General features: G+C 71.1%; 23 protein-coding genes and 2 pseudogenes (1 of these 25 cut by a window edge). 17 read left to right on the plus strand and 8 right to left on the minus strand.

The window, feature by feature from the left end:
* Nucleotides 1-40, minus strand: the beginning of a protein-coding gene (locus tag ACAG20_RS18660) for an FAD-binding protein (RefSeq protein WP_370493634.1). Its footprint begins 1355 nt before the window's first position; the window shows 40 of its 1395 coding nt (coding positions 1-40); it begins with the start codon at nucleotides 38-40; its stop codon lies beyond the left edge, outside the window.
* Between the two features lie 78 nt (nucleotides 41-118).
* Between ACAG20_RS18660 and ACAG20_RS18665 the strand changes: the two genes are divergently transcribed.
* The 5 genes and pseudogenes from ACAG20_RS18665 to ACAG20_RS18685 all read left to right on the plus strand — a co-directional run bounded on the left by ACAG20_RS18665 (nucleotide 119) and on the right by ACAG20_RS18685 (nucleotide 26874).
* Complete coding sequence (locus ACAG20_RS18665) at nucleotides 119-679, plus strand: hypothetical protein (protein ID WP_234825742.1); 561 nt, start codon at nucleotides 119-121, stop codon at nucleotides 677-679.
* A gap of 89 nt (nucleotides 680-768) precedes the next feature.
* A pseudogene (locus ACAG20_RS18670) lies at nucleotides 769-953 on the plus strand (VapC toxin family PIN domain ribonuclease); the annotation flags it as partial.
* A 948-nt stretch (nucleotides 954-1901) separates the two neighbouring features.
* The gene (locus ACAG20_RS18675; protein ID WP_370493635.1) at nucleotides 1902-7988 is read left to right on the plus strand and encodes a beta strand repeat-containing protein; all 6087 of its coding nucleotides are present in this window, start codon (nucleotides 1902-1904) and stop codon (nucleotides 7986-7988) included.
* Between the two features lie 597 nt (nucleotides 7989-8585).
* Nucleotides 8586-23198, plus strand: a complete 14613-nt coding sequence (locus ACAG20_RS18680; protein ID WP_370493636.1) for a beta strand repeat-containing protein — start codon at nucleotides 8586-8588, stop codon at nucleotides 23196-23198.
* A 694-nt stretch (nucleotides 23199-23892) separates the two neighbouring features.
* Nucleotides 23893-26874: a PE family protein gene (locus tag ACAG20_RS18685; RefSeq protein ID WP_370493637.1), complete on the plus strand. Its 2982-nt coding sequence runs from the start codon at nucleotides 23893-23895 to the stop codon at nucleotides 26872-26874.
* A gap of 162 nt (nucleotides 26875-27036) precedes the next feature.
* On the opposite strand, the gene ACAG20_RS18690 is transcribed toward ACAG20_RS18685, so the two are convergent.
* A complete protein-coding gene (locus ACAG20_RS18690; RefSeq protein ID WP_370493638.1) occupies nucleotides 27037-27249 on the minus strand; it encodes a type II toxin-antitoxin system VapC family toxin in 213 nt (70 codons plus the stop codon).
* Between the two features lie 93 nt (nucleotides 27250-27342).
* Here ACAG20_RS18690 and ACAG20_RS18695 point away from each other — a divergent pair, with 93 nt between their 5' ends.
* Nucleotides 27343-27600, plus strand: coding sequence for a CopG family transcriptional regulator (locus tag ACAG20_RS18695; RefSeq protein WP_370493639.1), 258 nt, complete (start codon nucleotides 27343-27345; stop codon nucleotides 27598-27600).
* Nucleotides 27597-27980 (plus strand): type II toxin-antitoxin system VapC family toxin, encoded by a 384-nt coding sequence (locus ACAG20_RS18700; protein ID WP_370493640.1) that lies wholly within the window; start codon nucleotides 27597-27599, stop codon nucleotides 27978-27980. The genes ACAG20_RS18695 and ACAG20_RS18700 overlap by 4 nt, the downstream gene beginning before the upstream one ends.
* A gap of 2 nt (nucleotides 27981-27982) precedes the next feature.
* Here ACAG20_RS18700 and ACAG20_RS18705 read toward each other — a convergent pair whose 3' ends face one another.
* Nucleotides 27983-28396 (minus strand): GtrA family protein, encoded by a 414-nt coding sequence (locus ACAG20_RS18705; protein WP_370493641.1) that lies wholly within the window; start codon nucleotides 28394-28396, stop codon nucleotides 27983-27985.
* 35 nt (nucleotides 28397-28431) lie between these two features.
* Here ACAG20_RS18705 and ACAG20_RS18710 point away from each other — a divergent pair, with 35 nt between their 5' ends.
* The 4 genes from ACAG20_RS18710 to ACAG20_RS18725 all read left to right on the plus strand — a co-directional run bounded on the left by ACAG20_RS18710 (nucleotide 28432) and on the right by ACAG20_RS18725 (nucleotide 30508).
* Nucleotides 28432-29547: a mandelate racemase/muconate lactonizing enzyme family protein gene (locus ACAG20_RS18710; protein ID WP_370493642.1), complete on the plus strand. Its 1116-nt coding sequence runs from the start codon at nucleotides 28432-28434 to the stop codon at nucleotides 29545-29547.
* Between the two features lie 13 nt (nucleotides 29548-29560).
* Nucleotides 29561-29764 carry a hypothetical protein gene (locus ACAG20_RS18715; RefSeq protein ID WP_370493643.1) on the plus strand — a complete coding sequence of 68 codons (204 nt, stop codon included), beginning with the start codon at nucleotides 29561-29563 and terminating at the stop codon, nucleotides 29762-29764.
* 157 nt (nucleotides 29765-29921) lie between these two features.
* Nucleotides 29922-30176 (plus strand): antitoxin, encoded by a 255-nt coding sequence (locus tag ACAG20_RS18720; protein WP_370493644.1) that lies wholly within the window; start codon nucleotides 29922-29924, stop codon nucleotides 30174-30176.
* Complete coding sequence (locus tag ACAG20_RS18725) at nucleotides 30173-30508, plus strand: type II toxin-antitoxin system PemK/MazF family toxin (RefSeq protein ID WP_370493645.1); 336 nt, start codon at nucleotides 30173-30175, stop codon at nucleotides 30506-30508. The genes ACAG20_RS18720 and ACAG20_RS18725 overlap by 4 nt, the downstream gene beginning before the upstream one ends.
* Before the next feature lie 134 nt (nucleotides 30509-30642).
* Here ACAG20_RS18725 and ACAG20_RS18730 read toward each other — a convergent pair whose 3' ends face one another.
* The 5 genes from ACAG20_RS18730 to ACAG20_RS18750 are packed head-to-tail and all read right to left on the minus strand — an operon-like array spanning nucleotide 30643 to nucleotide 35697.
* Nucleotides 30643-31473 (minus strand): ABC transporter permease, encoded by an 831-nt coding sequence (locus ACAG20_RS18730; RefSeq protein ID WP_370493646.1) that lies wholly within the window; start codon nucleotides 31471-31473, stop codon nucleotides 30643-30645.
* Nucleotides 31470-32384 carry a glycosyltransferase gene (locus ACAG20_RS18735; protein WP_370493647.1) on the minus strand — a complete coding sequence of 305 codons (915 nt, stop codon included), beginning with the start codon at nucleotides 32382-32384 and terminating at the stop codon, nucleotides 31470-31472. The genes ACAG20_RS18730 and ACAG20_RS18735 overlap by 4 nt, the downstream gene beginning before the upstream one ends.
* The gene (locus ACAG20_RS18740) at nucleotides 32381-33184 is read right to left on the minus strand and encodes an ABC transporter ATP-binding protein (protein WP_370493648.1); all 804 of its coding nucleotides are present in this window, start codon (nucleotides 33182-33184) and stop codon (nucleotides 32381-32383) included. The genes ACAG20_RS18735 and ACAG20_RS18740 overlap by 4 nt, the downstream gene beginning before the upstream one ends.
* 6 nt (nucleotides 33185-33190) lie before the next feature.
* Nucleotides 33191-33766 carry a bacterial proteasome activator family protein gene (locus tag ACAG20_RS18745; protein ID WP_370493649.1) on the minus strand — a complete coding sequence of 192 codons (576 nt, stop codon included), beginning with the start codon at nucleotides 33764-33766 and terminating at the stop codon, nucleotides 33191-33193.
* Complete coding sequence (locus ACAG20_RS18750; protein ID WP_370493664.1) at nucleotides 33742-35697, minus strand: DUF6541 family protein; 1956 nt, start codon at nucleotides 35695-35697, stop codon at nucleotides 33742-33744. The genes ACAG20_RS18745 and ACAG20_RS18750 overlap by 25 nt, the downstream gene beginning before the upstream one ends.
* Before the next feature lie 127 nt (nucleotides 35698-35824).
* On the opposite strand from ACAG20_RS18750, the gene ACAG20_RS18755 reads away from it, so the two are divergent.
* The 6 genes and pseudogenes from ACAG20_RS18755 to ACAG20_RS18780 form a co-directional block, all read left to right on the plus strand.
* Nucleotides 35825-37021 (plus strand): cysteine desulfurase-like protein, encoded by a 1197-nt coding sequence (locus tag ACAG20_RS18755; RefSeq protein WP_370493650.1) that lies wholly within the window; start codon nucleotides 35825-35827, stop codon nucleotides 37019-37021.
* Nucleotides 37022-37096: 75 nt separating this feature from the next.
* On the plus strand, nucleotides 37097-38977 hold the full coding sequence (locus tag ACAG20_RS18760; protein ID WP_370493651.1) for a fatty acyl-AMP ligase: 1881 nt from the start codon (nucleotides 37097-37099) through the stop codon (nucleotides 38975-38977).
* Between the two features lie 866 nt (nucleotides 38978-39843).
* Entirely contained in the window at nucleotides 39844-42144 is a 2301-nt protein-coding gene (locus tag ACAG20_RS18765) for a hypothetical protein (RefSeq protein WP_370493652.1), read from the plus strand.
* A 40-nt stretch (nucleotides 42145-42184) separates the two neighbouring features.
* Nucleotides 42185-44590 (plus strand): hypothetical protein, encoded by a 2406-nt coding sequence (locus tag ACAG20_RS18770; RefSeq protein WP_370493653.1) that lies wholly within the window; start codon nucleotides 42185-42187, stop codon nucleotides 44588-44590.
* Between the two features lie 88 nt (nucleotides 44591-44678).
* Nucleotides 44679-52145: a PE family protein gene (locus ACAG20_RS18775; RefSeq protein WP_370493654.1), complete on the plus strand. Its 7467-nt coding sequence runs from the start codon at nucleotides 44679-44681 to the stop codon at nucleotides 52143-52145.
* A gap of 307 nt (nucleotides 52146-52452) precedes the next feature.
* A pseudogene (locus ACAG20_RS18780) lies at nucleotides 52453-55427 on the plus strand (hypothetical protein); the annotation flags it as partial.

Raw genomic sequence — 55427 nt, forward strand, 5'->3', positions numbered from 1 at the left:
TCAGCCGCCGCGTGGTCGTCTGCAACTCGGTGCTCAACATCGCAGATGAGGGTACCGCCAACGCGCCCGCAAACCGGTTCCGCGTGACTAATCGGATGACTACCGTTACGATCGCGCAATGCCTGAGACTCCCCCCACAGATTCCGCCTCTTCGGCCAAGCCCGCCAAGCCCAAGACCGCGGGTTTTCCGAAATCTTCCACTTCATCCCAGGGCCTGTCGGTGCCCACGATCGCCGCTCTCGCGTTGTCGGTGCTCGCCATCGTGTTGGCCGTCTTCGGCTGGTTCTACCCGTCAACGGGCCAGAAGTTCTCCGGCGATCAGCGCCAGGAAGCCAAGGGCAAGATCTGCGCCGCGCAGGCCGTGGTGCGCCAAGGCACCCAGTTCAACACCAACCTGCAGAACCCGGTGCCCGGCGACCTGGCCGGTGACCTGGCGGTCGGCACCAACGCCCGGCTGTCGCTGTTCGCCGGCGGTGCGTTCCTGCACCAGCGCCTGGAGGCCAATCCGGCCACCCCGGATGACCTGTCCAAGGCCGTCGGCGACATGGCCGACACGCTGGAGGCGCTGAGCATCAACTACCTGGCCGGGCACTCGCCGGACGACTCGGTGCAGCAGCCCCTGCGCGACCAGCTGCGCGGTCAGATCGACGTGCTCGACAACCTCTGCCAGCCGGAGTAACTCCTTCCGATCTGCACGTGGGCCGGGCGACGTCTGGGACGTCGCCCGGCCCACTCACTTTGTTGAGAGCTGCTGTCGCAGCGATGCGATTCGATCGGGTCCGCCGCCTGCAGCGCGACCTGGCTCATCACCAGGGCATGTGGCATCGACGCCGCGGCCCGACTTGTTCATCGCCGGGACTGCGCTGCTGCACCACGGTGTCGGCGTGGTGCCTCACAACCGCGCCTACCGTCGGATCAGCGAGGTGCGGCCGGATTGCAAGTCTGAGAGCTGAGTGTCCGCGCCGGCCCCCAGAGTGGCGGATTTTCTGTGGACAGCAGTCCGAGTGTTTCGACTACCGCGGAGTTGTGGCGGGGGCCACTCCAAGGGCGTTGTCCGGTGACGAGGATGAGGGTTTCGGAACAAGCCGGCAAAGCGACGACTGCGACGGTCTCCGAAGTCAGACGGGAACCCGTCAACGCGGCAGGCGGCCCCACTGGGTGCGGCTCGCGAGGCCGGCCTGAGTCGGCAGTGGCTTGACGTGCAGTTTTTTACCAGCCAGGGGTGTGGAGGGCAGTCAATATGGTTGCTTATCGCGGGTAAGGGGCAGTTCTGGCAGAAGTAAATGCCGGGATGGATTCGAAACAGTTAGCTTATGAAAACAACCGGCCGGGAGGTCCTGGCAGCGGGGAATCGCTTGCTGTTACGCGCGCAGAGTGCGCGAATAATCGGTTCACCTGTGGTGTACTTACTAACCCGACTAAGTGCTATAAATTGACTGTGCAGTCAATTATTTAATTAACGCGTCTGCACATTCTTCGAAGGCCTGGGCGGCGGCTCGTGAACCTGCTTCGGGCGCGGCGATCCCCCTTGCAAGAGGCGGATAAATGACCGGTGACCTGCTCTTTTCGGCGCTCGCGACGTGCCGAGGTGGCCGGCGCAGGAGGAAGCAACATGGCGTCTTTTCCTGAGAATTTTGGAGGGTTCTCACCAGTTCTGAGCCGTAGATCAGCTTCCTGGGAACCATGTCCGCAGGTCAAAGGCACTTACGGTCCGGTAACCGGCTTCATTCCGGATTTCTACACCGGGGTTGACGCGGTAAGAATAAGGATTAACCTACCTTTCCACAGGGCTTGTTACGCCGCCTTTATAAGCAAGTTAAGGGGAATCCGTCATGTCTCGTCGCCGTCAAACCGTGTCCAAAAGTCGTCGCAGTAACCGGGTGATCGGGGCTGGGAGCGCGGTGGGCGCGTTCCTTGCGTTCGGGATGGCCCCGTTAGTAGCTGCGCCGTCGGCGCAGGCCGACTTCGATGACCTGTTGGTCGACCTGTTGGGGCAGGGCCTGGGTGATGCCGTCGTCGGCCTGGGTGCCAATCTGGGGGATCAGGCTGCCTGGGAGGCGGTGTTCGATCCCGCCAGCTGGACGGCGTTCTTTGACGGGCTGGGCAGTCAGTCCACCTGGGATGCGGTGCTGGCCGATCTGGATATGAACGCCGTTGGGGGCGCCGCTGACGCCACCCTGGCCGGTTCTGCGGCAGCTTCGTTCAACTGGGGTGACATCAACTGGCTGATGCCGTTCGGGAATGGAGCGCCCGGCACGCCCGACCACCCCGACGGTGGCGCTGGTGGGTGGATCTTCGGCAACGGGGGCGCGGGCTGGGATTCCGACGGCAGTGGCACCGCCGCCGGCGTCGACCCCAATGACGGTGGTAACGGTGGTCAGGCCGGTCTGTTCGGTGGTGACGGTGGTGCCGGTGGTGATGGCTTCGGTGCCGGCGATGGTGGCGATGGTGGTGCTGCTGGGTTGTTCTCTTGGTTCAGCGCCGGTGGCGACGGTGGTGCCGGTGGCGATGCCGGCGGCAATGGTGGTGCTGGTGGCGATGCCGCACTGTGGGGCATGTTCAGCACCGCCGGTGCTGGTGGTGATGGTGGCGCTGGTGCGGTCGGTGCGGCCGGGACCGCGGGCAACTTCGCCAACGGCAATGACGGCAACGGCACCGCGGGTAAGGCCGGTGGCACCGGTGGTAACGGTGGTGCCGGCGGTAAGGGCTCGATGTTCTTCGGCGCCGGCGGCAAGGGCGGTGCGGCCGGTGACGGTGGCACCGGTGGTGTCGGTGGCGACGGCGCGGCGGGCACTGCCGGCGATGCGGCCCACCCGGATGGCACGGCCGGTGGTGACGGTGGCGAAGGCGGTGCCGGCGGTCTTGCGGGTAAGGCCGGTGCCGGTGGTGCTGGTGGTTGGTTCGCCAACTCGGGTGCCGCGGGTGCGGCCGGTGCTCAGGGCGCGGGCGGTAACGGTGGCGAAGGTGGTGTTGGTGGTGCCGGCTACGACGCGGCCTCCGATGAGGACGCTGCGGCGGGTACCTCCGGTGGCAATGGTGGTGCCGGCGGTGCCGGTGGCGCCGGCGGTGAGGGTTCCACCGACGGCCAGCACGGTGTCGGTGGTGTCGGTGGCGCCGGTGGTAGCGGCACCGACGGCGCGAATGGGGATGTTGGCAAGGCCGGCACGGCGGCCAACCCGACTGGCGGGACCGGTGGCAACGGTGGCACTGGTGGTAACGCCGGTAAGGGCGGCGCCGGTGGTGACTCCGGGGGCGGCAACCACGCCGCCGACGGCGCCAATGGCCATGCCGGTAAGGGCGGCAATGGTGGTACCGGTGGCCAGGGCTATGACGCCGCCACCGACCCGACTGCGGTGGCCGGCGCCAACGGTGGCAACGGTGGTGTCGGCGGCAACGCCGGCAAGGGCGGCCTAGAGGTCGACGGCTCCTACGCGGCGGCCGGCGCGGCCGGTGTGGGTGGCAACGGCGGTGACGGCGCGACCGGTGCTGCCGGGACGGCCGGGGTTATCGGCACAAACGGTGGCAACGGCAACGGCGGCGCGGGCGGCGCGGGCGGTAACGGTGGTGACGGCGGCCAGGGCGGCCTCGAAGCCGATGGCACCACCCACGCCGCGCGCGGTGACGGTGGCAATGGTGGCACCGGTGGCACCGGTGGCGACGCCGCCAAGGACGCTGACGGTGACTTCCTCGGCAACGGTCTGAGCCCGGCGCACCCCGACGCCGAGGGTGTGGGTGGTTCCGGTGGCGTCGGTGGTACCGGCGGCACGGGCAACCACGCCGGCACCGGTGGTGACGGTGGTGTTGGTGGTAAGGGTGTCTACGGCGGTACCGGTGGCCAGGGTGGTACCGGTGGCGCGGTCGGCGACGACGGCATCGGCGGCAACGGCGGCACCGGTGGTGCCGGTGGTGAGGGCTCCGGTCACGGCGGTTACGGCGGCCAGGGTGGTGCCGGTGCCAACGCGACCGGCAGCGACACCGGCGGCCAGGGCGGTAACGGTGGTGTCGGCGGTGACACCACCGGTAAGGGCAACATCGGTGCTTACGGCACGTTGGCCGGTGGCCACGGCGGCAACGGTGGGGTCGGCGGCAGCTCCGAGGACGGTCAGGCCGGTGCCGGTGGTGATGGCGGCGACGGTGGAGCAGGTGCACCAGTCGGTGACGACCTGACGCACGTGGTTCTGAGCACCGGTGGCTCGGGTGGCACCGGTGGTACCGGTGGCGCGACCACCGACGGCACTGCCGGCAACGGTGGCACCGGTGGTGACGGTGGCGCCGGTAGCTTCACCGGTGGTCACGGTGGTGCCGGTGGTAACGGTGGCGCGGTGGCCACCGGTGGTCAGGGCACCGCCGGCAATGGTGGCAGTGGTGGTGCCGGTGCTGACGGTGGCGCCATCGGTGACGGTGCGACCGGCGGGCACGGCGGAGCCGGCGGGGCCGGCGCAGACGCTGACGGTACGACCGCCGGCCAGGGCGGCGGCGGCGGTGGCGGCGGCGGCGGTGCCTTGATCATCGGCATCAACGGCGGCACCGTCACCGACAACATCGCCGTCGGTGGAGACGGCAGCGCGGGTGCTGCCGGTAGCACCAGCGCGGTGGGCAGCAACGGTTCCACCGGCGGTAGCGCCGGCATTGCGGCCGACGGCGCCGGCACCAGCATCGCGCACAGCAGCGCCACCGGCGGCAACGCCGGCACGGGGGATGCCAAGGGCGGCATCGGCGGCGACGGCGGTGCGGCGATTATCCAGGCCGGGAACGGTGGTTCAATCAGTTACGCCGACGCCGTGGGCAACACCGGCGGTGCCGGCACCAACGGCGGCACCGGCGGTGACGGTGGCGCCGGTGTCATTACCGCGAACAACGGCACAGTCACTGGCGACACCCCGACGGGCACAAACAGCACCGCCACCGGTGGGGTCGGTGGTGCCGGCGTCGACGGCGGCCAGGGCGGCGCCGGTGGTGCCGGCAGCCTGACTGCCGGCGCGGGCGGCGTCTCATACGGTCAGGCCACCGGTGGTGCCGGGGGTACCGGCACGGGCTCAAGCAACACCGGCGCCAGTACCGGAGGCGCCGGCGGTGACGCCGGTATCAACAGCGGCTACACCCAGCACGGCTACGGCGGCAGCGGTGGGGGTACCGCCCACGGTGTCGCGCAGGGCAACACCGGTGGTAACGCCAGCAACGGCGGCACCGGCGGCGTCGGCGGCTACGGCGGCATTCTCGCCGGCGGAGCCGGGGCCAACGCCTTCGGAACCGCGACCGGTGGTGTCGGTGGTGCTGGTGACGGCGGTGTCGGCGGCAACGGCGGCACCGGTGCAGTCGCGGCGCTCAACGACGGCGCGACCGCCACGGGTGCCGGCAACGGTGGCAATGCCGGTGCGGGCTCCGACGGCGGCCAGGGCGGCAACGGTGGCCTGGGCTGGGTCCGGGCCATGGGCGTCAACAGCAGCGCCGACGGTACGGCGAACGCCGGTAACGGTGGCGCCGGTAACGACGCCACTGGCGGGGCTGGCGGCCAGGCCCGTGTCGAGACCAACTCGACCGGCGGCGTGATCGTCAACGGCACCGCCAACAGCGGTAACGGCGGCGACGGCGCCGACGGAGTCAACGGCGCTACCGGTGGACGGGCCAGCGTCGAAACCGGCAACGAGGGCCAGCAGGCCACCAATGTCGGTGGCACCGTGAAGGACAGCACCGCCACCGCCGGCAACAGCGTCGGCGACCAGGCCGGTGGCCTGGCCAAGGTGACCGCCGCCGGCAAGCTCGGTGATGACAACAGCGTGGTGACCGGCAGCTCCGCGACGGGTGGCAACGCCGGCGACGGCGGGGCCGGCGGGTTCGGTCTGCTGCAGGCCGAGAACGGCGGCACGATCACCGACAGTTCCGCGACCGGCGTGGCCGGTAGCGACTCCGCAGCGGGCGGCTCGGCGACGGTCAACGCCACCGGCAGCGATAGCACCATCACCGACACCCATGCCACAGGTGGTGCAGCGGGAACCGGCCTGGGCAACGCCGGGACCGGCGGCGATGGTGGTGACGCATCGGCGCTGGCCACCCTGGGCGGAAAGGTTGACGCCGGGGTGGTGACGGGTGGCGCCGGCGGCGACGGCGGTGTCGGTGGAAACGGCGGCCACGGCGGCGCCGGCGGCGACGGCCTTCTGGAAGCCTCTGGCGCCACCAGCACCGCCACCGGTACGGCTGCCGGGGGCGGCGGCGGTAACGGCATCGCCGGCGGCACCGGTGGGGACGGTGGGAAGGGTGTCGTGTGGGGCGGCTACGGCGGCAACACCGAAGGCTCTGCCGACGGCAGCGCCACCGGCGGCGCCGGCGGCAGCGGCACCGGGAACCTCAGTACCGGAGGCGACGGCGGCAACGCCTACGTCGTTGCTTCGACAGGCTCTGGCCACGACATCGCCACTGCTAGCGGTGTCGCCACCGGCGGGGTAGGCGGCGCAGGCAGCACTAGTGGCCACGGCGGGGCCGGCGGCGCAGGCATCGTCGGCGCCGGCACGGGCGGTAGCCCCAGCGGCGGTGTCGCCATCAACGGCACGGGCACGGGCGGGGCTGGCGGCGCCGGTTACGACGGCGGCACCGGCGGTGATGGCGGACGAGGCTTCGTCATCGGCCAGTACGGCACCACCACGACCGGCAGCACCGCCATCGGCGGCGCGGGCGGCAACAGCGGCACAGGTATCGGCAACGGCCACGGCGGCAACGGCGGCTACGGTTACGCGGATGCCTCCCTCAACCTCGTGGGCGGCACCTCAACCGGCGGTGCCGGCGGGGTGGGCGGCAACGGTGGCACCGGGGGCGCGCTCGGCGGAGCCGGCGGTGACGGCGGCAACGCGCAACTGTGGGTGGGAACCGACAACAGCTCCACCGGCGGTGCGGGTGGCGCTGGCGGCGCCGGCGGTGCCGGTAGTGGCCACGATGGCGGTGCCGGAGGTGCGGGCGGCAAGTCAGGCGTGAACGGCTACGGGGCAGCTGACACCATCACGGACAGCGAGGTGACCGGTGGGGCCGGCGGAACTGGCGGTGCCGGTGACGCAACATCGGCGGGCGGCAAGGGTGGCGACGGTGGCGAGGCGAGCCTCAACACCGCCAGCGGCGGCACCATCACCGACACCGAAGCCACCGGCGGCCTCGGCGGGGCCGGCGGCACCAACGGCGGCATCGGCGGCAATGGCGGTACCGCCACCGCGAACTCTAACGGCGGCGACGTGCATGACGGCACCGTCAAGGGTGGTATCGGCGGCGCCGGTATAGACGGCGGCCAGGGCGGCACCGGCGGTTGGGCAGAGATGACCGCCGGCGAGGACGCCCCGGGTGGCACTGTCACGGGCAGCGCTACCGGCGGTAACGCCGGCAGCGGCACCGACGCCGGCAGCCTCGGCGGTAACGGCGGGGGCGCCGATGTCACCGCGGGGAAGATCACCTACTTCTTCGGACCGAACGCGGGCGGCGGCGGTGGCGACACCACCGGTGACGCAACCGGCGGTAACGGTGGGGCCGCTACTGGCGGCGGTCATGGCGGAAATGGTGGCGGAGCCTCGGTCAACACCGGTGGCGACCAGGCGGTGGTTAACGGCACCTCCCACGGCGGCAAGGGCGGCGACGGCCTCGATGGCGGTAGCGGCGGCAAGGGCGCCTACGGGCGGGTCAACGCGTTCAGCAATGTCAATGGAGTCACCGGGCCCGCAACCGCCAGCGGAACCTCAACGGGAGGAAATGGCGGTACCGGCACCGGTAACAACAGCGTCGGCGCCCCAGGCGCGGACGGGAACATCGGCGCCGGACCTGGAGGGACTCCGATCCCGGACAACGCTGTGGCACAAGGTGGCAACGGCGGCAACGGCTCGAACGGTCAAACGGCACCGGATGGCAATCATGCGGGTGGACCCACGGAAGGCGATATCTATACCGTTCCGGGCCAGAACCACGATTCCCCGGCCATCGGGCATGACGGTGTGAACAACCCGCCGAGCCCATAAGGTCGGACGGCCCGGCACTGGCGGTGCCAGCCACCACCGTGAAACCAACGCGGTCGCCTCGTTCCGGAGGCGACCGCGTTGGTCTGTCTCGACCGCTTTAACCCCTGCTGGGGCTGACGGTCGCTCCGCCCGGCGTCACTCGCGTTCCGCCAGCATTCGGTTCCACCGGGAGCGTCCGCCGGCGCGCTCATGCCCCAACCCCGCACGCCCGCAGATACCGCCGGCAGCAACGGTGCCCCCAACCCGGCATGCCCGGCAATGGGGCGTACCGCGGCAGGAGGGAATCCGCAGGGTGCCACGGTGACGGCTCAAGGACCCGCACGCAGCCGCAGACGGTCCCGGCGGCGACCCGCGGCTAACCACTTAGCCGGTCAACAGGTGCTGTAGATAAGCCTCATTACTGAGAAACTGACAAACGTTTGTTAATCGCCGGTTCTGTTGGAGCCGGGACAAGATCCGTCGATTCGGACCATCCCGGGCTTTTATAGTGCAGACTTCCGTGACGGTGAACGAGGGTTGACGGTCGCAGAATGACTGTTAACCTACTTCCCAAAGATCTGACTATGTCGTGAATATGTTCTGTTAAGGGGAACGCCCATGTCTCGTCACCGTCGGAGTGACTTCAAGCGTCGCAGCAGCCGCATGGTCGGCGCCGGTAGCGCCGTCGGCGCCTTCCTGGCGTTCGGCATGGCACCGGTCACGGCCGCGCCCGCCCACGCGGACTTCGATGACGTCCTCATCGAGTTGTTCGGCGAAGGCCTCGGTGATGCGCTGACTACCCTGAGCGCCGACTGGGCTGATCAGGATGCGTGGCAGTTGGTGCTGGACCCGGTCAGTTGGTCGCCGTTCTTCGACAACCTGGGTGACCAGGCCGTCTGGGATGTGATCCTGTCGGATCTGGGTCTGAGCGGTGTCGGGGCGGCGAGCTTCGACCTGCCGGGTTCGGCGGCATTCAGCTGGAATGAGATCAACTGGTGGATGCCGTTCGGCAACGGCGCCGATGGCACCGCCGAGAACCCGGATGGCGCGGCCGGTGGGTGGATCTTCGGCACCGGTGGTGCCGGTTGGGACGCCGACGGCACGGGTGGCGTATTCGACGGTGGCGCTGGTGGTCAGGGTGGCCTGTTCGGCGGTAACGGTGGTGCCGGCGGTGACGGGTTCGACGGCGGCGACGGTGGTGCCGGTGGTGCTGCCGGCCTGTTCGCCTGGTTCAGCCACGGCGGTGCGGGCGGCGACGGTGGGGAAGCCGTCACCTTGGGTACCGCCGGTGGTGCCGGTGGTATCGGTGGTGACGCCGCCCTGTGGGGCCTGTTCAGCACGGCTGGCGCCGGCGGTGCCGGTGGTGACGGGTTGGCCGGCGCTGCAGGCTTGGCCGGCAACGTCGCCGGGCTCGGCGGCAATGGCGGTGCCGGTGAGAACGGTGGCGCCGGTGGTAACGGTGGTGCCGGCGGCAAGGGCTCGTACCTGTTCGGTGCCGGCGGCAAGGGCGGCGCGGCGGGTAACGGTGGTGCCGGTGGTGTCGGCGGGGACGGCGCCGACGGCGCCGACGGCACGGCCGCTGATGTCGACGGCACCGGTGGCGGCAACGGCGGTGTCGGCGGTGACGGTGGCGAGGCCGGCAAGGCCGGCGCCGGTGGTGCCGGCGGTTGGTTCGCCAAGGCGGGTGCCACCGGTGCGACCGGCGCCCAGGGCGCCGGCGGGGTCGGCGGCAACGGCGGTGCGGGTGGCGACGGCCTCGACGGCACCGATGGCGCCGCCGGCACGGCCGCGGACCCCGACGGCACTGCCGGCACCGCCGGTGGAGACGGCGGCAACGCGGGTCAGGCCGGTGCGGGCGGCCAGGGCGCCGGCGGTCAGGCTGCCGACGGCACGGCCGGCACGGCCGGTAAGGGCGGCAGCGGAGGTGCCGGCGGCAAGGGCTACGACGCGGCCTCCGACAGCGATGCCGCTGCGGGCACCGCGGGCGGCAATGGCGGCGCCGGCGGCGACGCGGGCCGCGGCGGGCTGGAGGCTGATGGCAGCCGGGCCGATGATGGCGCGGCCGGCGTCGGTGGCGCCGGTGGTGACGGCAAGGACGGTGCTGTCGGCAAGGCGGGTGTCGCACCCGGTGACAGCAAGGCGGGTGCCGACATCAACGGCCAGGCCGGTGGCGCTGGCGGTGCCGGCGGCAACGGTGGCCTGGGTGGTCTGGAGGCGGATGGCACCACGCGTGCCTTGCAGGGTGTCGGTGGCGATGGTGGCGCCGGCGGCAAGGGCGGTGCCGGCTATGACGCGCTGGCAGCCGGCGCCGCGGCAGGTGTCTCGGGTGGCAATGGGGGTGCCGGTGGCGACGGCGGTGTTGGTGGCACCGGATCCACGGCGGGCAATCACGGTGCCGGCGGTGTCGGCGGCAAGGGCGGTAGCGGCACCGATGGTGCCGACGGTGGCGCCGGTAGCGACGGCACGGCCGATGACCCCGACGGTGGCGCCGGGCAGGCCGGCGGCAACGGCGGCAATGCCGGCGTCGGCGGTGCCGGTGGTTCCTCGGGTAACGGAAACTTCGCCAACAGCGGCGCCCACGGTGTCGCGGGCAAGGGCGGCAACGGCGGCGTCGGCGGCACCGGATATGACGCCGCGGCCGACCTGGACGCGGCTGCGGGCACGGCCGGCGGCAACGGCGGCGTCGGTGGCGACGCCGGCGTGGGCGGTGTGCAGGCCGACGGCAGCCGGGCGGCTTCCGGAACGGCCGGTGTCGGTGGCAACGGTGGTGACGGCAAGGACGGCGCCGACGGCGACCACGGCACCCAGGCGAACCCGGATGGCGGTGCGGGGCAGGCCGGTGGCGCCGGCGGTAACGGTGGGCTGGGCGGCCTGAACGCCGACAACAGCCGTGCGGCCACCGGTGACGGCGGTAACGGCGGCGCCGGCGGTAAGGGCGGCGACGGCTACGAAGGCTTGGACGGGGCCGCCGCGGGGGCAGCCGGTGAGCACGGCGGCAACGGTGGTGCCGGTGGCGCCGGCGGTGTCGGCGGTACCGGCACCAACGCGGGCAGCCACGGCGCCGGCGGCGCGGGCGGCAACGGCGGCTCGGGTGGCGACGGCGCCACGGGCGCCACCGGTGCTGATGGCACGGCCAGCCGTGTCGACGGGACGGCGGGTCAGACCGGTGGTGCCGGCGGCAACGCCGGTAAGGGTGGCGTCGGCGGGGCCAACGGCGACGGAAGCACCGCGGCCGCTGGCAGCGACGGCTCGGCCGGTGTCGGCGGCAAGGGTGGTGCCGGCGGTAAGGGATTCGACGGTGTCGACGGCACCGCGGGACGGATCGACGGCGGCAATGGTGGCGCCGGTGGCGCCGGCGGTGACGGCGGCCTGGGCGGCTTGGAGACCGACGGCAACCGCGCTGCGCAGGGCGATGGCGGCGACGGCGGCGCCGGTGGTCGCGGTGGTCACGGCCACACCGGTGCAGCCGGTGTTGCCGCGGGTGCCAGCGGCGCCAACGGCGGGGCCGGTGGTAACGGCGGCGTCGGCGGCGTCGGTGGGCAGGGCACCAATGACGGCTCGGCCGGTGCCGGTGGCGTCGGCGGTAACGGTGGCGACGGCGGGGCCGGTGCTGCGGGGGCAAAGGGTGCTGATGGCTCTGTGTCCCATGTGGATGGCACCGCCGGTGGTAACGGCGGCGCCGGCGGTAACGCCGGTAAGGCCGGTAGCGGCGGCCTCAGTGGCGACGGTGTCCGCGCCGCTGATGGCACCGACGGCAAGGGCGGCATCGGTGGCGCCGGTGGCCAGGGCGGCAGCGGCTACCAGGGCGCCGACAGCAACACCGCGGGTGTGGCCGGCGGCAACGGCGGGTCGGGCGGCGCCGGCGGCAACGGTGGCCAGGGCGGCCTCAACGCCGACGCCACCACGCGGGTCGCCGACGGTGCGGGTGGCAACGGTGGCGCCGGCGGCGCCGGCGGTAAGGGCTACACCGGTCAGGACGGTATCCACGCGGTCGAGGGGACAGGTGTCGGTGCTGCCGGCGGGGCCGGCGAGTCGGGCACCAACGGTGGCAACGGCGGTTCCGGCGGCGTCGGCGGCACGGGCTCGACGCAGGGCCAGCAGGGTGCCGGTGGCGTTGGTGGCGCCGGCGGTTCCGGCGGTCGCGGCGGCAACGGCGCCGATGGCGCTGATGGCACGCAGACCCATGTCGACGGGTATGACGCCGGCGCCGGCGGCGCTGGCGGTAACGCAGGTAAGGGCGGTATCGGTGGTCTCGGCGCAGGTGGCCAGGCCGGAAACGGCAGCGACGGCACGGCGGGTGTCGGCGGTGACGGTGGGGTCGGCGGCGACGGGTACGGCGGCGCGGCCGGCTCGCTGGGTGTGGCCGGCGGCAACGGCGGTAACGGTGGCACCGGCGGTGACGGTGGCAAGGGCGGCCTGAACGCCACCGGTGGCACGCGCGCCGCCGACGGCGCCGGCGGCGCCGGTGGTAACGGTGGTGCCGGTGGTGCGGGTTACGACGGGCAGGACGGTGCGGACGCTGCCAAGGGGACAGGTGTCGGTGCTGTCGGTGGTGCCGGTGAGTCGGGCACCAACGGTGGCAACGGCGGTTCCGGCGGTGCCGGTGGCGCGGGCTCGACGCAGGGCCAGCAGGGTCTCGGCGGCGCCGGTGGTTCCGGTGGTTCCGGTGGCGCCGGCGGCCGGGGTGCCGATGGTGCCGATGGCACCGCCACGCACGTCGACGGTTATGACGCCGGTGCCGGTGGCGCCGGTGGTAACGCCGGCAAGGGCGGCATCGGCGGTGCGGGCTTCAATGGGCCGGCCGGAAACGGCAGCAATGGCACCGCCGGCGTCGGCGGTGAAGGCGGCACCGGTGGCACCGGATACACGGGCGCAGCCGGTTCGCTGGGTGTCGACGGTGGCACCGGCGGCAACGGTGGCACCGGCGGTGACGGTGGCAAGGGCGGCCTAGAGGTCGACAACTCCCGTGCCGCCGATGGCGATGGTGGTGACGGTGGAGCCGGTGGTACCGGAGGCGAGGGCTACACCGGCAAGTCCGGTGTCAACGCTGGTGACAGCGGTGAAAGCGGCACTGCGGGTGGCTCGGGTGGTGCCGGCGGCGCTGGTGGTACCGGCAACGTCGGTGGCACCGGCGGTGCGGGGGGCAACGCCGGCAACGGCGGTGACGGTGGTGACGGTGTCACCGGCGCCGACGGAGATTTCGCCACCGGCAACGGCGACGGCCAGGCCGGCGGTTCCGGTGGATCCGGTGGATCCGGTGGTAATGGCGGCCAGGGCGGTGTCGGTGGCACGTCGACCGGCGGCGGCCCGAACGGCGCCACCGGTATCGGTGGTGACGCCGGCAACGGCGGTGACGCGGGCACGGCCGGTGACGGCGGCGACGGCGCGGTGGGTACGGCAGCTCACGTCGACGGCGGCAACGGCGGCAACGGTGGCGAGGTCGGCTCGGCGGGTCAGGCCGGTACCGCGGGCACCGGTTCGAGCGACGGCAAGGCCGGCACCGACGGCGCGGAGATCGCCGGCCCGGCCGGTAACGGTGGCGCCGGTGGTACCGGCTTCAGCGGCGTCAATGCCGGTGACCGCGGGGGCAACGGTGGTGCCGGTGGTGACGGCGGCAGCATCGGCAACGGTGGTGCCGGTGGTGATGGCGGCGACGGTGTGGCCGGTGCCCGCGGTGATGACGGCGTCGGCGCCGGTGACTCGGGGACGGCGGGCCAGGCCGGTGGCGCCGGTGGTAACGGTGGTGCCGGCGGTAAGGGCGGTGCCATCTCCGGTGACGGCGGTCAGGGTGGTGCCGGTGGCGCCGGCGCCCGCGGCGGTGACGGCGGTAATGGTGTCGCCGGTGAAGACACCGTGCGTGGCGGCCCGGACAGCGACGGCCAGGACGGCGGCTCCGGTGGTGCCGGCGGCCATGGCGGTGCCGGCGGCAACGGCGGCGTCGGCGGTAGTGCCACCAACGGCACCGCTGGTACGACCGGTGTGGGTGGTGATGCCGGTGACGGCGGTAACGGTGGCCAGGGTGCGGATGGCGGCGCGGGCGCGCAGGGTCGCGTGAGCACCGCGCCGGTCTTCACCGCCGGTGGCGGCGGTGGCACAGGTGGCTCCGGCGGCGCCGGTGGATCCGGCGGTGTCGGAGGCTCGGGCAGCGTCGGTGGTGCCGGTGGTGACGCCGGGAGCGGCGGCAACGCCGGTAATGGTGGCAACGGCGGCAAGGGCGCTGATGGCGCGCTCGACGCGTACGGAGCCGCCGGCGTCGGCGGTAACGGTGGTGCCGGTGGTGCCGCCGGTCAGGGTGGTGCCGGTGGTGCCGGTGAAGGTGGCCAGAACGGTGGTACCGGCGGTGCGGGCGCCAACGGTGGCCAGGGCGGTAACGGCGGCACCGGCGGCGACGGCACCAACGGTCACGAAGGGGCAGTCGGCGGTAACGGTGGCGCCGGCGGCGCGGCCGGTGCCGGTGGTGCTGCGGTCGATGGTGGCACGGCAGGTGTCGACGGCCACGGCGGTAATGGCGGTAATGGCGGCACCGGTGGCGAAGGCGACCACGGCGTCTACGGGGCCAATTCAGGGGCCAGCGGGTCTGCCCCGACCGATGGCGGCCAGGGCCTCTCTGGTGGTGCTGGTGGTGCCGGTGGTGCCGGTGGTGCCGGCGTCAACGGTCAAAACGGTGGGTCCGGTGGTAACGGCGGCGGCGGTGGCCGTGGTGGTGACGGTGGCTTCGGCGGCCGCGGTCTTAACGGCGCCGACGGCGCTGATGGTGGTCGCGGCGGCACCGGTGGTGCAGCGGGCGAAGCCGGCAAGGGCGTCGATGGCGGTGCGGACGGCACCCACGGCACGGGTGGTCGCGGCGGCGATGGCGGCTACGGCGGCGGCTCAAGCGGTGCCGCCGGCGGGCAGAACGGCGCCAACCCGACCGCCGGCCAAGACGGCGGTAACGGCGGTAACGGCGGTGAGGGCGGTGACGGCGGCGCTGGCATCGGCGGGCAGAACGGCGGCGCCGGCGGTGACGGTGGCCGGGGTGGTTTCGCCGGCAACGGCGGTAGGGGCGGCAACGGCACTGGCGGCGCCGACGGTGCCGCCGGCGGTAAGGCCGGAAACGGTGGTAATGGCGGCGACGCCGGCCGCGGCACCGATGGCGGGGCCAACGGCAACGGCGGCGTCGGCTATGAAGGTGGCATCGGCGGTGCCGGCGGCAACGGTGGAGCTGGCACCGCTGCTAACCCCGACGGTGGCAGCGGCGGCGCCGGTGGTGCCGGTGGTACCGGGGGTGTCGGCGGCCTGAATGGCGACGGGACCACCCGTGCCGGCAGCGGTGTCGGCGGCAACGGCGGTGTCGGCGGCAACGGCGGTGTCGGCTTCAGCGGCGGCACCGGAGCCACCGCAGGTAATGGTGGCGACGGCGGCGATGGTGGCGAGGCCGGCGAAGGCGGTGGAGCCGACGCTGTCGGCGGCGTCGGCGGCAACGGCGGGGTCGGCGGTAAGGGCGGAGCCGGCACCGGCGTCATTGGCGGAGAGTTCGCGCAGAACGGTGGCACCGGTGGTACCGGCGGCTCCGGCGGCGGTGGTGGCACCACCGGCACCGCAGGAAACGGCGGCAACGGTGGCGCCGGCGGCAAGGGTTACGCCGTCGGTAAGGGTGCGACCGCGGGCCTAGGTGGCGACGGTGGTGCCGGCGCGATGGCTGACAGCAGCGGCCCGGGCCACGGCGGCGCCGGTGGCGGCGGCGGTGGCGGTGCGCGCGTTGCGGGCACTAACGGCGGGGTGGCCACCGGCACGGCTGCCGGTGGTGCAGGCGGCGACGGCGGTGCCGGCACCACGACCGCGGCCGGTGGTAGCGGCGGCACCGGTGGTGGCGCGCTCGTGCTCGCCGACGGCACCGGAAGCTCTATCAGCGGTGGCCACGCGACCGGCGGCGCCGCCGGCGATGGGGCGGCAGGCGGTGCGGCCGGTGCGGACGGCAGCAGCGGTTCGGTGATCGCGACCGACGGCGGGATCATCGTCAACAGCACCGCCGAAGCTGGTGGCGCCGGAACCGGTGTTGACGGCGGCGCCGGTGGTGCCGGTGGCGCGGCGAGCGTCACCGCCACCGACGGCGGTGTGGTCACTGATGGTCACGCGCTCGGCGGTGAGGGTGGTACTGGTGTCAACGACGGCACCGGCGGTACCGGTGGTGCCGCCGAGATCGCGGCCGGCGAGAACGGCACCGCCACCGGCGATGCCACCGCAGGTAAGGGCGGTACCGGCGACGGCGCCGGCAGTACCGGTGGCACCGGCGGCGACGCTGAGATCAAGGGCTCCTTCGACGACGGCTACTTCGCCAAGGGCGCCGCGGGCGGCCACGCCGGCGGCACCGCACAAGGCGGTCTCGGCGGTGACGCCACCACCGGAGGCACCGGTGGCACTGGTGGTATCGGCAGCATCGTCAGCCACGGTGACGGCGCTAGCGCCGTCGGCACCGCCATCGGCGGTAACGGCGGGGCCGGCTCCGATGGCGGCTCCGGTGGCGACGGCAGTGTCGGCTCGGTCAACGCTTGGAACGACGGTGCTACCGCGACCGGAACGGGTCACGGAGGCGACGGCGGTGCCGGCAGCGGGGCTGCGGGTCAGGGTGGTCTCGGCGGTGGCGGCAACGTCATCGCGCTCGGAGTAAACAGCGAAGCCGATGGCACCGCGACCGGTGGCAACGGCGGCGCGGGCAACGACGCACTCGGCGGTACCGGCGGGCGCGGCTCGCTGCAGGCGGCCGGCAACGGCAACAGTGTCACCGACAGCGAAGCTACCGGTGGTAACGGCGGGGTCGGCAGCAACGGCGTCAACGGTGCCAACGGTGGCCAGGGGCAGATCGCCGCCGGTGACCGCAATGACGCGACCAGCGCCGGCACGATCACCGAGACCACCGCCGCCGGCGGTAACGCAGTCGACAATTTCGGCGGCGGGCAGGCGATGATCTCGGCCGTTCACGGCGGTGAAATCTTAGGTACGTCCGCGGTGGGCGGCGCTGGCAGTGTGGGTGCCTACACCCAGGTCACGGCTGACGGTGGCACGATCACCGACAGCCACGCCATCGGTGGGGCGGGCTCGGCCGGCGTCCACGGCGGTTGGTCCTCGATCACCGCCGGTGCGGGCAGCAGTGTCAACGACAGCACCGCGCAGGGCGGCGACGCCGGGGCCAGCAGCAACGGCGGCACCGGTGGTGTCGGCGGCAATGCCGGTATCGGCGCCACCAACGGCGGTAAGGTCGACGGCGCGAATGCCCTGGCCGGTAACGGCGGGACCGGCGAGAACGGTGGTAAGGGCGGTTCGGGTGCGGCGGCCAACGTCACCGCGGACGGCGCCGACAGCCAGGCTGGCGGTACCGCCAGCGGTGGTGACGGCGGTGCCGGTGACGGCGCCACCGGCCGCAACGGCGGCACGGCCACGATCAGCGCTACCAATGGTGGCCAGGCCACCGGCATCGGCGACGGTGCGGTCGGTGGTGATGGCGGTGCCAGCAGCAGCGCCGGCCTCGGCGGTCTCGGTGGTAACGCCTCCATCTCGGCGGATGGTCAGAACAGCATCGCCAGCGGTGGAGCCAACGCCGGTGACGGTGCCAACCTGGCCGCCGGCGCGGGTGGTGCAGGCAGCCTGACCGCCACCAACGGTGGACAGGTCACCGGCAGCACGGCCGACGCCGGTGACGGCGTGAGTGCCACCGCCGGTAGCGGCGCGACAGTAAGCGCCGACGGGCAGAACAGCACCGTTATCGACAGCACCGCGAAGGCCGGTGAGTCCGCGGCCGGGCACAAGGGTGGCAGCGCCAACGTCGCGGCCACCGACGGTGGCCAGATCGCCGACAGTTCCGCGCTGGGCGGCAACAGTAGCGTCGGCGGGTCCGGTGGTGCGGCCAGCGTCACCGCCGATGGCGCAGGTAGCAGCATCGACACCGGTTCGGCAACCGGCGGTAACGCCGGTACCGGCGACGCCAATGGTGGCAAGGGTGGTGCCGGTGGTGCGGCCGCTGTGATCGCGGCTGACGGCGGCGCGGTCACCGATGGTCATGCGCTTGGTGGTGAGGGCGGCGCGGGCAGCACCGGCGGCACTGGTGGTGCTGGTGGTGCCGCGACGGTTGGGGCGTATGGCGCCTTGTCCACTACCGAGGGCAGTGCCCAGGGCGGTGATGGTGGTGCGGGTGCCGACGGTGGCAAGGGTGGTGCCGGTGGTGCGGCCTTCGTCGATGCCGGCAGGAATGATGCCGGGCAGATCGTGGGTGCCGGTGAGCAGACCTCGGGTACGGCCACTGGTGGTGACGGCGGGGCCGCGGACGGTACCGGTGGCACCGGCGGTGACGGTGGTGTGGCGATTGTGCGGGCGTCGGACGGCACGATCGGTGTTGCCGGTGACTCGAGTCTGGCGCAGGCCGTCGGTGGTGATGGCGGTGCGGGTGAGAACGGTGGGCACGGCGGTGCCGGTGGCGCGGGCTACACCTTTGTCACCAATGGCGGCACGGTGCTCGACGACAACGGCAATGCCACGATCGCCCAGGGCGGTGATGGTGGTGCGGGTGTCGGCGGTGGCACTGGCGGCACCGGCAGTTACGCGCAGGTCACTGCTGGTCAGGACGGGACCGCGTACGGGCAGTCCACCGCCGGTAACGGTGGTGTGGGCACCGGTGTCGGCAGCACGGGCGGCAACGGTGGCAGCGCCAACATCGAAGGGGCCTGGTCGGGTACCGGTGGCACTGCTCACGGTGTTGCGACCGGCGGTCACGGAGGCAACGGCGGTGATGCGACCGCGGCCGGTAAGGGCGGAAACGGTGGCGGCGGCAGTGTCGTCGCCCGCGGAGCCGGCGCCGAGGCCAGCGGAGCCGGCCACGGCGGTAACGGCGGTAACGGTTACGACGGCGGCACGGGCGGTAACGGCTTCAGCGGCCAGGTCGCGGCGCTGAACGAGGATGCCACGGCTAACGGCACCGCGACCGCCGGTACCGGCGGTGACGCCACCGGCGCAGGGGCCACAGGTGGTCAAGGCGGCTACACCTACATCCAGGCCCTGGGTAAGGGCTCGACCGTCTCGGGCAGCACTGCCACCGGTGGTGACGGCGGAGCCGGTTCTGTCGGCGCCAACGGCCGGGTGGCTTCGGATACCGTCATCGTGGCCAAGGGCGATGGGGACACCATCACCAACAGCCACGTCACCGGTGGTGACAGTGCCGGTACCCAGCAGGGCCCCGGCGCGCGCATCACCACCGACGGCGGGTCTGTGGTCGATAGCTCCGTGACTGCGGGCCAGAGCACTGACACCACTCTTGGTGGTTCGGGCAGCCTGACGGTCAGCGGTGGTGGCAGCGTCACCGACACCCACCTCACCGGCGGTAACGCCGGCACGGGCACCGGAAAGGGTGGTGCGGCCAACCTCACCGTCACCGGCGGCACGGTCTCCGGTTCCACGGTGGACGGCGGTGACGGCGGAGGCAATGGCGCCGGCGGTAGCGCCACCATGACCGTCGGGGCGGACAGCAGCGTCAAGGACAGCAGCGCCACCGGTGGTAACGGCGGAACCGATGCTGCCGGAGGCACGGCCACCGTGACTGCTACGGCGGGTGGCAAGGTCGATGATGGTCACGCGACCGGTGGCAACGGTGGTTCGGGCACCGATGGTGGCAAGGGCGGTGTTGGTGGTAACGCCAGCGTCACCGCCACCGGCGGCACCGTCACCGGCACCGCGACCGGCGGCAACGGCGGTAATGGCATCGGCGCCAACAGCACCGGCGGAAACGGCGCCTGGGCCGAGTTGCAGAGCGGCTTCTCCAGCAGTACCCCCACCACGGGCGGAGCTGTGAGCGGCAGCGCTACTGCTGGTTCAGGCGGCACCGGCACCAACGGGGGCCACGGCGGTGACGGCGGCGCTGCGCTGGTGTTGGCCTCCGGGCCCACCGGTGTTGCCGACGCCCAGGCCACCGGTGGCGCTGGTGGCGACGCCAGCGTCGCAGGCGCAACCGGCGGCAACGGTGGCTTCACCAACGTCGCTGCTCTCAACGGGAGCATCACCGGCGGGGTTGCCAGCTCCGGTGACGGCGGCAAGGGACTCGGTGGCGACGGCGGCAACGGCGGCGCGGGATGGATTCAGGCCTATGACCCGACGGGTGCGGCCGGAACCCAGATCACCAACGCTTCCTCGGCCGGCGGCAACGGCGGCGACGGCGGTGCCGACGGCACGAACGGCGCAAATGGCGGCAACGGCGGCGACGGTGGAAACAGCACCTTCTGGATGTCGGGCGGCCAGACTTCGACCGGCGTCGTGAATTCCGGCGGCGTCGGCGGCAACGGCGGCGCGGGCGGTGACGGAATCGGCAGCGATGGCGGCGATGGCGGCGACGGCGGTATCGGCGGCGACACTGCGGGCAACTCGGGTAACGGCGGCGCCGGCGGTGAAGGCGGTGAAGGCGGTACCAACGGCGGCCGCGGCGGTGCCGGCGGCGACGGGGCTATCGCCAACGCCAATCCCAACACCGGTGTGGCGACCGGCGGCAACGGCGGTGACGGCGGCGCCGGCGGTGACAGCTACGACGGCGGCAAGGGTGGCGCCGGCGGCAGTGCCACCATCACCACCAGCACTGGCGGCACCATTGACTCCAGCAGCACCGCGACCGGCGGCAATGGCGGGAACGGTGGTGCAGGCTCGAGCACCGGCGACGGCGGCAACGGCGGCCAGGGCGGTACCGCGACCATGTCCGCCCTCGACAATGGCGAGATCCATGATGGCCACGTGATCGGCGGCAACGGTATTAACGGTGGGCCCAACGGCGCCAACGGCGGTGCGGGTGCCGACAACTCGCTGATCGTCAGCGGTGCCGGAAGCAGCATCACCAACACCACCATCACCAGCGGTGAGAACTCCGCGAACTTCGCCGGCGGAGCGGCCACGGCGAACATCAGCGGTGGTGGCGCCATCAGCAACAGCACGGTCACCGGCGGTAATGCCAGCGACACCGCTGCCGGTGGTGCGGCCAGCCTGACCGCCACCGGCGCGGGCAGCCTCATCACCGACAGCCACGCCACCGGCGGCAACGCCGGGGTCGGTGACGCCAACGGCGGCACCGGCGGTACCGGTGGCGCAGCCGAGATCCTCGCGACCAACGGAGGCCAGGTCACCGGCGCCACCGCGAACGGTGGCACCGGGGGTAACGGTGTCGACGGCGGCGCCGGTGGTACGGGCGGCAAGAGCGTCGTCCAGGCAACCGGAATCGACAGCACCGCGACCGGTAAGGCGGTCGGCGGCAACGGCGGTACCGGCACCGACGAGCACAGCATCGGTGGCGACGGCGGGCAGGCCTGGCTTGGCGCGCTGGCCACCGACAGCCACGTGGCGGGCACCGCGATCGCCGGCAACGGTGGTGCGGGTGTCGACGGCGGCACCGGAGGTGACGGCGGTCAGGGCATCCTGCTGACCCACTCCCTCGCGGCGGGCAGCACTGCCGGTGACACCGACACCATCGCCCACGCCGGCAACGGCGGCGAGGGATCGGGTGTGGGCAGCGTTGGCGGCAAGGGCGGTGACGGGAACATCGGCACCTACGGCACCGGCACCGGCACGGTGACCGGCACGGCCACCGGCGGCACCGGCGGTACCGCCATCAACGGCGGCCACGGCGGCAACGGTGGTCAAGGCCACCTGTCCACCGAGGCCCCCGGCTCCGTTGCCTCCGGCACGGGAATCGGTGGCAACGGCGGTAACGCCGACGGCGGCACCGCCGGTAACGGCGGCATGGGCTGGGTGCAAGCCAGCGGCTCCGGCAGCAGTGGGTCCGCTACCGGCACCGGCCAGGGCGGCAACGGCGGCAACACCGGAGAGGCCGGCACCGACGGCACCGTCGGCGGTAACGGTGGTGACGGCGGTCAGGGTCTGGTCCAGGGCTACGGCTCGATCACGACCGACGGCGCCGCGACCGGTGGCAACGGCGGCGACGGCGGTGCCGGTGGTACCAACGGTGCAGTCGGCGGTAACGGCGGCATCGGTGGTCTGGCCAGCGTCAAGGGCGCTGAAGAGGGCGGCACAGCCGTTGGCGGCGAAGGCGGCGACGGTGGTGACGGCGGTGACGGAGCCGGCCACGGTGGTGGTGACGGTGGTGAGGGCGGCGCCGGCTACATGTTCCATGCCAACGCTGAGGGCAGCACCGCGACCGGTGGTGCCGGCGGTGAGGGCGGTGACGGTGACGGCACCGCGGCCGGCGGCACCGGCGGGGCCGGTGGCACCGGCACCATCATCGGAGATGCGACCGGGCAGGTCACTGATAGCGACGCGACCGGTGGCACAGGCGGCAACGCGATCGGCACCGGCACCGGTGGTGCCGGTGGCGCGGCCACCATCAGTGCGACCAGTGGTGGCACGGCCACCGGGGTCAACGTCGGTGGCGGCAACGGTGGAACTGGCACCGATGGCGGCGCTGGCGGGGCTGGTGGTGCCGGCAAGGTCGATGTCTTCGACGGCGGCCAAGTCACCGCTAACGCCGACAATGGCGGTGCCGCAAGCACGGTGACCGGTGGCGCCGGTGGCGCCGGTGCCAACGGCGGCACCGGCGGGACCGGCGGCAACGCCTTGCTCGAAGCCGAAAACGGTGCCACCGCCTACGGTGTCGCAACCGGCGGAGCCGGAGGTGCCGCTGACGGGCTCGGAGCCCAGGGCGGTATGGCCGGCAACGGCAACATCTGGGCTGGCCGCCCCTACGTCACAGGCGAAAGCGGGTTGGCTCACGGCACCTCGACCGGTGGCGACGGCGGTGCCGCATCGGGCGCCGGCTCGGTCGGCGGCAACGGCAGCATCGGAAGTATCGGTGCTACCGGCCTGAATGCCGAGGCCAGCGGAACCGCCACCGGCGGTACCGGCGGTGCCGGCATCGACGGTGGTCAGGGCGGCAACATCAGCTACACCGCGCCGACCCAGATCACCGCGTTGGGCGAGAACGCCAAGGCCACCGACGTGACTGCTGTGGGCGGCACGGGAGGCAAGGGGATCGGAGCTGGTGGCGTCGGCGGTGATGGCGGCTACGTCCACGTCGGTGCGAACAACAGCGGTAATAACCCCACGGGCAGCTCGTGGACCAACGGTTCGGCGACCGCAGGCAACGGCGGCGACGGCACCGGTGTCGACAACAGTGGACCGTCGGGCCGGGGTGGATCCGCCGACATCATCAGCGGCTCCGGGGTGCACACCAGCAATAAGGAGATCACGCTGGACAACGGCACGAACGCGCCGTAGCCAATCCCGCTCCACCAACACTACGCCTCGGCCCGGTCTCATGACCGGGCCGAGGTGTTGTACGCCCAGCATGGGCATTCGCTAGAAGGTGTGAGTCCTCTGGAGGAGAAGGTGGTTTAACTCCGAGTCGATGGCAACTGCTACGGAGCTCTGACCAGCCGGTGGACCGGACCGTTGACATAAGTAAAGCCTGATAATTTTTACCCTGCTGGTCGGGTATCCGACTACCTCAGGTTCTCGCGGCCTCGGACGGGCTCCCGCGTGATGGAGCGAAGCAGCCCTGCTGACGGCCGGTATTTAGTGCATCAAAGTCGCGGTTACTCCGGCTCAGGCAACGCAAGTCCGGGTTATTCCAGATTTTCCGGATGATCGCCCGTTATTTTCGCCCACTGTTGACTGAGCGGGAACAGATATTAACGTAAGGCTGAAGTGAGCGACGGTTCATACCGTCTTAGTTGGGGGGTAACTGTGCCGCACCGTGGGCAAAACCGATCCATAGCCCGTCGTAGCAACCGGATGACCGGCATCTTCGCGTTCGGCATGGCCACGTTGGCTCCCGCCGCCCCGGCGACCTGACCGACGACTTCCTGCGCGACCTCGACGGGTTCCGCACCCGCGCCGGCGGCAACGGCGGCTGCCGGTCCTGATCCCGAGAACTTCACCACCTACGTCAACTATCTGAGGGGAACCCACCATGTCAGCTCGCAAATCGCGGCATTCGCGCAACCAGAAGTCCCGCCGGGTGTTCGGCGCAACCAGTGCCGCGGCAGCGTTCCTGGCGTTAGGCATGTCCCCGGTGGTCGCCGCACCGGCCGCACACGCTGACCTGGACGACCTGTTCGACATCCTCAACACCGACCTCTTCGGGACCGCAGCCGGCGACATCAGTTTCCTCAACGGCGACGACGCGATGGACGTCTTCACCAACCTGCACGCCGACCTCGAGGGCTGGCTGGGCGATGCAAGCAACGCGACCCTGATCGCCCAGATCAACGACCCGTGGATCGACCTGTTCGGCCGCGGCCTGATCGGCAACGGCGATGCCGACTGGGACGGCACCAACGACTCGATGCTGGGCTGGCTGGGCCTGGGCAACCTGAATGACGGCGGTTTCCTGTTCGGCGACGGCGCCGTGGGTGGCGTCGACACCGACGGCAACGGCCTGGCCGGCGGCGACGCCGGGTACTTCGGCTTCGGCGGCACCGGCGGCGCGGGTGTCGATGGCGGCAACGGCGGTGCCGGCGGAACGGGCGGTTGGCTGTTCGGTAACGGCGGCACTGGCGGCGCGGGCGGCGCGGCGGCCGACGCCGGTGGCAACGGCGGCAATGGTGGCGCCGGCGGTGACGGCGGATTCCTGTTCGGCACCGGCGGTGTCGGTGGCGCCGGCGGCGCGGGCAAGATCGGCGCCGACGGCGTCAACCCCTCCACCACCGGGCCGGCCGACGCCGGTGACCCGGGCGCGAGCCAGACCGACACCGACCCCGGCGCCGACGCGACCGGCGGCAACGGCGGTGACGGTGCCAACGGGGTGGGCGGCCAGGACGGTGGCGACGGCGGGACCGGTGGCGACGCCACCGCCGACCAGGACGCGACCGCGGGCAACGGCGGCAAGGGCGGCGACGGCGGCGACGGCGCCGACGGTCAGCAGGGCGGCAACGGCGGTGCCGGTGGCGCGGGCGGACGCGGCGGACTGTTCGCCGGTGACGGTGGTGCCGGCGGGGCTGGTGGCGCGGGCGCCGACGGCGGCAACGGCAGTGCGGCGGGCGACGGCGGCAACGGCGCCGACGGTGGCCACGCTGTCAGCGGAATGCACGCCCTCACCGGGGCATCTTCCGGGTTGATGGTCACCAACGGTGCGGCCGACGGTGGGGCCGGCGGGGCCGGCGGTAACGGTGGCACCGGCGGTAGCGGCGGCGACGGCGGCATCGGTGGCGCGGGCGGTGTCGGTGGCGCCGCGCAGGCCTTTGGAGCCCACGCCGGTGCGCACGGCGCAGGCGGTGCCGGGGGCGATGGCGGCAACAGCGGGGCCGGCGGCAACGGCGGCCAAGGCGGCAACGGCGGCCTGGGCGGGGTCCCCACCTCCGGGCCGTTCGCCAGCGTCGGCCAAGGCGGTGACGGCGGCGCCGGCGGGAACGGCGGGGATGCCGGTGCGGTCGGCAAGGGTGGCGCCGGCGGCGACAGCGGAGGCGGCAACCACGGCGCAAACGGTGCTGATGGCCAGTTGCCGGGCGCCAGCGGCAACGGCGGTCAGGGCGGCAACGGCGGTGGCTCGACCGGCAACGCGGCCGATTCCACCGTGGGCGGCGTGACCGGCAGCAAGGGCGGTGACGGCGGCGACGGCGGGAACGTCGGCAACGGTGGTGACGGTGGCCAGGGCGGCTACGGCGGCTACGGCGGCTCCGGCCTCAAAGCCGACAGCGGTGACAACGGCGGGAACGGCGGGAACGGCGGCGACGGCGGTGCCGGGGGCGCCGGCGGCAACGGCGGGTCGATCTCCGGAAACGCCGGCAACGGTGGCGATGGAGGCAACGCCGGCGGCGGCGGTGCGGGCGGCACCTCGCTGGGTAGCGCCGCGAACGGCGACTTCGCCACCGGCGACGGGAACGGCGCCCACGGCGGCAACGGCGGCAACGGTGGTGACGGCGGTACAGGTGGCGACGGCGGTGCGGCCGGCCAGGTGCTGGGCACCGGTAACGCCGGCATCGCCGGTGATGGTGGCCGCGGCGGTTACGGCGGAACCAACGGTGGTGCCGGCGCCGGTGGCACGGGTGCAGCCGGCACGGCCGCTCACCCCGACGGCGGCAACGGCGGCGACGCCGGCAATGCCGGCGAGGTGGGCCAGGGCGGTGCGGGCGGCAGCGGCGCCCACCAGGGCGCTACCGGTGCCGATGGCGCACCTCGCACCGCCAACAACGGCGGCGGCGGTTCCGGCGGGCGCGGCTTCGACGCCACCACCCCGGGTGCCAACGGCGGCAACGGCGGCAACGGCGGCAACGGCGGTACGTACAACAGCAACGGCGGTTCGGGCGGTGCCGGCGGCAACGGCGCGCCCGGAACCGCAGGTGACCCCAACACCGGCGACCCCGGCACGCCCGGCGGCGCCGGCGGTAACGGTGGCAGCGGCGGCAGCGGCGGCACCGTCTCCGGCAACGGTGGCCTCGGAGGTCGGGGCGGCAACGGCGGTGTCGGCGGTGCCGGCGGCACGGGCGTGCCGGGCGACGACGGCGACGCCACCACCCCGCCGACCGCGGGCGAAACCGGTGGTGCCGGGGCCAACGGCGGAAGCGGCGGTGATGGCGGCCAGGGCGGCTCGGCACTGGGCAGCGGCAAGGGCGGTGCCGGTGGGGGCGGCGGTACCGGCGGCAAGGCCGGCGCCGGCGGTGTCGGCGGTGAGGGCGGCTCCAACGCCGCCGGTCCCGGCGCCAAGGGCGGAGCCGGCGGCCCGAGCGGTATCGGCGGCGACGGCGGCGACGGCGGCGACGGCGGAACCGGTGCGGGCGGTGGCGCGGACGGTACCGGTGGTGCGGCAGGGACCGGTGGATCGCGTGCCGGCAGCGTCTCCGGCGGCCAGGGGGGCACCGGAACGCCCAACGGGCCCAAGGGCGCGTCCGGTGATCCCGGCGCCGCCGGCCCCAATGGCGAACCGGGTACCACCGGCGGCGCGACCAGCCCCTAGTCCCGGTTCACCGACGGGCCTCGCGACCCTGACGCCGATGGTCCCCTGCACGAGGGGTGCAGGGGACCATTGGCGTTTCAGTGCACCCGGAAGGATCAGTGTCGAGCGTCAACATCGGCGCTGTCGTGGCCCTGACCGACGGTGCAACGACTGCAGCCAGTCCTAGCGATAGGAGACGACGCCGAGTCCGTCGATGCGGCGGAAATCCGCGGAATTGGCTGTCAGGACCGGGATTCCGAGTTGCAGGCTGGTGCAGCCGATCCACAGGTCGTTGCTGCCGATCCGTTCTCCGCGGCGGCGTAACTCCCGGGTGACCCTCGCGTACGTCAAGGCGATCTCAGCATCGACCGGGACGAGGGTGTGGCGTTCACGCATGCTGACAACGATCGGATCGTCGGTGCGGCCGAATCCTGCAGCGAATTCACCGAGTCGGCCAAGTCCTCAACGACCCGATGTATATTGTGGTGTATGCGGAGAACCAACATCTACCTTGATGAGGATCAGACCGCGAGCCTTGATCTGCTGGCCAAACAAGAAGGCGTCTCGCGTGCAGAATTGATCCGGCGGTTCGTCGACCGCGCCCTCGCCGGGGTTGACCGCACCGTCAGCGCGGATGTGTCCGCGATCGAGAGTTCCTTCGGGGCCCTGCGCGACGTTGAAGCCCCCTCCCGCGACCCCGGCGAACGCGAAGAGCATCTCGCGGAGATCTGGGATCACATGCAGTGATCCTCGTCGACTCCGATGTGCTGATCGCGCATCTGCGCGGGCATCCGACGGCCCGCGACTGGTTGATCCGGTCGCGACACGACGGCCCGATGGCGATCAGCGTGGTCACCGTCGCCGAGGTGGTGGGCGGTATGCGGTCTGCGGAGCGGCAGGCCGTGTGGCGGTTGCTGTCGGCGTTTCGCATCGAAAGCGCAACCGAGCTGGTGGGACGTCGCGCCGGCGAGTTGATGCGCCGCTACCGCCGCAGCCACGGCGGTATCGGGCTGGGGGACTACCTGATTGCGGCGACCGCCGATGTCAACGGCCTGCAGCTGGTGACCCTGAACACGCGGCACTTTCCGATGTTCCCCGGCCTGGAACCGCCGTTCGCGCTCGGCTGAGTTCAGCGCACCCGGAAGATCACCGTGCGCTGCACGATGAAGTTGATGACGGTTGCGGTGCCCTGCGCGATCACGAACGCCACCGGCAGCGCCCACCGCTGATAGTCCAGCAGCTCCAGCACCAGATGGTTGATCCCCACCTGCACCGCAAACGTCAACGCGTACAACACCATCACCGCGATGAAACGCCCGGTGTGCGCCGAGGACTGGAATGTCCAGCGCCGGTTGATCAGATACGCGGTGATGGTGCCGGCCACGAAGCTGCACGCCTTGGCCAGGTCGACGCCGAGCCCGGCGCCCAGATACAGCAGCAGATACAGTCCGAAGTCCACCACCGCCGACAGCGCCCCGGTGATCAGGAAGCGCCACACCTGGGTGGACAGGTCCAGATGAGTGGGCTGCGTCGTCTCGGCCACCCGGGAAGCTTAAACGCCCGTCCTAGGCTGAACAGATGCCCGGCTCGCCGATCGCCGCCATCGAGGCCATCCCGCTGCGCATCCCACTCAAACCGGACCTGCCCGGCGCCGCGCTGTGGGGCGAGGAGCTGATGGCCGCGGACTCGTTGCTGGTGAAGGTCACCACCGACGACGGCATCGTGGGCTGGGGTGAGGCGTTCGGACTCTACGGCACCGCGCTGGCGGCCCACGCGCTCGACGAACTCGTCACCCCGCTGTGCCTGGGCCGCGACGCCGCCGACATCGCGGCGCTGATGGATCATGTGCAGCGCAAGCTGCACGTGTTCGGCCGCGGCGGGGCGATCACCTATGCGGTGTCCGCGGTCGACATCGCGCTGTGGGACATCGCCGGCAAGCGCGCCGGGCTACCGGTCGCGACGCTGCTCGGCGGCGGCGACGGCCGGACCATGCCCTGCTACGCCAGCCTGGCCTGCTACACCGAGCCGCAGCGGGTCCGCGCCGCGGTGCGCCGCGTCGTCGATGACGGGTTCACCGCGATCAAGCTGCACGAATCCCAGCTGCCGGCGATACAGGCGGCCCGTGATGAGGCCGGGCCAGCCATAGCGCTGATCGTCGATGCCGGCTGCGCTTGGACGCTGGCCCACGCCCAGGGGCTGGCCGCCGAGCTGCGTGATGTCGGGCTGCTGTTTCTGGAGGAGCCGCTGTGGCCGCCGGAGAACTTCGCCGGGCTGGCTGAACTGCGCCGCAGCACCGCTCTGTCGATTGCCTCCGGCGAGAACGTGGGCACCACAATGGAATTCGAGCGACTCCTGGACGCCGGTGCGGTGGACTTCGTGCAGCCCAGCCCGGCCAAGGTGGGCGGAATCACCGAGTTGCGCAAGGTCTTTGCGCTCGCCGCGGCCCGCGATGTGGCGGTGATGACGCACTCCTTCTATGACGGGCCGGGCCTGCTCGCCGCGATCCAGGCGGCCGCCGCGCTGGGCGGCGCCGGCGCGATGGTCGAGTGGCGCTGGTTCGATCTGAAGGCCTCGATCTATCCAGAGTCATGGGCGCCGACGGACGGGCGGATCACAGTGCCGCCGGGGCCGGGCTTGGGCATCGACCCCGACCCCGACGTCATCAGCGCCTATCGGCGAGCATCTTACAAATGAGCCGGCGAGGCCAATGGTCGAAAAACAGATCAACGAACCCTGTGGACAACAGGAGCGCATCACGCTGACCCGCGATGGAGGAGCCGAGGCAGTCCTGCTGGCCGTGGACGACCTGGAGGGGATGGCGATGACCCTGGGAATCCTTGGTGATGGCGACGCGGTCGTACGCATCGCGGAGAGCCTGGCCGCCGCTGGGGCGAGGAGAGCCCGGTGCTGACCTGCGCACCGTCCGGCGACCGCATGGATAAACGGCGCCGAAGGTGACTTGCCGGCCCGGGGCGTCGCAGGCAAGGCTGTCTTGCGGCAGCATCGAACTTCAGCACTATCTAGTTATACTTTTATATAACTTCGGAAGGGGTTGGAAGGGGGTTGCCGTGCACACGACGAACCTACGGAAGGTCGGCGGTTCAGTGATGCTCGCCGTTCCGCCGGCCCTGCTGGACCTTCTGCAATTGCAGGCCGGCGCCACGGTTGGCCTGACGGTCGACCATGGTCGTCTCGTTGTCGAGCCGGAGCCGCGGCCACACTATGTGTTGGAGCAGCTTCTTGCGCAGTGTGATCCAACCGCCGCATCGACCGTAGACGACGAGTGGCTTGCGGCCGATCCGGTGGGCACCGAAATCCTGTGATCCGGCGCGGCGATATCTACCTGGTCTCGCTCGATCCGACCTCTGGCCGTGAACAGCAAGGCACCCGGCCGGTGCTGATTGTGTCGCCACAGGCGTTCAACGACCTGACCAACACTCCGATCGTGCTGCCCATCACCCGTGGCGGCAACTTCGCCCGCACCGCCGGGTTTGCGGTTTCGCTGGATGAGGCGGGTACCCGCACCACCGGGGTCGTCCGCTGCGACCAGCCGCGTGCGCTCGACCTTGTGGCACGCAACGGCCGAAGACTCGAAGCCGTACCGCCCCGGATTGTCGCTGATGTCATCGCGCGGCTGGCCACCCTTCTCACCTGACTCGAAGCCGCTCGATGGGCTGTCGTGTTATCCCGGCGATCAACTCAAAATCCTTGTCCGGGGCCAATACCGTATATCGCTGCTATCAATGTAGCGGGATCGGCCCTTGGCACGCGCGGTGTGACGAACGGGTCCTACACCCAGTAGGCCACCCGCGCCCGGAACTGGCGCAGCACCAGCGCGGCCACCGACCAGCCGACCAGGGTCAGCACCAGCACCACCCCCCAGTGCCGCAGCGGCTGGGCCGCCCCCAGCAGCGGGGCGCGCACAATCTCCAGGTAGTGCATCAGCGGGTTGAACTCGATCACCGTCATCCAGCGCGACGCCCCCTGGGCGCGCAGCGTGTCGTAGTTCCAGATGATCGGCGTCATCAGGAACAGCAGCTGCACCACCGAGAACAGCAGCGGGGAGATGTCGCGGTAGCGGGTGGCCAGAATCCCGAAGCACAGCGACACCCACACGCAGTTCAGTGCGATCACCAGTAGCGCCGGGATCACCGAAAGATCCGCCCACGACCAGGGTTTGGGGAAGATCAGTGCGATCGGGATGTAGATGACGATGTTGTGGGCGAACAAGATCATCTGCCGCCACACCAGCCGGTAGACGTGCACGCTCAACGGCGTCGGCAGCTGTTTGATCAACCCCTCGTTGGCCACGAACACGTCGGCGCCCTCCAGGATGGCGGCGTTGAGCAGGTTCCACACGATCAGCCCCAGCGTCACGTACGGCAGGTGCACCGCCAGGTCGAGGTGGAACAGCTTGGAGTACAACCCGCCCATCGCCACCGCGGTGGTGGCGGTGCCGATGGTGATCCAGAACGGGCCCAGCACGCTGCGCCGGTAGCGCTGCTTGATGTCCTGCCATCCCAGGTGCAGCCACAATTCGTGGCGACGGAAGCCGTCCACCAGATCGGCCCGCGCCCGCGCGAAGGTCTTGGACTGCGCGGCGACGTCGGTGAAGCTCATTGCTGCCCCTCGGGTTTGGCGAACTGCTCCCGGCGTCCCAGCCGGCGCAGCCGGATCCACTCGACCAGCCCGGCCGGATCGCGGCGCGACACCAGGAAGAACCAGCCGAACCGCAGCCACTCCTGCAGCAGCAGCCGGCGCATGCCCGGCTGCGACATCAGGTAGCCGCGGTTGCGGTAGGTGAAATAGCGTTTCGCCGCGTCGTCGGGGTACTGGGTGTGCATCCGGCCGGCCAGGATCGGCTTGAACTCGTCCGACCCGCACGGGTGCAGGTAGACCGCGGTCAGGCAGGTGCCGAACGCCAGGCCCGAGCGGACCAGTCGGCGGTGCACCTCCACCTCGTCGCCACGCATGAACAACCGCAGGTCGGGCACGCCGACGGCGTCCAGCGCGTCGGCGGTGAACAGCGCCCCATTGAACAACGAGGCGATCCCCGGCAGCAGATCGCCTCCGCCACTGCGCAATTCGCTGACCTCGCGTCGCCACACCAGCCCCCGCCGCAGCGGGAACGCCAACCGGGACGGGTCATCGATGTTGCACACCATCGGCGACACCTCCGCCAGCCCGTGCCTGGCCGCACAGCCGAGCAGCGCGGCGAGCACGCCCGAATCGGCCGGCCGGCCGTCGTCGTCGGCCAGCCACACCCAATCCGCGCCGGCCGCCAGGGCGTGCAATATCCCGAGCGCGAAACCGCCTGCGCCCCCGAGGTTTCGCCGTGACCCGAGATAGGTGCACGGCACCGGCTGCCCGGCCACGAGGTCGCGCACCGCGGTGTCACCGGAGGCGAAGTCGTTGTCGACGACGATCACGTGGTCCGGTACCCGGGTCTGGGTCACCAGCGCCTTCAGCGATTCGGTCAGCTGCTCGACCCGCCGGTGGGTGACGACGACGGCGTAGACGGTTTCGGTCACGCCTGTTCCCGCGTCTCGGCGAGCACCTCGCGCACGTGGCGGGCGGCGTCGGGGCCCTCGTAGGCGCCGACCACTTCCTCGATGCCGCCGGTCATCTTGACGGTGCCGTGGTCGATCCACATCGCGGTCTTGCACAGCCGGGCCAGGAACTCGTTGGAGTGGCTGGCGAACACCAGGATTCCGGAGCGTTCCACCAGCTTCTGCAGCCGGGTCTGGGCCTTCTTCAAGAACTCGGCGTCCACCGCGCCGATGCCTTCGTCGAGCAGCAGGATCTCCGGGTCGATGCTGGTGACCACCCCCATCGCCAGCCGTACCCGCATGCCGGTGGAGTAGGTGCGCAGCGGCATCGCCAGATAGTCGCCCAGCTCGGTGAACTCGGCGATCTCGTCGACCTTGGCGGCCATCTGCTTGCGGGTCTGGCCCAAGAACAGGCCGCGGATGATGATGTTCTCGTAACCGGAGATCTCCGGGTCCATGCCCACGCCCAGATCGAACACCGGAGCCACCCGGCCGACCACGGTCGCCGACCCTCGGGTGGGCTCATAGATCCCCGAAAGTAGCCGCAGCAGTGTGGATTTGCCGGCGCCGTTATGACCGACCAGGCCCACCCGGTCGCCGAGCGACAGCGACATGGTGATGTCGCGCAACGCCTCGACCACCACCACATTGGAGTTGTTGCGCCCGATCGCCCCGCCGGCCTTACCGAGGAACGCCTTCTTCAACGACCGCGACTTGGCGTCGAAGATGGGGAATTCCACCCAGGCGTCGCGGGTCTCGATAAAAGGATCGCTGGCAGACAAGGCGAGCTACAGGTACTGGCCGGTGCCGGAATGACCGTGACCGTGACCGGCACCGCCCGAGGTGGGCCCGGCCGGCAGCGCGCCGTGGCGCATCTGCTCCAGCTGCGCCCGGGCGGCCATCTGCTGGGCGAACAGCGCGGTCTGGATACCGTGGAACAGCCCTTCCAGCCAGCCCACCAGCTGGGCCTGGGCGATGCGCAGCTCGGCGTCGGACGGTGTGGCGTCCTCGCGCAGCGGCAGCGTCAGCCGGTCCAGCTCCTCCCGCAACTCCGGGGCCAGACCGTCCTCCAGCTCGCGGATGCTGGCCGCGTGGATCTCGCGCAGCCGGGCGCGGCTCGCGTCGTCGAGCGGGGCGGCCCGCACTTCCTCGAGCAACTGCTTGATCATCGTGCCGATCCGCATCACCTTGGCGGGCTGCTCGATCAGGTCGGTCAGCGACGGCTCGTCGTCGTCATCGGCGTCGGCGGCGGGTGCACCGCCGGCGGCCAGCAGCCGCGGGTCGGCGCCGCTGATGATCTCGATGTCGTCTGAGCCGTCTGCGCTGCTACTACCGGTGCTCAACGCCCCTCGCCTCCCTGCCATTCATAGATGCTGGCCCCGCCATTGTCGTAGATCTTGGCCCACGACCGCGATTTCTCCAGTGACACTAGTCCGTCGGGCAGCGAGAACCCGCGCACCGTCGGGCTGCTGATCAGCACGTAGCGGATGTTCAGCGCGCGCACGGCGGCCGCCACCCGCGGGTCGGTGTCGGCGTCGTCGGCGTAGGCCCAGAACACGAACCGCTGCGGGCCGGGACCCTGCTGCTGCGGATAGTCGTAGTGCGTCCACAGCGGGTGCAGGCCGGCGACCGCGTACATCCAGGCGCTGCCGTCGACGTTGGCGTTGCCGATCACGCTGTCGCGGGCCCCGGGCAGCTCCGCCAGGTGGGCGAACGCCGCCAGGTCGCGGGCATCGACCATCACCGAGTCGTACTTGTCGCCGAACAGAAACGCGTGCCGCGGCAGATAGTGCCAGGCCAGCCCGACGGTAACCACCAGCGCAATCAGTGCCGAGCAGACGTGAAAGCCCCCAAATCGGCGCATTTTTAGGGGCCTTCGTGTCTGCTCGCCGAGGAAAAGGGCCAGCCATGCCAGCCCGACGCCGGCCATCGGGATCAGCAGCAGCGTCATCGCTGCCATGATCCGGCGCGGGTCGCTGTAGAACAGGTCGGTGAAACGGCCGATCACGGCGCCGGCCGGGCCGCCCAGCGGAGCCGAGGACTGCACCACCCCCACCACCAGCACCGCCCACAGCGCCAGCGGCCACCACACCTTCTTATAGAGCAGCAGCCCCGCCCCGACCGCGGTCAGGCCCACCAGCGCGTACTGGATCGGGAAGTCATTGAGGTGGCGGGTGTGCAGCAACAGGGCGTCACGCAGCCCCGACTTGCGGCCCTCGTGGGTGAGGAAGGAGTGCCCCGCGATGATGTCGGCCTGCTCACGCACGCTCAGCAGTTGCGGCAACAACAGCAGTCCGGTCGGCACCACGACAGCGGCCAGCGCCAGGGTGTCGCGCCGCTTGCCCCGCAACGGATTCCACAGCGCCCCGTCGAAGGGACCGAGCCACCAGGCCGCCAGCAGCAACACCGTCACCATGCCCCCGGTCAGGTGCACCGAGAACACCCCGACCAGCGCCAGCACCGCCACGCCGATGCGATCGCGGTGGGTCCGGACCGCCGTGACCAGCGCAAAAGCCGGTACCACCAGCCCGTAGGCCACCAGGTTGGGCATGGCCGCGGTGCCGAACTCGACATAGGGCAGCGCGGTGAACGACGCCGACAATGCGCCGGCGGTAGCCGCCGAAAGCGCAAGCCGGCGGGTGCTCAACACCCGCTGCAGCAGATTCCAGGTGAGCAGCGCGGCGCTGATCGGGAACAGCCACACCGAGGCGGCCAGGCCGGCCAGCGTGTAGCCGGTGGTGGGTGCCGCACCGGTCAGTTGGCACAGCACCGCGGTCAGCGCGTGGAACGCCGACGGGTAATAGAGCTGAGTGTGGGTCTCGACGTTGCGCAGTTCGCCCATGTGGGTGGGCGAGGCCTGCCCGGTGTCGAGGATGAAACGGACGGTGTTGGCGTGCCAGACCGCATCCCAGGTGCTGGGGATGCTCTGCCAATCCGGCAGGCCGCGTACCGCCGCCCAGCCGATCAGCAGCATGCCCAGCAACACCCCGGCGGCCACGGTGAGCATCGGCCCCACGGCGGTCCCCGGCGCCGCCACCTGAATGCCGGGCCGGCGCTCCAGCAACCCCCGGACACCGCGGGCCAGGCCGGCCGCCAACGCCCCGACCACCACCAGTGCGGCCAGCGCGGTGCCCGCGTTCCAGGGGATCCCGAGAGCTCCGAACGGCACGATGGCCAGCCCGACCACCCCGTAGGTCAGCGCCGGGCCGACCGTCACCGCCAGCGGCCACGTCAGCCGCGACCCGGCGGCGATGAGTGCTCCCGGGGCGACCAGCAGCAGTAGCGCGGCAACCATTCCGAACCCCAGAAGCACTGCACTAGTATGTCTGCCAAGGTGACACGGCTCAGCGCTGCGGGGGAGCTATCCCGTTATCCGATATTTTCACCGATCACCCGATCTTGAGAAGTTCTAAGGGGCTGACATGGCCTATGACGTCGCCCGGGTGCGTGGTCTGCACCCGACGCTCGGTGACGGATGGGTGCATTTCGACGCGCCGACGGGCATGTTGATCCCGGACTCGGTGGCGACCACGGTGTCGACCGCCTTCCGGGGATCGCTGGCCACGTCGACGGGTCCGCACCCGGCTGCCCGACGCAGTGCCGCGGTGCTGGGCGCCGCCCGTCAGGCCGTCGCCGACCTGGTGGGCGCCGATCCGGCCGGGGTGGTGCTGGGACCGGATCGCGCGGTGCTGCTGAGCGCACTGGCCGATGCGGCGTCGTCGCGGGTGAGCCTGGGTTACGAGACCGTGGTCACCCGGCTCGATGACGAGGCCAACATCGCCCCGTGGGCGCGCGCCGCCAACCGCTACGGCGCCAAACTCAAATGGGCCGAGGTGGACATCGAGACCGGGGACCTGCCGAGCTGGCAGTGGGAGAACCTGATCACCCCGTCGACGCGGCTGGTGGCGGTCACCTCGGCGTCGGGGGTGCTGGGCACCGTCACCGATCTACGGCCGGTCACCAAGCTGATCCACGACGTCGGCGGGGTGGCGGTGGTCGACCATTGCGCGGCGGCACCGTACTACTTGCTCGACATCAACGACGTCGAGGCCGACGTGGTGGCCCTCAACGCGGCCCGCTGGGGCGGCCCACCGGTGGGGGCGCTGGTCTTCCGCGACCCGGCGCTGATCGACACGTTCGGGTCGGTGTCGCTGAACCCGCACGCCGTCGGCGCGGCGCGGCTGGAGGTCGGGCTGCATCAGTTCGGGCTGCTGGCGGGCTTGGTGGCCAGTGTCGAATACCTGGCCTCGCTCGACGAGTCCGCCCGGGGCAGCCGGCCCGAGCGGCTGGCGGTCTCGATGCAGTCCGCCGGGGCGTATCTGCACCGGCTGTTCGACTACCTGGTCGGCTCGCTGCGGTCGCTGCCGCTGGTGATGATGATCGGCCAGCCCGAGGTCCGGATTCCGGTGGTCAGCTTCGCGGTGCGCAACGTGACCGCCGAGCGGGTGGTGCAGCGGTTGGCCGACAACGGCGTGCTGGCGATCGCCAACGCCGGGGCGCGGGTGCTGGACGTGATCGGGGTCAACGACGTCGGGGGAGCGGTCACCGTGGGGCTGAGCCACTATTCGACGGCGTCGGAAGTCGACCAGTTGGTGCGCGCGCTGGCATCGTTGGGCTGACTGGGGGTCCGGTTCCGCTTCGTCCCGCTACGCTGTGGCCGATACCCCCCAGCACTTCCTAAGGCAGATCAGACGATGGCAGAACCGACGACGTCCCTGGCCCCCTTGACGGTGGCCACCCTGGTTGACCTGTTGCAGCAGCAGGCTGCGCGGTTGCAGGACACGCCCGCGTTCATCTTCTGCCCGGAAGGCGACACCGAAGAAGCCCGCATCACCTACCGGGAACTGGACAGCCGGGCCCGTTCCATCGCGGTGGACCTGCAGCGCCAGGGTGCCGCCGGCGAGCGGGTGCTGGTGCTCTGCCGGCCCGGAGTGGACAGCGTCGCCGGATTGTTCGGCTGTTTCTACGCCGGCGCCGTCGCGGTCCCGGTCGATGAGCACTGGCCGATCCGCCGGATCGAGACCGTCGTCCCCGAGGCGGATGCGCGTTTCGCGCTGGCCACGGCCAAGACCCAGGCCAAGATGAAGGCCGCCGTCGATGGCCTCAGCGCCGGGCCGAAGCTGAGCTGGCTGGCCATGGACGAGGTGGAGGACGACGGCCCCGACTGGCAACTGCAGGGCATCGGCGCCGACAGTCTCGCCATGATCCAGTACACGTCGGGCTCCACCGGGGTACCGAAGGGCTGCGTGCTGACCCATCGCAACTACGTGAGCAACCTCGAGATCATGCGCTGGGCGCTGAACCCGCCCGACGATGCTCCGGTGCTCAATAGTCCGATCAGCGGGGTGTCCTGGCTGCCGCAGTATCACGACATGGGATTCGTCGGGGGCATCCTCGGCACCATCTACGGCGGCCGCACCACGGTGTTGATGTCGCCGAGTGCGTTCCTGATGCGCCCCATCCGTTGGCTGCAGGCGATCTCGCGCTTCCAGGCCACGATCACGGCGGCGCCCAACTTCGCCTACGAGGCGTGCGTCAAACGCAGCACCCCGCAACAGCGCGCCGCGCTGGATCTGTCGAGCCTGTCGATCGCGGTGGTCGGTGCCGGGCCGATCAGCTCCGAGACGTTGCGGTCCTTCACCGAGACATTCGCCCCGGCAGGTTTCCGGTCCGAGGCCTTCATTCCGGCCTACGGGCTGGCCGAGGCGACACTCGGTGTGACGGGAATGTCCGACTCGCCCGTGCCGGTGGTCCGGAACTTCGACCGGAGCTCGCTCGGTGAGGACCGGGTCGTGGAGGTGCCGGACGACGCCGCCGGGGCGCTGCCGCTGGTGGCCTGCGGCGCCAAAGCCGAGACCCAGGAAGTGCTGATCGTCGACCCCGAGACGCGCTTGCGCCGCGGCGCCGACGAAGTGGGCGAGATCTGGGTCGCCGGGCCCAGCGTCGGGGTGGGTTACTGGGGACGTCCCGAGGAGACCGAGTACGCGTTCGACGCGCACCTGGCCGACACCGGCGAGGGACCTTACCTGCGCAGCGGTGACCTGGGATTCTTCCGGGACGGGGAGCTCTATGTCACCGGGCGGTGCAAGGACCTGATGACGATCGGCGGCTACAGCCACTACCCCAACGACATCGAGCTGACCGTGCAGGCCTGCCACCCGGCACTGATGCCCGGCCGCGGCGCGGCGTTCCAGCTACCGACGCAGCGCTACGCCCCCGAGTACCTGGTGGTGGTGCAGGAGATCCACCACCACGAGGCCGCCGGGGTCGATCTGGACGGCCTGATCGAATCGATCCGCGCCGCGATCCGCGCCCACCACGGGATCGACGCGCAGGCCGTGGTGCTGCTCAAGCCGATGCGGATCCCGACCACCACCAGCGGCAAGATCCAGCGCAGCGCCTGCCGCGATCAGTACGTCGCCGGTGAGCTGGTGGCGCTGGCCCAGTGGGCCGAGCCCAGGCCGGAGAACAAGCCCCAGGGGGTCAAGGGTGCGCTGACGGCCGGCCTGGGGCGGCTCGTCGCGGCGAATCTGGGGCTGCGGGTGGCGGGTCAGGACCAGTCGGGCGGGTCCTGACGGGCGGTCCTGCGCGGCACGACGACGTCACCGGGGATGCTGACGCGAGAACGTCGATGTTCCCGACGGTGTCCTCGATACCGTTGCGTAAGAATCGGTGCCGCGGATCGCTCCCAGCTGCTGCAGCTGTTTGCCACGAAAAGTTGTCCGGCGCAGCGGAACCCGAGATCGCCGGCGCGCAGCAAAGTGGACCTTGACCGATGTTGGCCGTCACCGCTTTGACGGTGCGCTCGGTCTGCTGCGGTCGCCTCCAATAGGGCTGCGCGACACTGGAATCCGATGCTGGATCGCACCGCCTGATCGGCCCGCACGCGAGGCGGATCTCCGGGCGGCTGCGCAACAGCGCCCTGTCGTGCCAGCGGATTCGGTGGCAGGCCATGACACCTAGGTGGACTTTGGTCGACCCTGGCGGGTATCCGACGACGTGTCACCCGGGTTGATATCCGGCCCAAGCCATTCGGATAGCCCGCGAGCCGTGACCTAATCGTGGCCGGGCGGCTGCAGTGACGGTGCTCACCGGCCGCGTGGCAAGCGGAAACCGACTTCGCACGGTGCGCCGGCTGCGTCGGCCTCAGGTTTGCTGTGCTCAATCTTGCGCTCCGCCTCAGCGAGCCGACCCCTTCTCCGAATCGAACCGGCGCATCTCCGAATGAGCATTAACAAAACCTAAGAGCTGCGTTTTCGGCTGGTCGGATGTAGCGTCGCCTCAGCCGTACAGACGTCCTCGCAGACGGACGACATATCGTCATACGTGCGATATAGGGCGTTTTTCGGACGATTTTCATTAGAAAACATTCGCGTCGACAAACGTAAAAACTCATGTAAAGTTCAGCAACGTCCATGATCAGTTCCTGTAGGAGACCATGATGCAGCTGGCGCTTCGCCCGTACGTCACACCCGGTGTAGCCATTGCGGGTGCCACGCTGATTGCGGTAAACGGGGCCGTTCCCGCTGCCGTGCTGCGGCCCCAGGCGGACCTCCCGCAGGTTCAGCACGTCGAACACCACCCCGTGCAGCTCACGGCTGACTTCATCGGGCCGTGGACCGACCTCTTCAACAACACCGCCACCAACCTGGTGGCGATGGGCACCGACAACGGCTGGGGCAACCTGCTCGAGCAGATCTTCAGCGACCCCAGCTCGCTGTCGCGGCTGCCCGAGGTGTTCGACTTCCTGACCAGCATCATGCCGTCGATCAGCGGCGAAGACCCGCTCATGGTGCTGCTCTCGCCGATCCTGACCATCGGGATGGGCATCATCGGCCCGATGATCACGGTCAACGACGCCTGGCAGGACATCCTCAACCAGATCTTCAACCCGAGCGACCCGCTCGACCCGTTCGCGGCCATCTTCACCGCGCCGGCGCGGTTGCTCGACGCATTCCTCAACGGCACCAGCACTATTGGTGCGCTCGGCATCGACGCCCCCGCCTTCAACGGGATCCTGGTCCCCGGTCAGAACCTGATCATCGACATGACCGCGGGTGATCTGGTCGACGAGCTGAAGATCGGTGATGAGACCATCGCCGGCCTGCTCGACCAGATGGGGATCGGCACCCTGCCGGTGGCCGGCATGCTGACCGGCCTGTTGGACAGCCTGGGCATGGGTGACCAGACCCCCGTCGACGTGCTCGACTCGCTTGGTCTGGCCGACCTCGAGGTCGCCAACGTGTTGACGACCCTGCTGGACGCGGTGGGCATCGGCAACCCGACCATCGCTGAGCTCATGGACCAGCTGGGTATCGGGGACGTGCAGGTCGCTGACATCGTGATCGACTTCACCCACGCGCTGGGATTCGACAACCCGACGGTCGTCGACATCGCCGACAGCGTCGGTGTGGCCGACCTCAAACTGGCCGACCTGGGCGTGAGCATGCTCAACGCGCTGGGCATCGGTGACCCGACCGTCAATGAGTTGCTCGGCGACCTCGGCGCCGACGACCTGACGTTGAACGGGCTGTTGCACACCGCGGTCGACGCGCTGGGCCTGGGCGGCACTACGACAGAAGGCCTGCTCGACGCAATCGGCATCGGTACCCAGACCACCCACGAGTTCTTCGGCTCGCTGCTCGAGGGACTCGGCCTGGGCAACCAGACCATCATGGACCTGCTGGGTCAGGCCGGCCTTGCCGACGCCGACCTGGCCCAGTTGGCCGTCACCGTGCTCGGCGAATACGGCAACGTCTCGGTGGCCGACGTCATGGAGTACGCGGGCTTCAGCACCGTCACGGTCGGCGACATCACCGACCTGATGGGCATCACCAACATGTCGTTGGGCACCATCTTCGGCAACCTGGCGCCCATCACCGGCAACCTCACGATCAACGACATGCTCGTCGCTACCGGCATGACCCCGCTGGACAAGGGTGGTGACGATCTGCTGGCCGACGCCATGACGAGCACGACCATCGCCAGCATCCTGGGCGACCAGTTGAACGATCCACTCATCTCGATGCTCGGCGAAATGGGCGACGCCACGCTGGCCGACATGATCCAAGAGAACTTCTCGATGACCCTGGGTCAGATGCTCGCCGACTCCGGCATGGGCGACCAGACCCTGCTCGAGCTGGTGCTGGCGGGCATGCCCGACCAGCCGCTGGCGGAGCTGCTCGGTCCGCTGGGCACCACCACCCTCTCCGACCTGATCAACCAGCTGATCCCGGCCGACCAGACCATCGCCGACATGCTCGAAGAGGCGGGCATCGGCAACCAGCACCTCAGCGAACTTCTCAACCAGTTCTTCGGCGACCAGACCGTGGCCAACGCGCTCGACGACGGCGGCCTGGGCAGCATGCACCTCGACGACATCATCAGCCAGGCGCTGGGCACGCAGAGCCTCAACGAGATGCTCAACGAATTCGGCCTCGGCGGCCAATCGCTCGGCGACCTGTTCGACCAGTTCCTGGGCAGCATGACCATCGGTGACGCGCTCATCGACGCCGGGCTGGGATCGCAGACCCTCAACGAGCTGATCGACTCGATGTTCGGCGATTCGACGGTGAGCTCGCTGCTCGGCGACTTCGGCACTCAGACCGTCGACGAACTGCTCGCCTCGATGGGCCTGGGCGACCTCACCCTCATCAATGCGCAGATCGGGGAGTTCTTCGGCTCGGTGTCCTACTGGCTCGACGGCCTAGGGGACCAGATTGCGGAGATTCTCGGTGCTTAAGCGACAACAACACTCTGGAACTTTCGTCCGGGAGGGCATCATGCAGCAAACACTTCGTCCCTACGTCACCACCGGCCTGGCGATTGTCGGGGTGGGCCTCGTCGCTGCACCGCCGGTGACGTCACACCTGCCGCAACTGCAGCGTGAGATCGCCGCCGTGGAGCAGCGGGCCGTCGCCCTGACCGCGGACGGCGACTTCTTCTCGCCGTGGACAGACCTGTTCAACAACACCACCGCCAACCTGCAGGCGTTGAACCAGAACTCGGTCGACATGTGGGGGCTGCTGGTCCACGTCTTCACCAACCCGCAGCAGGCGCTGGCCGGCATCCCGGATGTCATCAACATCTTCACCAACCCGCTGCCCACCGTTGACGTGCAGGCATTCCCGTTCCCGGTCGAGGTCGACCTGCAGCTGCCGCTGTGGCTGAATTCGATCCTCACCAGCATGGGCCCGATGATGGCCGTCTTCGCTGCGATGCAGCAGTTGATGCAGCAGATCTTCGACTTCACCGACCCGATGGGGGCGCTCTCGGCGCTGGTCGGCGCGCCGGCGACGCTGCTTGACGCCTTCTTGAACGGCCACGCGAGCCTGGACATCGCGGGCTTCAGCCTCCCGCTGTTCAACGGCATCCTCACGCCGGCTCAGCCCGGACTGAGCCTCGATGTCGGCGGTGTCGTCGACATGACCGGCCTCGGCGACACCACCATCACCGACCTGCTGAGCCAGGCCGGCATCGGGGATACGCCGCTGGACACCCTGATCATCGATCTGCTCGACCAGGTCGGTTACGGCCACATGACGCCGGTGGATCTGCTCGACGAGTTCGGGGTCGGCACCGAGACGCTGTCCAACCTGCTGATCGGCCTGTTCAACGAGGCCGGCATCGGCAACCCCTCCATCGCCGAACTGCTGACCGACCTCGGCGGCATCAGCCCGGACGACTCGATCGCTAGCCTGCTGATCGCGCTGCTCAACTCCCCGGAGATCGGGATCGGCAACCCCACCCTCTCCGAGTTGATCCTGGACCTCGTCGGCGGCGACAACGCAACCGTGGGTGGCCTGATCAAGGACCTGCTCGGCGCCCAGGGCACCGAATCTCTCGCCAGCCTGGTCGACCCGTCGTGGACCGTCGGCGGCTTGTTGAGCGACTCCATGGGCGACCCCCCGCTGACCGAGTTCTTCGAGCAGCTGGGCCTCGGTGGCATCACCGTCGGCTCGCTCGCCGGCATGTTCGGCGAATACGGCGAGCAGACGCTGATCGACCTGCTCAACGAGGGCTTCATGCCGGGCATGACCGGCGACACTGGGCTGATGGAGATGCTGCTCTCCATGTTCCCGCCCGGTGCCACGTTGGGTGACTTGATGGGCGATTTCGGCAACCAGACCCTCGGCGAACTGCTGGAGGCGATGCCGATCGGCGAGAACACCATGGGTTACCCGCCCGACACCCCGTCGACCGATGTGGTGTTGGTCGACTTGTTGAAGACCCTGCCTGGCCTGGGCGGTTACCCGAACCTGGCCGACACGCCGCTGGGCATCCTCGCCCCTGACATGGCATCCCTGCTCGAGAAGGCCGGCAACCCGACGCTCGGCGCGGTGTTGGGTCCCAACACCCTCGGCGAGACCGTGCAGAACATGAACCTCTACGACGTCAACGTGTTCCAACTGCTTGGCGCCATGAACCTCGACGACTACTCGCTGGAGGACCTGTTCAACGGTCTGGGCGACCTGACCGGCAATGTCACCATCGAGGAGTTCTTGCTCGACTGGGGCTTCAACCCGACGTTGACCGAACTCATGACGAACGTCTTCGACGGGCTCGGCTTGACCGACACCACACTGCTGTCGCTGTTCTCGGACTGGGGGATGGACAGCGTCAGTCTGGGCGGCCTCATCGACAGCCTCGGCCTGAACGATCTCTACATCCAGGCGATGCTCAACAACCTCGGCCTGAACAACGTCGACCTGGATATGTTCATCGACCGAATCGGGTTGAGCGGCATCTATATTGCCGACATCCTCAACGGCCTGGGCATGGGCGACCAGCACCTCGACGACTTCATCAACGAGCTGCTGGGCACCACGTCGATCGGCAGCATGCTGGGCGGCCTCGGTCTCGACGAGGTCTATCTCGACAGCTTCATCACCGACGTGATGACCAGCCTGCTCGGCGACCCGACACTGGGCACGTTCCTGGGCTGGATGGGCCTGGACAACTATGACCTGGACACCATCGTGGCCAACCTGGGCCTCGGTGGTGTGACGATCAACTCGCTGCTCACCGACCTCGGCTTCGGCAGCCTCGACATCAACGGTCTGATCGAGGGCATGGGTCTTTCCGACCTGGGCATCCTCGACTTCGACAGCGACTTCTTCGGGATGCTTCCGCTGTGGATGAACGATATTCCGCACCAGATAGCCGAAGCGTTGGGCTTCTACGGCTGAACCTGCTGACCGGACCGACTTGATGTTCCAGAACCAATTCCCAAACAGAGCTAGCACGGCTGTGAGTCACACAGATAGGAAATCCCAAATGGCTGTAGGGCGTAACTCTTCGGACAACCGTCGGCAGGGTCGGCGTGGCCGGCGTTTGCTCGGCGCCGGTAGTGCGGTTGGGGCGTTCCTGGCGCTGGGGTTGTCGCCGTTGAGTGCTGCTCCGGTGGCGCAGGCTGATGAGTTGGATTGGGTTGCTGATCTTTTCGGTGATGATCTGGCTGGGGCGTTTGCGGATTTGGGGTCGGCGTCGTCGTGGGAGACGTTGTTTGATGGGGCGGCGTGGGAGCCGTTGTTGGCCAATGTGGGGTTGAGTTTTGATGCGTCGGTGGCGGATGTGCCGGGGTCGGCGGCTGCTGATGATTGGTTCGGCTCGTTGTTCTATCAGCCGTTGCATGAGTTGGGGCAGCAGTGGATTCTGAGTCCCTTTGGCGAGCAGGTTAATTCGTTTATCAACTTGTTCGGTTTCGGTCAGATGCTGATCGGTAACGGGGCGGATGGTGTTGATGGCGGCACGGTGGCTGAGGCTGCTGGTGGTGCTGGTGGTTTGTGGTTCGGTGATGGTGGTGCCGGTGGTACGGCGTTGGATGGCACTGGTGGTGCCGGTGGCGCTGCGGGCATGTTCGGTGATGGCGGCGCCGGTGGTGCGGGCCTGGGCGGCGGCGATGGTGGTGCCGGTGGTGCTGGCGGCTGGTGGATGGGCGTCGGTGGTGCTGGTGGCGCTGGTGGCGCTGACGGTGGTGACGGCGGTGCTGGTGGTGCGGGCATCGGGTTCTTGTACGGCGTTGGTGGTGCCGGCGGTGATGGTGGCGATGGCTTGGCGGGCCTGGCCGGGGCGGCCGGGGCGGCTGGTCTCGATGGTGTTGCTGGTGGCAATGGTGGTGCTGGTGGCAACGGTGGTGCCGGCGGTCGGGGTTCGTGGTTCATCGGTTCCGGTGGTGCTGGTGGCAATGGTGGCGCTGGTGGCCATGGTGGTGCCGGTGGTGATGGTGGCGACGGCGTGGACGCCAGCAATGCTGGTGAGGACGGCGGTGACGCTGGTAATGGTGGCGATGGTGGTGCTGCCGGTGCGGCCGGCAAGGCGGGTGTCGGTGGTGCCGGTGGCTTGATCGGCGCCTCGGGTGCTACGGGCACCGGTGGTGCTGCCGGTGTCGGTGGTGATGCCGGTGCCGGTGGCAATGGTGGTGCCGGTGCTGATGGTGACGCCACCCATATTGACGGTGGCGCCGGTGGGCGCGGTGGTGATGCGGGTGTGGCCGGTGCTGGTGGTGCGGCGGCCACCAGTGGCGGCAATGGTGGTGCCGGTGGTGATGGCTTCAGTGCGGTGACCGCGGGTGAGTCCGGCGGCAATGGTGGTGCTGGTGGTGCGGCTGGAAACATCGGCGACGGCGGTGCTGGTGGCGCTGGTGGTGATGGTGCTGATGGCGTGGCTGGTTCGACCGATGTCGATGGTGAGGGCACGTCGGGTCTGGCCGGTGGTCACGGTGGTGCCGGTGGTGCTGGTGGTGCTGCGGTGTCGGGCAATGGTGGCGCTGGCGGCGCTGGTGGTAACGCCGGTGCTGGTGGTGTTGGTGGTGCCGGTGCCGATGGTGCTGCCGGTGCTGATGCGGTTGCCGGTAGTGGTGATGACGGTGGCGATGGTGGGGATGCGACCAGCAATGGTGGTGCTGGTGGTGCTGGTGGCGTCGGTGGCGATGGTGGTGTCGGTGGTGCGTCGGTGCACGGCACCGCCGGTGCGCACGGTGTTGGTGGCCTCGGTGGTGATGGTGGTGCTGGTGGCGCGGCCGGCAATGGTGGTGCTGGTGGTGCTGGCGCTGGTGGTGGCACCGGTGCGGCGGCCGGCGCCGGCGGCAAGGGCGGTACCTCTGACGGCGTGGGCGGTGCCGGTGGTGCCGGTGGCGCCGGTGGCTCCAGCGGTGATGGCGCGCAGGCGGATTCGGGCGCTACCGGTGCTGCTGGCGCGGCTGGCAATGGTGGCAATGGTGGTGCCGGTGGCCAGGGTGAGGTCCTTGGCGATGGCACGGTGCAAGACGGTGGTCGCGGTGGTGACGGTGGCGACGCCGGCACCGATGGCGACGGCGGTAACGGTGGTGCCGGCGGCCAGGGTGCGACCGGCATCGACGGCGAGACTGATGTCAGTGGTGACGGCACCACCGGTGGCACCGGTGGTAACGGTGGCGCCGGCGGCACCGGTGGTGCCGGCGGCACCAACACCGGCACTGGCGGCGTAGGCGGGGCCGGCGGCCAGGGCGGAACCGGCGGCAACGGCGGTGCGGCGGCTGACGCGACGGTGGCCGGTGGCACCGGTGGCACCGGCGGTGGCGCCGGGACCGGTGGTATCGGCGGCGACGGTGGCGCCGGCGGGCTCAGCGGCGGTGACGGCCTCGGTGGTGCCGGTGGCGCCGCGGGTAACGGCGGTGACGCCGGTCAGGCCGCGGCCGGCGGCAAGGGCCTCGGCGGTGGCGGCTTCGACGCGGCCGGTGACGGCGGCCAGGGTGGCGCGGGCGGTCTCGGCGGTGCGGCCGGTGCGGCAGGCACCGGGACTGACGGCGGCGCTGACGGCAGCGCGGGCGCAGTCGGTGCCGGCAGCAATGGTGGCGCCGGCGGCGACGGCGGCGACGGCGAAGGGTTGGCCGCCGACGGCGTGACCGGCCAGGCCGGTGGTAACGGCGGCGCCGGTGGCGACGCGGCGTTGGACGGCAACGGCGGCGCTGGCGGTAACGGTGGCGTGGGCGCCACCGTTGACGGCGTAACAGGTGGTGACGGCCACGGCACCCACGGTGCGCTCGGCGGTGCCGGCGGTACCGGTGGTGTCGGCGGTGCCGGTGGCAGCAACTCCGGTGACGGTGGCGCCGGTGGTAACGGTGGCGCCGGCGGTGCCGGTGGTAACGGTGGCGCGGGCGCGGACGGCGACGCCGGATTCGATGCGGCTCCGGGCAGCGGCGGCGACGGGACCAACGGCGGCGACGCCGGTAACGGCGGTAACGGCGGCAGTGGTGGCCAGGGTGGCAACGGCGGCGCGGGCGGCACGTCAGCGCACGGGCTGGTCGGGGCCGAAGGGCTCGGCGGCGTCGGCGGTGATGCCGGTAATGCCGGCAATGCCGGCAACGGCGGCCAGGGCGGCCACGGTGCCGGTGGCGGTGCCGGCGTCAAGGCAGGTCACGGTGGTGACGGCGGCAAGGGCGGCCTCCGCGGCGAGGCCGGCGCCGACGCGGGCGAGGGCGGCTGGAACGCCAGCCACACCGAGCAGGCCGACAGCGGCGAGGCCGGTGCCGAGGGCACCGGCGGTAACGGCGGTGCGGGCGGCAACGGTGGTACCGGTTTGGTGCAGGCCGACGGCACGCCGCAGGCCGGTGGCGACGGTGGTAACGGTGGTGCCGCCGGCGCGATCGGTACCGGTGGCGCGGGCGGCAACGGTGGCGTCGGGTCCACCGGCCTGGCGGGCGTCGACGGTGTTGTCGATGGCAACGGCGATGGCACCGACGGCACCAACGGCGGCGTGGGCGGCCTGGGCGGCAACGGCGGCCAGGGCGGCGACGGCGGCTACGAGTCCGGTGACGCCGGCGCCGGCGGTCAGGGTGGCGCCGGTGGCGCGGGCGGCCGCGGTGGACACGGCGCAGATGGCGCCAACGCGACCAACGCGGCGTTTGGCAGCGGCCTCGCCGGCGCCGACGGCGGCAATGGTGGTAGCGGTGGCACCGGCGGCCTGGGCGGTGACGGCGGTAACGGTGGTCTCGGTGGTACCGCCACACTCGGCAACGACGGTGCGGTCGGCGCGGGTGGCGCCGGCGGCCAGGGTGGTGCCGCGGGCAACGCGGGTAACGGCGGTACCGGTGCCAACGGCGCCGGTGGCGGCGCGAACGCGGTTGCCGGTGCCGGCGGTAACGGTGGCGACGGCGGCGACCGCGGCGGGATCGGATACGGCGGCAAGGGCGGCCTGAGCGGCGATGGACAGCAGGCCGTCAACGGCGGCAACGGCGGTGCGGCCACCGGCGGTAACGGTGGCGCCGCCGGCCGCGGCGGCAACGGCATGACGCTGGCCGGCGGCAACCCGCAGGCCGGTGGCGCGGGCGGCGCCGGCGGCGACGCCGGCACCTACGGCAACGGTGGCGCGGGTGGCGCCGGTGGTGCCGGCAGCATCGGCGGTAACGGCGCGAACGGAACTACCGCCGGTCAGGTTGATGGCCGGGACGGTCAGTCCGGCGGCGACGGCGGTGACGGTGGTGCCGGCGGCAAGGGCGGCTCGATCTCCGGTAACGGCGGTGCCGGCGGTGGCGCCGGCACGGCGGGTACCGGCGGCAACGGCGGCAACGGCGCCGTCGGTAAGGCGGGCTTCGACGCGGTGGCCGGCACCGGTGGCGTCGGCAGTGACGGGCTTGCCGGCGGCAGCGGCGGCAACGGCGGCAACGGCGGTAACGGTGGTAACGGCGGTGCCGGTGGAACCGCGACCAACGGCACCGCCGGCAGCAACGGCCTGGGTACGGTCGGTGGCCGCGGTGGTAACGCCGGAACCGGCGCCGACGGCGGTCGAGGTGGTCACGGCGCCGGCGGCGGGGTCAACCCGGTGGCCGGAACCGGTGGCAACGGCGGTGCCGGTGGCGACATCGGCCAGGCCGGGACCGGCGGTACCGGCGGTCTGAACGGTGACGGCGTCACCCAGCGCGCGGACGGTGCCGACGGCGCCGAGGCGGCTCGTGGCGGCAACGGCGGCGTCGGTGGTAACGGTGGCCACGGGCAGGTCGGCAGCGGCCAGGTCGGCGGCCGGGGCGGCAACGGCGGTGCCGGTGGTGACGTCGGCAACGGCGGCGCGGGCGGTAACGGCGGTAACGGCGCTGACGGCGCGGCCGGGGTCACCGGTGGTGACGGCAACGGCACTGCCGGCGGCAACGCCGCCGCGGCCGGCATGGGCGGCAACGGTGGTGCCGGCGGCTCCGTCTCCGGTGACGGCGGCGCGGGCGGTCACGGCGGTAACGGCGGCAGTGGCGGCAACGGCGGCCACGGCGCGGTCGGCGTCGCCGGTGGTGACGGCGGCCACGGTGGTGCCGGCGGCGACTCAGCCGACGGCGCGGCCGGCGGCCGGGGCGGCGATGCCGCCAACGGCACCGCAGGCGTCGGCGGCAATGGCGGTAACGCCGGCAACGCGGGCAACGGCGGCAACGGCGGCCAGGGCGCGGGCGGCGGCGCGGACGGCGTCGCCGGCGACGGCGGCAACGGTGGCCAGGGTGGTGACCGGCTCGGTGTCGGCGGCCTCGGCGGCGCCGGGGGCACCGGTCAGGATGGCCAGGCCGCGAACGGCCAGGACGGTGCCGTCGGTGACGGCGGTAACGGCGGGGCCGGCGGCCACGGCGGCACCGGACAGACGCTCGCTGACGGCTCATCGCAGCACGGCGGTAACGGCGGCCTGGGCGGTGCGGCCGGAATCGTCGGCAACGGTGGCGCCGGCGGTAACGGTGGTAACGGCGCGCTGGGCGCGAACGGTGTCATCGATGGCAGCGGCAACGGCACCGACGGCGCCGCGGGCGGCAACGCCGGCAACGGTGGCGTCGGTGGCGCCGGTGGCAGCATCGCGGGTAACGGTGGTGCCGGTGGACGCGGTGGCATCGGTGGTGCGGGCGGCGTCGGTGGCGTCGCGAACGGTGTCGACGGGCAGCATGCCGTCGCCAACAGCGGCGGCTTCGGTCAGCACGGCACCAATGCGGGTCTGAGTGGTAACGGTGGCGCGGGTGGTCACGGTGGCGCGGGCGCACTGGGCGGCACCGCCACCAACGGCAGCCAGGGTGCAGCGGGTATCGGCGGCCAGGGCGGTGACGGCGGCGCCGGCGGTGACGCTGGACGCGGCGGCAATGGTGGCAACGGCGCCAGCGGCGGCACCGGGCTCATCGCGGGCAAGGGCGGCGATGGTGGTACCGGCGGGTTCGCCGGAACCGGCGGTGCCGGTGGCCATGGCGGTGCCGGGGCCAACGGACTGATCGCCGCCGACGGCGCGGACGGTGCGGCCGGCAACGCCGTCGGTAACGGCGGCAACGGCGGTAACGGTGGTGCCGGCGTGATGCTCGGCTCCGGAATCGCGCAGTCCGGCGGTGCCGGCGGGTCCGGTGGCGCGGCCGGCGCGGTCGGTAACGGCGGCAACGGCGGTAACGGCGGCGCCGGCGCGGCGGGCACCAACGGGACGACCGTGGGCGAAGACGGCACCGACGGCGTCAGCGGCGGTAACGGCGGTGCCGGCGGGTCCGGCGGTGCCGGTGGCTTCACCTCCGGTAACGGCGGTGCGGGCGGTGCCGGCGGTGCGGGCGGCATCGGCGGCAACGGCGGCAACGCGGCTCATGGCACGGTCGGGACCAACGCGGCCGCGAACAGCGGCCTCGCGGGCGGAAACGGTGGCGACGCCACCGGGACGGCCGGTGACGGCGGTGCCGGCGGTAGCGGTGGCAGCGGTGGAGCCGGCGGCAACGCCTTCAACGGCACCGCGGGCGCCAACGGCGCCGGCGGTGTGGGTGCCAAGGGCGGTAACGGCGGTAACGCCGGTAACGGCGGCAACGGCGGCAACGGCGGCACGCTGGCCATTACCGGCGGGCCGGTCGCGGGCGCCGGCGGTGACGGCGGCAACAGCTCCAGCACCGCAGGCACGGGTGGTGTCGGCGGGACCGGTGGCTGGAACGGTGACAACTCCGCGCAAGCCGGCAGCGGCGCGACCGGGGCCAACGGCGCCGCCGGCAACGGTGGCAACGGCGGCAACGGCGCCAACGGCGCCAACGGCAACGCCGACAATGACGGCCAGGCCGGCGGCGCGGGTGGCAAGGGCGGCAGCGCGGCGCTCAACGGTAACGGCGGCAACGGTGGCAAGGGCGGCAACGGCGGCACTGGCGGCGCCAACGGCAGCACTGGCAGCACCGGAACCACCCCCGCAGCCCAGTCCGGCGAGAAGGGCGGCACCGGCGGCACCGGCGGCGACGGCAAGGCCGGTGGAGCCGGCGGTGCGGGTGGTGCCGGCGGCGCTAGCGGGACCAATTCGGGCAACGCCGGCTCCGGCGGTACCGCCGGCAACGGTGGCAACGGTTCCAATGGTGGTGCTGGCGGCACGGGCGGTAAGGGCGCCGCGGGTCACCGCACCAACATTGCCGGTGGTGAAGGTGGTGACGGCGGTACCGGCGGTACCGGCGGCACCGGCGGCACCGCCGGTCAAGGCGGTGCGGCAGGCGACCTCCGTAACGGTTCCGGACAGGAAGGTACGGCCGGCAGCGACGGCACCAACGGCAACGGCGGTACTGGCGGTGCCGGTGGCAAGGGTGGCCAGGGCGGTACCGCGCAGAACACCGGCAGCGGCAACTTGCCGGGCGGCGTAGGTGGCACCGGCGGTACCGGTGGCATCGGCGGCACCAGCGGCGGCGGTGTGACCGGTGACCCGGGCAACCCCGGCAACGGCGGCAACAACCCCTCCGGCAGCGGCAGCCGAACCGGAGGCACCGGTGGCAGCGGTGGCGCCGGTGGCAAGGGCGGGGTCGGATGATGATCCGCTCCCGCCGGCCGGCGTCAGGCGTGCGGCGAACCTCCGGGATGTTCCCGGGGGTTCGCTCGCAGCCGAGCGACCGCTCCGCAGCTATCCCCCGCGGTGCTGAGACCTCAGCGCCGAACCAACACTCAACAACTTGATCCGACAAGACATCACCGACATGGGTTCGTCGCAACATAGGGAGTCCCAAATGACTGACAAGCAGCACCGCACAGGCCGTCGTGGCTCGGCAGGCGCGCGCGGGCGCCGGCATAGCCGGGTAGCGGCCGCGGGTAGTGCGGTTGGGGCGTTCTTGGCGTTTGGCGTGGCGCCGGTGTCGGTGGCTCCGGTGGCGCAGGCTGATGAGTTGGATTGGGTTGCTGATCTTTTCGGTGATGATCTGGCTGGGGCGTTTGCGGATTTGGGGTCGGCGTCGTCGTGGGAGACGTTGTTTGATGGGGCGGCGTGGGAGCCGTTGTTGGCCAATGTGGGGTTGAGTTTTGATGCGTCGGTGGCGGATGTGCCGGGGTCGGCGGCTGCTGATGATTGGTTCGGCTCGTTGTTCTATCAGCCGTTGCATGAGTTGGGGCAGCAGTGGATTCTGAGTCCCTTTGGCGAGCAGGTTAATTCGTTTATCAACTTGTTCGGTTTCGGTCAGATGCTGATCGGTAACGGGGCGGATGGTGTTGATGGCGGCACGGTGGCTGAGGCTGCTGGTGGTGCTGGTGGTTTGTGGTTCGGTGATGGTGGTGCCGGTGGTACGGCGTTGGATGGCACTGGTGGTGCCGGTGGCGCTGCGGGCATGTTCGGTGATGGCGGCGCCGGTGGTGCGGGCCTGGGCGGCGGCGATGGTGGTGCCGGTGGTGCTGGCGGCTGGTGGATGGGCGTCGGTGGTGCTGGTGGCGCTGGTGGCGCTGACGGTGGTGACGGCGGTGCTGGTGGTGCGGGCATCGGGTTCTTGTACGGCGTTGGTGGTGCCGGCGGTGATGGTGGCGATGGCTTGGCGGGCCTGGCCGGGGCGGCCGGGGCGGCTGGTCTCGATGGTGTTGCTGGTGGCAATGGTGGTGCTGGTGGCAACGGTGGTGCCGGCGGTCGGGGTTCGTGGTTCATCGGTTCCGGTGGTGCTGGTGGCAATGGTGGCGCTGGTGGCCATGGTGGTGCCGGTGGTGATGGTGGCGACGGCGTGGACGCCAGCAATGCTGGTGAGGACGGCGGTGACGCTGGTAATGGTGGCGATGGTGGTGCTGCCGGTGCGGCCGGCAAGGCGGGTGTCGGTGGTGCCGGTGGCTTGATCGGCGCCTCGGGTGCTACGGGCACCGGTGGTGCTGCCGGTGTCGGTGGTGATGCCGGTGCCGGTGGCAATGGTGGTGCCGGTGCTGATGGTGACGCCACCCATATTGACGGTGGCGCCGGTGGGCGCGGTGGTGATGCGGGTGTGGCCGGTGCTGGTGGTGCGGCGGCCACCAGTGGCGGCAATGGTGGTGCCGGTGGTGATGGCTTCAGTGCGGTGACCGCGGGTGAGTCCGGCGGCAATGGTGGTGCTGGTGGTGCGGCTGGAAACATCGGCGACGGCGGTGCTGGTGGCGCTGGTGGTGATGGTGCTGATGGCGTGGCTGGTTCGACCGATGTCGATGGTGAGGGCACGTCGGGTCTGGCCGGTGGTCACGGTGGTGCCGGTGGTGCTGGTGGTGCTGCGGTGTCGGGCAATGGTGGCGCTGGCGGCGCTGGTGGTAACGCCGGTGCTGGTGGTGTTGGTGGTGCCGGTGCTGATGGTGCTGCCGGTGCTGATGCGGTCGCCGGTAGTGGTGATGACGGTGGCGATGGTGGGGATGCGACCAGCAATGGTGGTGCTGGTGGCGATGGTGGTGTCGGTGGCGATGGTGGTGCCGGTGGTGCGTCGCTGCACGGCACCGCCGGTGCGCACGGTGTTGGTGGTCTTGGTGGTGATGGTGGTGCTGGTGGCGCGGCCGGCAATGGTGGTGCTGGTGGTGCTGGCGCTGGTGGTGGTACCGGCGCGGCGGCCGGCGCCGGCGGCAAGGGCGGTAGTGCGGCGGGCTCGTCCGGGGCGGGTGGCGCCGGTGGCGCCGGTGGCTCCAGTGGTGGGTCGCAGGCCGCTTCGGGCGCGGACGGTGTCGACGGCACCGGAGGTAACGGCGGTAACGGTGGTGCCGGCGGTCAGGGCCTGGTGCTCGGTGACGGCACCGTGCAGGCCGGCGGCGCCGGTGGTGACGGTGGCGACGCCGGCACCGATGGCGACGGCGGTAACGGTGGTGCCGGCGGCCAGGGTGCAACCGGCATCGCCGGCACGGTCGATGTCAGTGGTAACGGCACCGCGGGTGGCACCGGTGGCGCCGGTGGCGCCGGCGGCACCGGTGGTGCCGGCGGCACCAACTCGGGCAACGGTGGCGCCGGTGGTGTCGGCGGCGTAGGCGGCACCGGCGGTGCCGGTGGACACGGCCTCGACGGCGACGATGGGATCGACGCGACGGCCGGCAGCGGCGACAACGGCACGGCCGGTGTCAACGCCGGTAACGGCGGTAACGGCGGTGCCGGTGGTGTCGGTGGCCAGGGTGGTGCCGGTGGCACCGCGGCGGCGGGCATCGCCGGTGAGCAGGGCGACGGCGGCGCGGGCGGTCTCGGCGGTGCGGCCGGCAACGGTGGTAACGGCGGTAACGGCGGCGACGGCGCCGGCGGCGGCAACAACGCCACCGCCGGATCGGGTGGCCAGGGCGGCCACGGCGGTAACCGCGGCACGGCCGGTACCGGTGGTGCCGGCGGCTGGAACGCAGACCACACCAGCCAGGCAGACCACGGCGACACCGGCGCGGCGGCCACTGGCGGCAACGGTGGCGCGGGCGGTAAGGGCGGCGATGGGGAGCTGATCGGAGGCCTCGTCGCCCAGGCCGGTGGCGCCGGTGGTAACGGTGGCGCGGCCGGTAACGACGGCGACGGCGGCGTCGGTGGTGACGGCGGTACCGGCGCTTCCGGTATCGACGGCGAGACCGTCCTGATCGACGGCACCGCCGGTGGGTCCGGTGCGGCCGGCGGTCACGGCGGTACCGGTGGCGCCGGCGGCGCGAACTCCGGTAACGGTGGCGACGGTGGTGCCGGCGGTCAAGGCGGCGCCGGCGGTAACGGTGGCGCGGCGGACGACGCACCTCTCCTCGACTACCGGGGCGGTAACGGCGGCGCCGCGGGAGCCGGCGGCGCGGGCGGCAACGGCGGATCCGGTGGCGTGGCGGCCGCTGGGACCGGCGGCAACGGCGGCGCTGCGGGCAGCGGCGGCGACGCCGGCGTGGC

The sequence above is a fragment of the Mycobacterium sp. pW045 genome (assembly GCF_041287085.1).
Lineage (GTDB): Bacteria > Actinomycetota > Actinomycetes > Mycobacteriales > Mycobacteriaceae > Mycobacterium > Mycobacterium algericum_A.

Excerpts from the sequence above, each read along its gene's own strand:
- ACAG20_RS18665 (WP_234825742.1), top strand. The coding sequence starts at position 119 with ATGCCTGAGACTCCCCCCACAGATTCCGCCTCTTCGGCCAAGCCCGCC.
- ACAG20_RS18680 (WP_370493636.1), top strand. The coding sequence starts at position 8,586 with ATGTCTCGTCACCGTCGGAGTGACTTCAAGCGTCGCAGCAGCCGCATG.
- ACAG20_RS18685 (WP_370493637.1), top strand. The coding sequence starts at position 23,893 with ATGTCAGCTCGCAAATCGCGGCATTCGCGCAACCAGAAGTCCCGCCGG.
- ACAG20_RS18690 (WP_370493638.1), bottom strand. The coding sequence starts at position 27,249 with ATGCGTGAACGCCACACCCTCGTCCCGGTCGATGCTGAGATCGCCTTG.
- ACAG20_RS18695 (WP_370493639.1), top strand. The coding sequence starts at position 27,343 with ATGCGGAGAACCAACATCTACCTTGATGAGGATCAGACCGCGAGCCTT.
- ACAG20_RS18710 (WP_370493642.1), top strand. The coding sequence starts at position 28,432 with ATGCCCGGCTCGCCGATCGCCGCCATCGAGGCCATCCCGCTGCGCATC.
- ACAG20_RS18715 (WP_370493643.1), top strand. The coding sequence starts at position 29,561 with ATGGTCGAAAAACAGATCAACGAACCCTGTGGACAACAGGAGCGCATC.
- ACAG20_RS18730 (WP_370493646.1), bottom strand. The coding sequence starts at position 31,473 with ATGAGCTTCACCGACGTCGCCGCGCAGTCCAAGACCTTCGCGCGGGCG.
- ACAG20_RS18745 (WP_370493649.1), bottom strand. The coding sequence starts at position 33,766 with ATGGCAGGGAGGCGAGGGGCGTTGAGCACCGGTAGTAGCAGCGCAGAC.
- ACAG20_RS18750 (WP_370493664.1), bottom strand. The coding sequence starts at position 35,697 with ATGGTTGCCGCGCTACTGCTGCTGGTCGCCCCGGGAGCACTCATCGCC.
- ACAG20_RS18755 (WP_370493650.1), top strand. The coding sequence starts at position 35,825 with ATGGCCTATGACGTCGCCCGGGTGCGTGGTCTGCACCCGACGCTCGGT.
- ACAG20_RS18760 (WP_370493651.1), top strand. The coding sequence starts at position 37,097 with ATGGCAGAACCGACGACGTCCCTGGCCCCCTTGACGGTGGCCACCCTG.
- ACAG20_RS18765 (WP_370493652.1), top strand. The coding sequence starts at position 39,844 with ATGCAGCTGGCGCTTCGCCCGTACGTCACACCCGGTGTAGCCATTGCG.
- ACAG20_RS18770 (WP_370493653.1), top strand. The coding sequence starts at position 42,185 with ATGCAGCAAACACTTCGTCCCTACGTCACCACCGGCCTGGCGATTGTC.
- ACAG20_RS18775 (WP_370493654.1), top strand. The coding sequence starts at position 44,679 with ATGGCTGTAGGGCGTAACTCTTCGGACAACCGTCGGCAGGGTCGGCGT.